General features: G+C 64.7%; 51 protein-coding genes and 1 pseudogene (2 of these 52 running past the window's edge). 27 read left to right on the forward strand and 25 right to left on the reverse strand.

Translation table 11 applies throughout. The annotated features are described in order from the left end of the window. Nucleotides 1-898, forward strand: the 3' portion of a protein-coding gene (locus GRB80_RS06730) for a bile acid:sodium symporter family protein (protein WP_132041572.1). It extends 119 nt beyond the left edge of the window; the window shows 898 of its 1,017 coding nt (coding positions 120-1,017); its start codon lies off the left edge, out of view; the stop codon is at nucleotides 896-898. Here the strand turns inward: GRB80_RS06730 and GRB80_RS06735 are convergent. Beyond that, nucleotides 862-1,797 (reverse strand): AEC family transporter, encoded by a 936-nt coding sequence (locus GRB80_RS06735; protein ID WP_161422995.1) that lies wholly within the window; start codon nucleotides 1,795-1,797, stop codon nucleotides 862-864. The two genes, GRB80_RS06730 and GRB80_RS06735, sit on opposite strands and share 37 nt — an antisense overlap. A 162-nt stretch (nucleotides 1,798-1,959) precedes the next feature. Here GRB80_RS06735 and metF point away from each other — a divergent pair, with 162 nt between their 5' ends. Next, complete coding sequence (gene metF, locus GRB80_RS06740) at nucleotides 1,960-2,802, forward strand: methylenetetrahydrofolate reductase [NAD(P)H] (protein WP_132041570.1); 843 nt, start codon at nucleotides 1,960-1,962, stop codon at nucleotides 2,800-2,802. A gap of 93 nt (nucleotides 2,803-2,895) precedes the next feature. On the opposite strand, the gene GRB80_RS06745 is transcribed toward metF, so the two are convergent. From GRB80_RS06745 to prlC, 5 genes are all read right to left on the reverse strand, one after another. Then, entirely contained in the window at nucleotides 2,896-5,094 is a 2,199-nt protein-coding gene (locus GRB80_RS06745; RefSeq protein WP_161422996.1) for a TRAP transporter permease, read from the reverse strand. An 86-nt stretch (nucleotides 5,095-5,180) separates the two neighbouring features. Further along, nucleotides 5,181-6,164 carry a TAXI family TRAP transporter solute-binding subunit gene (locus tag GRB80_RS06750; protein WP_132041568.1) on the reverse strand — a complete coding sequence of 328 codons (984 nt, stop codon included), beginning with the start codon at nucleotides 6,162-6,164 and terminating at the stop codon, nucleotides 5,181-5,183. Nucleotides 6,165-6,416: 252 nt separating this feature from the next. Continuing rightward, nucleotides 6,417-6,659, reverse strand: coding sequence for a YheV family putative zinc ribbon protein (locus tag GRB80_RS06755; RefSeq protein WP_132041567.1), 243 nt, complete (start codon nucleotides 6,657-6,659; stop codon nucleotides 6,417-6,419). A 15-nt stretch (nucleotides 6,660-6,674) separates the two neighbouring features. Beyond that, the gene (locus GRB80_RS16340) at nucleotides 6,675-6,779 is read right to left on the reverse strand and encodes a YheV family putative metal-binding protein (RefSeq protein WP_237561931.1); all 105 of its coding nucleotides are present in this window, start codon (nucleotides 6,777-6,779) and stop codon (nucleotides 6,675-6,677) included. Between the two features lie 51 nt (nucleotides 6,780-6,830). Continuing rightward, nucleotides 6,831-8,879 carry an oligopeptidase A gene (gene prlC / locus GRB80_RS06760; RefSeq protein WP_161422997.1) on the reverse strand — a complete coding sequence of 683 codons (2,049 nt, stop codon included), beginning with the start codon at nucleotides 8,877-8,879 and terminating at the stop codon, nucleotides 6,831-6,833. A 158-nt stretch (nucleotides 8,880-9,037) separates the two neighbouring features. Here prlC and GRB80_RS06765 point away from each other — a divergent pair, with 158 nt between their 5' ends. The 3 genes from GRB80_RS06765 to GRB80_RS06775 all read left to right on the forward strand — a co-directional run bounded on the left by GRB80_RS06765 (nucleotide 9,038) and on the right by GRB80_RS06775 (nucleotide 11,713). Next, complete coding sequence (locus tag GRB80_RS06765) at nucleotides 9,038-10,378, forward strand: sodium-dependent transporter (RefSeq protein ID WP_161422998.1); 1,341 nt, start codon at nucleotides 9,038-9,040, stop codon at nucleotides 10,376-10,378. 32 nt (nucleotides 10,379-10,410) lie between these two features. Further along, a complete protein-coding gene (locus tag GRB80_RS06770) occupies nucleotides 10,411-10,962 on the forward strand; it encodes a gamma carbonic anhydrase family protein (RefSeq protein WP_161422999.1) in 552 nt (183 codons plus the stop codon). A gap of 79 nt (nucleotides 10,963-11,041) precedes the next feature. Beyond that, on the forward strand, nucleotides 11,042-11,713 hold the full coding sequence (locus GRB80_RS06775; protein ID WP_161423000.1) for a metal-dependent hydrolase: 672 nt from the start codon (nucleotides 11,042-11,044) through the stop codon (nucleotides 11,711-11,713). A 22-nt stretch (nucleotides 11,714-11,735) separates the two neighbouring features. Here GRB80_RS06775 and GRB80_RS06780 read toward each other — a convergent pair whose 3' ends face one another. Beyond that, complete coding sequence (locus tag GRB80_RS06780; protein ID WP_161423001.1) at nucleotides 11,736-12,521, reverse strand: GntR family transcriptional regulator; 786 nt, start codon at nucleotides 12,519-12,521, stop codon at nucleotides 11,736-11,738. 326 nt (nucleotides 12,522-12,847) lie between these two features. Between GRB80_RS06780 and GRB80_RS06785 the strand changes: the two genes are divergently transcribed. The 4 genes from GRB80_RS06785 to GRB80_RS06800 all read left to right on the forward strand — a co-directional run bounded on the left by GRB80_RS06785 (nucleotide 12,848) and on the right by GRB80_RS06800 (nucleotide 17,627). Beyond that, nucleotides 12,848-13,603 (forward strand): (Fe-S)-binding protein, encoded by a 756-nt coding sequence (locus tag GRB80_RS06785; RefSeq protein ID WP_161423002.1) that lies wholly within the window; start codon nucleotides 12,848-12,850, stop codon nucleotides 13,601-13,603. Continuing rightward, nucleotides 13,600-15,051 (forward strand): LutB/LldF family L-lactate oxidation iron-sulfur protein, encoded by a 1,452-nt coding sequence (locus GRB80_RS06790; protein WP_161423003.1) that lies wholly within the window; start codon nucleotides 13,600-13,602, stop codon nucleotides 15,049-15,051. The genes GRB80_RS06785 and GRB80_RS06790 overlap by 4 nt, the downstream gene beginning before the upstream one ends. Next, nucleotides 15,051-15,707, forward strand: coding sequence for a LutC/YkgG family protein (locus GRB80_RS06795; RefSeq protein ID WP_161423004.1), 657 nt, complete (start codon nucleotides 15,051-15,053; stop codon nucleotides 15,705-15,707). Before GRB80_RS06790 ends, GRB80_RS06795 begins: the two co-directional genes overlap by 1 nt. A 213-nt stretch (nucleotides 15,708-15,920) precedes the next feature. Then, nucleotides 15,921-17,627 carry a hypothetical protein gene (locus GRB80_RS06800; RefSeq protein WP_237561932.1) on the forward strand — a complete coding sequence of 569 codons (1,707 nt, stop codon included), beginning with the start codon at nucleotides 15,921-15,923 and terminating at the stop codon, nucleotides 17,625-17,627. A 180-nt stretch (nucleotides 17,628-17,807) separates the two neighbouring features. On the opposite strand, the pseudogene pyk reads toward GRB80_RS06800, so the two are convergent. From pyk to uraH, 11 genes and pseudogenes are all read right to left on the reverse strand, one after another. Continuing rightward, nucleotides 17,808-18,800: pseudogene (pyk, locus tag GRB80_RS06805) on the reverse strand (pyruvate kinase); the annotation flags it as partial. After that, complete coding sequence (locus tag GRB80_RS06810; RefSeq protein WP_161423006.1) at nucleotides 18,797-20,137, reverse strand: glycerate kinase type-2 family protein; 1,341 nt, start codon at nucleotides 20,135-20,137, stop codon at nucleotides 18,797-18,799. The pseudogene pyk and the gene GRB80_RS06810, both read right to left, overlap by 4 nt. Before the next feature lie 292 nt (nucleotides 20,138-20,429). Further along, nucleotides 20,430-21,314: a 2-hydroxy-3-oxopropionate reductase gene (locus GRB80_RS06815; protein ID WP_161423007.1), complete on the reverse strand. Its 885-nt coding sequence runs from the start codon at nucleotides 21,312-21,314 to the stop codon at nucleotides 20,430-20,432. A gap of 39 nt (nucleotides 21,315-21,353) precedes the next feature. Next, nucleotides 21,354-22,130, reverse strand: a complete 777-nt coding sequence (hyi, locus tag GRB80_RS06820; RefSeq protein ID WP_161423008.1) for a hydroxypyruvate isomerase — start codon at nucleotides 22,128-22,130, stop codon at nucleotides 21,354-21,356. Between the two features lie 83 nt (nucleotides 22,131-22,213). Then, nucleotides 22,214-23,989: a glyoxylate carboligase gene (gene gcl / locus GRB80_RS06825; protein WP_161423009.1), complete on the reverse strand. Its 1,776-nt coding sequence runs from the start codon at nucleotides 23,987-23,989 to the stop codon at nucleotides 22,214-22,216. A 259-nt stretch (nucleotides 23,990-24,248) separates the two neighbouring features. Then, nucleotides 24,249-25,085 carry a bifunctional allantoicase/(S)-ureidoglycine aminohydrolase gene (locus tag GRB80_RS06830; protein ID WP_161423010.1) on the reverse strand — a complete coding sequence of 279 codons (837 nt, stop codon included), beginning with the start codon at nucleotides 25,083-25,085 and terminating at the stop codon, nucleotides 24,249-24,251. Next, nucleotides 25,082-25,618 carry an ureidoglycolate lyase gene (locus GRB80_RS06835; protein WP_161423011.1) on the reverse strand — a complete coding sequence of 179 codons (537 nt, stop codon included), beginning with the start codon at nucleotides 25,616-25,618 and terminating at the stop codon, nucleotides 25,082-25,084. Before GRB80_RS06835 ends, GRB80_RS06830 begins: the two co-directional genes overlap by 4 nt. Before the next feature lie 71 nt (nucleotides 25,619-25,689). Continuing rightward, the gene (puuE, locus tag GRB80_RS06840; protein WP_161423012.1) at nucleotides 25,690-26,613 is read right to left on the reverse strand and encodes an allantoinase PuuE; all 924 of its coding nucleotides are present in this window, start codon (nucleotides 26,611-26,613) and stop codon (nucleotides 25,690-25,692) included. A 116-nt stretch (nucleotides 26,614-26,729) separates the two neighbouring features. After that, a complete protein-coding gene (locus GRB80_RS06845; RefSeq protein WP_161423013.1) occupies nucleotides 26,730-27,464 on the reverse strand; it encodes a GntR family transcriptional regulator in 735 nt (244 codons plus the stop codon). Between the two features lie 132 nt (nucleotides 27,465-27,596). Continuing rightward, nucleotides 27,597-28,802, reverse strand: a complete 1,206-nt coding sequence (locus tag GRB80_RS06850; protein ID WP_161423014.1) for a urate hydroxylase PuuD — start codon at nucleotides 28,800-28,802, stop codon at nucleotides 27,597-27,599. A 52-nt stretch (nucleotides 28,803-28,854) separates the two neighbouring features. Then, nucleotides 28,855-29,208, reverse strand: a complete 354-nt coding sequence (uraH, locus tag GRB80_RS06855) for a hydroxyisourate hydrolase (protein WP_161423015.1) — start codon at nucleotides 29,206-29,208, stop codon at nucleotides 28,855-28,857. Nucleotides 29,209-29,429: 221 nt separating this feature from the next. On the opposite strand from uraH, the gene uraD reads away from it, so the two are divergent. After that, entirely contained in the window at nucleotides 29,430-29,963 is a 534-nt protein-coding gene (uraD, locus tag GRB80_RS06860) for a 2-oxo-4-hydroxy-4-carboxy-5-ureidoimidazoline decarboxylase (RefSeq protein WP_161423016.1), read from the forward strand. A 142-nt stretch (nucleotides 29,964-30,105) separates the two neighbouring features. Here uraD and GRB80_RS06865 read toward each other — a convergent pair whose 3' ends face one another. Beyond that, nucleotides 30,106-31,557, reverse strand: coding sequence for a uracil-xanthine permease family protein (locus tag GRB80_RS06865; protein ID WP_161423017.1), 1,452 nt, complete (start codon nucleotides 31,555-31,557; stop codon nucleotides 30,106-30,108). 205 nt (nucleotides 31,558-31,762) lie between these two features. On the opposite strand from GRB80_RS06865, the gene GRB80_RS06870 reads away from it, so the two are divergent. Beyond that, complete coding sequence (locus GRB80_RS06870) at nucleotides 31,763-32,404, forward strand: phosphoribosyltransferase (protein WP_161423018.1); 642 nt, start codon at nucleotides 31,763-31,765, stop codon at nucleotides 32,402-32,404. 54 nt (nucleotides 32,405-32,458) lie between these two features. On the opposite strand, the gene GRB80_RS06875 is transcribed toward GRB80_RS06870, so the two are convergent. Continuing rightward, nucleotides 32,459-33,166, reverse strand: coding sequence for a glutathione S-transferase N-terminal domain-containing protein (locus GRB80_RS06875; RefSeq protein WP_161423019.1), 708 nt, complete (start codon nucleotides 33,164-33,166; stop codon nucleotides 32,459-32,461). A gap of 346 nt (nucleotides 33,167-33,512) precedes the next feature. Between GRB80_RS06875 and GRB80_RS06880 the strand changes: the two genes are divergently transcribed. Next, on the forward strand, nucleotides 33,513-35,213 hold the full coding sequence (locus GRB80_RS06880) for an L-lactate permease (protein WP_161423020.1): 1,701 nt from the start codon (nucleotides 33,513-33,515) through the stop codon (nucleotides 35,211-35,213). A 118-nt stretch (nucleotides 35,214-35,331) separates the two neighbouring features. Here the strand turns inward: GRB80_RS06880 and glcC are convergent, their stop codons facing one another. Continuing rightward, complete coding sequence (glcC, locus tag GRB80_RS06885) at nucleotides 35,332-36,111, reverse strand: transcriptional regulator GlcC (RefSeq protein WP_161423021.1); 780 nt, start codon at nucleotides 36,109-36,111, stop codon at nucleotides 35,332-35,334. A gap of 266 nt (nucleotides 36,112-36,377) precedes the next feature. Between glcC and glcD the strand changes: the two genes are divergently transcribed. The 4 genes from glcD (at nucleotide 36,378) to GRB80_RS06905 (ending at nucleotide 40,761) form a co-directional block, all read left to right on the forward strand. Then, the gene (glcD, locus tag GRB80_RS06890) at nucleotides 36,378-37,883 is read left to right on the forward strand and encodes a glycolate oxidase subunit GlcD (protein WP_161423022.1); all 1,506 of its coding nucleotides are present in this window, start codon (nucleotides 36,378-36,380) and stop codon (nucleotides 37,881-37,883) included. Nucleotides 37,884-37,904: 21 nt separating this feature from the next. Further along, a complete protein-coding gene (glcE, locus tag GRB80_RS06895; RefSeq protein WP_202597179.1) occupies nucleotides 37,905-39,014 on the forward strand; it encodes a glycolate oxidase subunit GlcE in 1,110 nt (369 codons plus the stop codon). A gap of 22 nt (nucleotides 39,015-39,036) precedes the next feature. Continuing rightward, the gene (glcF, locus tag GRB80_RS06900) at nucleotides 39,037-40,281 is read left to right on the forward strand and encodes a glycolate oxidase subunit GlcF (RefSeq protein WP_161423024.1); all 1,245 of its coding nucleotides are present in this window, start codon (nucleotides 39,037-39,039) and stop codon (nucleotides 40,279-40,281) included. Between the two features lie 78 nt (nucleotides 40,282-40,359). Beyond that, nucleotides 40,360-40,761, forward strand: a complete 402-nt coding sequence (locus tag GRB80_RS06905) for a heme-binding protein (protein ID WP_161423025.1) — start codon at nucleotides 40,360-40,362, stop codon at nucleotides 40,759-40,761. A gap of 99 nt (nucleotides 40,762-40,860) precedes the next feature. Here GRB80_RS06905 and GRB80_RS06910 read toward each other — a convergent pair whose 3' ends face one another. Beyond that, nucleotides 40,861-42,507, reverse strand: a complete 1,647-nt coding sequence (locus GRB80_RS06910; RefSeq protein ID WP_237561933.1) for a BCCT family transporter — start codon at nucleotides 42,505-42,507, stop codon at nucleotides 40,861-40,863. 212 nt (nucleotides 42,508-42,719) lie between these two features. Between GRB80_RS06910 and GRB80_RS06915 the strand changes: the two genes are divergently transcribed. Next, on the forward strand, nucleotides 42,720-43,637 hold the full coding sequence (locus tag GRB80_RS06915) for a DMT family transporter (protein ID WP_161423026.1): 918 nt from the start codon (nucleotides 42,720-42,722) through the stop codon (nucleotides 43,635-43,637). On the opposite strand, the gene GRB80_RS06920 is transcribed toward GRB80_RS06915, so the two are convergent. After that, nucleotides 43,619-44,848 carry a nucleoside recognition domain-containing protein gene (locus GRB80_RS06920; protein ID WP_132044427.1) on the reverse strand — a complete coding sequence of 410 codons (1,230 nt, stop codon included), beginning with the start codon at nucleotides 44,846-44,848 and terminating at the stop codon, nucleotides 43,619-43,621. The two genes, GRB80_RS06915 and GRB80_RS06920, sit on opposite strands and share 19 nt — an antisense overlap. Nucleotides 44,849-44,992: 144 nt before the next feature. Between GRB80_RS06920 and GRB80_RS06925 the strand changes: the two genes are divergently transcribed. From GRB80_RS06925 to GRB80_RS06945, 5 genes are read left to right on the forward strand one after another with little or no spacing between them, the layout of a single operon-like run. Beyond that, nucleotides 44,993-46,579, forward strand: coding sequence for a bifunctional GNAT family N-acetyltransferase/carbon-nitrogen hydrolase family protein (locus tag GRB80_RS06925; RefSeq protein ID WP_161423027.1), 1,587 nt, complete (start codon nucleotides 44,993-44,995; stop codon nucleotides 46,577-46,579). A 4-nt stretch (nucleotides 46,580-46,583) separates the two neighbouring features. Beyond that, nucleotides 46,584-47,411: a M90 family metallopeptidase gene (locus GRB80_RS06930; protein WP_161423028.1), complete on the forward strand. Its 828-nt coding sequence runs from the start codon at nucleotides 46,584-46,586 to the stop codon at nucleotides 47,409-47,411. 40 nt (nucleotides 47,412-47,451) lie between these two features. Continuing rightward, nucleotides 47,452-48,456, forward strand: coding sequence for a low-specificity L-threonine aldolase (ltaE, locus tag GRB80_RS06935; protein WP_161423029.1), 1,005 nt, complete (start codon nucleotides 47,452-47,454; stop codon nucleotides 48,454-48,456). A gap of 60 nt (nucleotides 48,457-48,516) precedes the next feature. Then, nucleotides 48,517-49,152 (forward strand): GNAT family N-acetyltransferase, encoded by a 636-nt coding sequence (locus GRB80_RS06940; protein WP_161423030.1) that lies wholly within the window; start codon nucleotides 48,517-48,519, stop codon nucleotides 49,150-49,152. Further along, nucleotides 49,149-49,820 (forward strand): TVP38/TMEM64 family protein, encoded by a 672-nt coding sequence (locus GRB80_RS06945; RefSeq protein WP_161423031.1) that lies wholly within the window; start codon nucleotides 49,149-49,151, stop codon nucleotides 49,818-49,820. Before GRB80_RS06940 ends, GRB80_RS06945 begins: the two co-directional genes overlap by 4 nt. A 7-nt stretch (nucleotides 49,821-49,827) precedes the next feature. Here GRB80_RS06945 and GRB80_RS06950 read toward each other — a convergent pair whose 3' ends face one another. Further along, a complete protein-coding gene (locus GRB80_RS06950; RefSeq protein WP_309663525.1) occupies nucleotides 49,828-51,132 on the reverse strand; it encodes a glycosyltransferase in 1,305 nt (434 codons plus the stop codon). Between the two features lie 81 nt (nucleotides 51,133-51,213). On the opposite strand from GRB80_RS06950, the gene GRB80_RS06955 reads away from it, so the two are divergent. Then, on the forward strand, nucleotides 51,214-52,296 hold the full coding sequence (locus tag GRB80_RS06955) for a tartrate dehydrogenase (protein ID WP_161423032.1): 1,083 nt from the start codon (nucleotides 51,214-51,216) through the stop codon (nucleotides 52,294-52,296). A 26-nt stretch (nucleotides 52,297-52,322) separates the two neighbouring features. Here GRB80_RS06955 and GRB80_RS06960 read toward each other — a convergent pair whose 3' ends face one another. Continuing rightward, complete coding sequence (locus tag GRB80_RS06960) at nucleotides 52,323-53,186, reverse strand: class I SAM-dependent methyltransferase (protein ID WP_161423033.1); 864 nt, start codon at nucleotides 53,184-53,186, stop codon at nucleotides 52,323-52,325. A gap of 120 nt (nucleotides 53,187-53,306) precedes the next feature. Between GRB80_RS06960 and GRB80_RS06965 the strand changes: the two genes are divergently transcribed. The 4 genes from GRB80_RS06965 to GRB80_RS06980 all read left to right on the forward strand — a co-directional run. After that, nucleotides 53,307-53,858: a lipocalin family protein gene (locus GRB80_RS06965; RefSeq protein ID WP_161423034.1), complete on the forward strand. Its 552-nt coding sequence runs from the start codon at nucleotides 53,307-53,309 to the stop codon at nucleotides 53,856-53,858. 4 nt (nucleotides 53,859-53,862) lie between these two features. After that, entirely contained in the window at nucleotides 53,863-54,849 is a 987-nt protein-coding gene (locus tag GRB80_RS06970; RefSeq protein ID WP_161423035.1) for a succinylglutamate desuccinylase, read from the forward strand. 165 nt (nucleotides 54,850-55,014) lie between these two features. Next, nucleotides 55,015-55,785 carry an ABC transporter ATP-binding protein gene (locus GRB80_RS06975; protein WP_161423036.1) on the forward strand — a complete coding sequence of 257 codons (771 nt, stop codon included), beginning with the start codon at nucleotides 55,015-55,017 and terminating at the stop codon, nucleotides 55,783-55,785. Between the two features lie 22 nt (nucleotides 55,786-55,807). Next, on the forward strand, nucleotides 55,808-56,407 hold the 5' portion of the coding sequence (locus GRB80_RS06980; RefSeq protein ID WP_161423037.1) for an ABC transporter permease. It continues 105 nt past the right edge of the window; the window shows 600 of its 705 coding nt (coding positions 1-600); it begins with the start codon at nucleotides 55,808-55,810; its stop codon lies off the right edge, out of view.

Consider the following 56,407-nt stretch of genomic DNA (forward strand, 5'->3'; position numbering starts at 1 on the left):
CCGGCTGGCGATCGCGCTTTTGTTCTTCATGCACGGTGCCAAGCTGTCGCGTCAGGCGATCATCGCCGGCGCTACCCACTGGCGACTGCATCTGCTGGTGTTCGCCTGTACCTTCGTGATGTTTCCGCTGATCGGCTGGTCGCTCAAGCCGCTGCTGTTGCCACTGCTGGGTCTGCCGCTGTATATCGGCATGCTCTATCTATGTGCGCTGCCGGGCACGGTTCAGTCGGCGATCGCCTTCACCTCCATCGCACGGGGCAATGTGTCGGCGGCGGTGTGCAGTGCCTCGGCCTCGAGCCTGATCGGCATCGGCCTGACACCGCTGCTGCTGACACTGCTGCTGGATGCCGAGGGAGTGGGCGAGGCCGCGGTGAGCCTCGATGCGGTGGGCAAGATCGGCCTGCAGCTGCTGCTGCCCTTCGTGCTGGGCCACCTGTCGCGCCCCTGGACCGGCGACTGGATCGCCCGCAACCGCGGCTGGCTGGTGGGGGTCGATCAGGGCTCCATCCTGCTGGTGGTCTATACCGCCTTCAGCGCCTCGGTGGTGGGCGGGCTATGGCAGACCGTCTCCGCCCGAGAGCTGGCGGCGCTGACCCTTACCTGCTGCGTATTGCTGGCGCTGGTGTTGTGGCTGACCGCCTGGCTGGCGCGGCGCCTGGGCTTCAGTCGCGAGGACGAGATCACCATCGTGTTCTGCGGCTCCAAGAAGAGCATGGCCACTGGCGTGCCCATGGCCCAGCTGCTGTTTGCCGGCGGCGCCATCGGCCCCGCGCTGCTGCCCCTGATGCTGTTCCACCAGATTCAGCTGATGGTCTGCGCGGTATTGGCCCAGCGCTACGCCCGTCGTGAGGAGAGCGCCGCTCAGCCGGCTACCAGTGGCAGCATCAGCCCGAGGTAGAGCGGTATCAGCAGCGGCGCGGCCAGGGTGGTGATCAGCACCGCCTGGGCGCCCTTGCCCGGGGCGATGCCCAGCTCCATGGCCACCACCACCACGTTGGCGGCCATGGGTACCACTCCCAGCAGCAGCATGGCCATGGCCAGCTCCCGCGAGAGCGGTGTGATGGCCTGGAGCAGAAGCACCGCGCCCAGCGCCAGCAGCGGCCAGAGCACGCAACGGATCGCCACGCAGACGCCGATAAAGCGGCCATCCAGCTCGCGAATGCTGACCCTGCCCAGGGTCATGCCGATGATCATCATGCCCAGCAGGGTGTAGGTGGCGGGGAATACCGCTAATCCCTCCATGGCGGGCGCCGGTATCGTCAGGCCCAGGCCGCTGACCACCAGTGCCGCCAGGAAGGCATAGGTCAGTGGCAGCCGCACGATCTTGGCCAGGCTCTCGGCGACCGAGAATTGCCCCCGGGCGCTCAGGTAGAAGCCCACCGTGAACTCGTAGAGGGTTATGCCTAGTACGCAGAACAGATAGAGGGTGACCCCTTGCGGCGGCAGCAGCACCAGGGCCACCGGCAGGCCGAAGTAGCCGGTGTTGCCGGTGCCGGCGGAGAAGGCCAGCAGCGCGCTCTCCTGAGGGAGAAAGGCATGCCGGGTCAGGCGGTGCACCAGCAGGGCGAGCAGGCTGGCGGTGATGAAGGCGGCCAGGCTCAGCAGCAGGTAGCTGGGCGTGGGACCGCCCTGAACCAGGCCGCGAAAGAAGGTCAGGGGGGCCACCAGATAGATCAGCAGGGTCGCGATGGGGCGCGGGTCCACCGCCAGTCGGCGAGCGGCCAGCCAGCCCAGGGCGACGTAGCTCAACAGTATCCACAACGGGCCCATCAGGGCGCCGGGGTCGATGGCATGCATGAAAAATCCTTGTCTGATGGCTCAGGGGCATCATGGTGCCCGTGGTGTTGGCGGATGCCAACTTGAATGAAATCGATATGAGGCCACGAATCTTTCATTGGTGGGTAGGGTGGCGACTCGTCACAATGATCACATCATGCAGACGCTTCATGAGGAAATCCGATGAGCACGCAGCAGCACCCACTGGGTATCAGCTTCGAATTCTTCCCGCCCAACACCGCGGCCGGTCGCGAGAAGCTGGTCGGTGTGCGCGACGCTCTGGCCGAGCGTGGACCGCGTTTCTTCTCGGTGACCTATGGCGCTGGGGGATCCACCCAGGACCGTACCCTGACTACCGTGCGCCAGGTACGTGAGGCGGGCATCACGACCGCCCCTCATCTCTCCTGCATCGGTAGCGAGAAGGGACAGTTGCGCGAGCTGCTGGCTCGCTACCGTGAGGAGGGCATCGATAGCCTGGTGGCCCTGCGAGGTGATCTGCCCTCAGGCATGGGTGGCGTCGGCGAATTTCGCTATGCCAACGAGCTCGTCGAGTTTATTCGTGAGGAGAGCGGTGATCACTTCGAGATCGCCGTGGCCGCCTATCCAGAGTCGCATCCCCAGGCACCCAGCCTGGAGCAGGATGTCGAGAACTTCGCGCGCAAGGTAAAGGCCGGTGCCAACCTCGCCATTACCCAGTACTTCTTCAACGCCGATGCCTACTTCCACTTCGTGGAGCGGGCCCAGGCCCTGGGGGTCGATACGCCCATCATCCCGGGGATCATGCCGATCACCAACTACACCAAGCTGGCGCGCTTCTCCGATGCCTGTGGCGCCGAGATTCCGCGCTGGATGCGCAAGCAGCTGGAGGCCTATGGCGATGACAGTGAGTCGATCGCGGCCTTCGGTGAAGAGGTGATCTCTCGCCTCTGTCAACGCCTGCTCGATGGAGGCGCGCCAGGCCTTCACTTCTACACCCTCAACCAGGCCGCCCCCTGCCTGAAGATTGTGGACAATATCGTCGGCTGAGGTCGGCAGTGCCTGCCCTGGACTACCGGTCAGGGAACGCGAAGGGCCCCGCCATCCGGCGGGGCCCTTCGCGTGCTGCGTTACGGTGAAGCGTCAGCCGGCGGTGGAGGCCGGTGATCCGCCTCCTCCGCCCTTGCCATGCAGGCGGCGCTGCATCAGGACCAGGCCGGCGCCGATCGCCAGGCCGGCGATATCGGTGACGATGCCGCCGTAGATCATGAACAGCGCACCGATCAGCATCACCACCCGCTGCCAGCTCTTCACCGGGCCGAAGAACCAGGCCTGTACCACCGCGGCCAGCAGGATGATGCCCAGGGTGGCGGTAACGCCGACCCGCAGGATCTGCACCCAGGTGCCCTCCATCAGCATGGCGGGGCTGTAGAAGAACATGAAGGGCACGATAAAGGCGGCCAGGCCGATCTTGAACGAGGCCACCGAGGTGCCCATGGCGTTGTCGCCGGAGATGCCCGCCGCGGCATAGGAGGCGAGGGCCACCGGAGGCGTGATCGCCGATACCACCGCGAAGTAGAACACGAAGAAGTGCGCGACCAGCGGCTCGATACCGATGCTGATCAGGCCCGGGGCGACCACCGAGGCGGCCACCGCATAGGCGGCGGTGGTGGGCATGCCCATGCCGAGCAGGATCGAGATGCACATGGCGAAGAACAGCGCGAGCAGCTGGCTGACCCCGGCCAGGCCCAGCAGCAGCGAGGAGAAGCGCGCACCGACCCCGGTCAGGGCGATCACCCCGACGATCAGGCCGGCGCAGGCGCACACGGCGATGATCTGGATCGACATGGCGCCGGCCAGTTGCAGCGCCTTGAGGATGGCGCGGATGCCCATCCTGTGGGGCGTGAGCCAGCTCACCACGGCCGCCGAGGCGGTGGCCAGGGTGCCGGCACGGATCACCGAGTAGCCCATGAACAGGGCGGCGATCAGGATGATGATCGGTGCGAACAGGTAGATCTGCCTGACCAGCCGTCGGAACTGGGGGATTTCCTCCTTGCGCATGCCGCGCATGCCCTTGCGGGCGGCCTCGAAGTCGACCATGCAGTAGATCGACAGGAAGTAGAGGATGGCGGGAATCAGGGCCGCCACGGCGATCTCGGTGTAGGGGATGCCGGTGACCTCGGCCATGATGAAGGCGCCGGCCCCCATGATCGGCGGCATGATCTGTCCGCCGGTTGAGGCGGCGGCCTCGATGGCGCCGGCGCTGCGTGACGGGTAGCCCACCTTCTTCATCAGCGGGATCGTCAGCGAGCCGGTGGAGACCACATTGCCGGCCGAGGTGCCGTTGATCATGCCCATCAGGCCCGAGGCGAAGATCGACACCTTGGCCGGACCGCCACGGGCACGGCCGGCGGCGGCAAAGGCGAAGTTGACGAAGTAGTCCCCCACCTTCGAGGCCTGCAGGAAGGCGGCGAAGATGATGAACAGGATGATATAGGTGGAGGAGACGGCGGTGGTCGGCCCCAGGATACCGGCGTCGGTGTAGACCTGGCTGAAGAAGCGGCCCACGGAGAGCCCGGGGTAGCCCAAAAAGCCCGGCAGATAGGGGCCGGCGAACACATAGAGCAGGAAGATCGCCGAGATGACCACCAGGGCCAGGCCGGCAACCCGCCGGGTCAGCTCGAGGATCAGCAGCGAGCCGGCGATGGCGGCATAGGAGATGCCCATGGGGGCAAACGGGGTGCCGGTGGAGGCACGCAGCGGACTGTTGAACATCACCAGCAGGTAGCCGGCCACCGCCAGGGCGCAGACCATCAGCACCAGGTCGGCGGGTGACAGGGCTTCGCGTACCTGGCGATAGGCCCAGGAGAGCCCGATGCCGGCGGCGGTGGCCAGGATCAGCGGATAGCCGAAGTGCCAAGCCTCGATCGCCGGGGCGATGCGCATGGCCCCATCGTTCATTGCCTGGTACATCATGGCCACGCGCACCAGGGCATACAGGGCCGGCGCCAGCAGGGCATAGCTCAGCCAGCGCATCCAGGCGGGGGAGCGCTCGCGGTCATGCTCGGCGAAGCGGGTGCCGGCATAGAGGCCATAGCCGAGTATCAGCGCGCCGGCGATGTGCAGGATGCGAAATGACCAGGTCTCCAGGGGATAGACGTTGAGCGAGATGAGGTGAAACAGCGAATAGGCGATGGCCAGCGCACCGAAGAGCAGCCACTGCCAGCCGGTATACAGGCGCCGATTGGATTCGACGGCGGCCTCGTCGACGCCTTCGGCATTGACGACCTCGACGACATCGTCGGTGCCGGTGTCGTCGCGGGATTCGGGATGTTGGGACATGAAAACACCCTTGGGTGTGGAACGGACGGCAGGCATGCCGCCCCGGGTCGCTAGGCGATCCGGGGCGGCGTCAGGGTCATGCGTGGTTACCGCTTCAGGTTATCGGGGATCTCGTAGCCGTTCTCCTCGTACCAGCGTACCGCGCCCGGATGGAAGGGCAGCACGGTGTTGTACTGGAAGTTCTCCGGAATGCTGGTGGCCGCACTGCGATGGATATCCATCATCTTGTCGTTGTTCTCCAGGCTCAGCTTGGTGATCTCGTAGACGAAGTCTTCGGGCAGATCACAGCCGGCGATGGTGAAGTTCCACATCGAGACGGCGCGGGCATCCTCTTCCAGGGTCTGGTAAGTGCTGGCCGGAATCATGAAGGGCGATACCGGGAACGCCTCGAGTACCTTGGCCTGCTCCTCCTCGGTGAACTCGACGATATTGATATCGGTCTGCACCTCGAGCTGGCTGACCGCAGGGATCGGGATGCCGGCAGCGAAGGCGATGACATCGATCAGGCCATCCTGCAGCTGGCCGCCCAGGTCGTTCCAGCCGCCGTTGCGACGATCGAACTCGACACCCAGCTCCTCGAGAATGGCCGGGAAGTAGGTGTCGGAGGTCGAGGCCGCCGGGCCGAAGCCGATGCTGGCGCCGTCGGGGATGTCGGCAATCGACTCGATATCGCTATCGGCCAGGGTGGTGATGGAGAACGGTGTCTCGTACATCGGGAAGAGAGCGCAGACATTGTCCAGCGGTACCCCCGGGGCGAGAGGGCTTTCGCCGGCCAGGGCCTCGGCGGCGGGCCCCATGGTGGTCAGTCCCAGGGCGATATCACCGGTGTGGACCAGGGCGAGGTTCTGGTTGGGACCGCCGGTGACTTCACCCCCGCCGGAGAGACCCAGCTCGTCGGCGATCAGGTTGGCCCAGCCGGAGCCGTAGACGAAGTAGGTGCCGCCCTGGCTAGCGGTGCCGACGGTGAAGTTCTCGGGCCAGTCACTGCGATCCTGGGCGGCGGCGGAGGCGGCTACCAGAAGCGTGCCGGCGACGGTGCCGGCGAGCAGGCGGGTGGAGAGTAGGCGCATGGCATAGCTCCATCATGGGGTTAGTGATAACTCGGACGCGGATGCCCGAGAGATACCGTGTCATTCTGGCATTTCGCGGCAGGCCCGTGGCTGCGATCAATGCCGTTCCATTCAACGTATACCATTCGACCCATGCCGAGGCATGGGTCGAATGGCGTGAAGAGGGAAGCATTGATTTGAATCAATCGCAATCGACTGATGGATCCCCGGTCGCGCTGTATGAGCCGGCCAGCGGAGCGGGGAGCCGCGTCTTTAGCCCTTGGGGTCGATGATCTTGACCGTCTGGAAGTCCTCGGTGGGCTCCTCCCGATGCGTGCGATCAATACGGGTGGCTAGCTCAGGGGCGGCCTGCTCCTCGATGGGCAGCTGCTCGAAGAAGTCGCAGCTGACACACTCGCGGTAGCGGATGCCGTTCTGTTCCCAACTGCGAATACGGTCCATCTCGGCACAGCGTGGACAGATGGCGCCGGCGATAAAGCGTTTCTGGGTGGCCATAATGGACTCCTGTTGTTACCGGCACTGAAAGGCGGAGAGCCCGGCGCGGATACGGTGTTCGTTCACATCGGCACAACGTGGGCAGATGGCACCGGCGATAGAGCGTTTCTGGTTGGCCATGAAGACTCCTGTAAGCCTCGGCCCGTGGGCCGAGGCGGGGATGACGTTGGGTCAACCGGCAGTGATGCCGCTATGGCGCAACAGCGGTTCGACACTGGGCGCGCGGCCGCGGAAGGCCTGGAAAAGCTCGGCAGCGTCGCGGGCGCCGCCCTGTTCGAGGATCTCGCTGCGGAAACGGCCCCCGGTCTCGGGGTCGAAGATGCCCGCTTCCTCGAAGGCGCTCCAGGCGTCGGCGGAGAGCACCTCGGCCCACTTGTAGCTGTAGTAGCCCGCCGCGTAGCCGCCGGCGAAGATGTGACCGAAGCCGTTCTGGAAGCGGTTGAAGGAGGCCCTGGGCACCACCGAGACGCCATCGCGTACCGCATCGAGCAGCGCCTGGATCTCGCTGGCAGAGGGGGCCTCGAGCTCGTGGTGCAGGCGCAGATCGAACAGCGAGAACTCCAGTTGGCGCACCATGCCCATGGCGGACTGGAAGTTCCTGGCCGCCTGCAGCTTCTCGAGCAGCTCGCCGGGCAGTGGCTCCCCGCTGTCGACGTGACCGGCGATCAGATCGAGCCCTTCACGCTCCCAGCAGTAGTTCTCCATGAACTGGCTGGGCAGCTCCACCGCATCCCAGGCCACGCCGTTGATGCCCGAGATATCGGCGATGGTCTGTTGCGTCAGCATATGGTGCAGGCCATGGCCGAATTCGTGGAACAGGGTGACCACCTCGTCGTGGGTCAACAGCGCCGGGCGCTCGCCCACCGGACGGGTGAAGTTACAGGTCAGATAGGCCACCGGCAGCTGAAGGGCGTCACCCTCGTGGCGGCGCACCCGGCACTCATCCATCCAGGCACCGCCGCGCTTGCCCTCGCGAGCGTAGAGGTCCAGATAGAAGCCGGCGATCGCCTCGCCGTTCTCGAGGATGCGAAAGAAGCGCACGTCGGGGTGGTAGCGCGGCGCCTGCTCGTCCTCGCGGAAGGTGATGCCGAACAGGCGCCCAACGACCTGAAACAGCCCCTCGACCACACGGGGGGCGGGAAAGTAGGGGCGCAGCTGCTCCTCGTTGATGGCGTGACGCGCCTCGCGGAGCTTCTCGCTGACGTAGCCGATATCCCAGGGCTCGAGATGGTTCATGCCCAATTGCTCACCGGCGAAGGCCTCGAGCTCTGCGAACTCCTGGTGGGCCTGGGGAACCGCTCGGGTGGCCAGGTCTTCGAGGAAACCCTGTGCCTCGGTCGGAGACTCGGCCATCTTGGTCTCCAGCGAGTAGTCGGCGTAGGTGGCAAAGCCCAGCAGTCGGGCCAGCTCGTGGCGCAGGGCGAGTATCTCCTCCATCAGCGGGGCGTTGTCGTACTGGCCGGCGTGGGGGCCCTGATCCGAGGCGCGGGTGACGAAGGCGGTGTAGACCTCGCGGCGCAGTTCGCGGTCATCGGCGTAGGTGACCACCGGGAAGAAGCTGGGGAAGTCCAGGGTGATGCGGTAGCCGGTTTCCCCCTTGGCCTCGGCATTGGCACGCAGGGTGGCCAGGGCGCTCTCCGGCAGGCCGGCCAGGCGTGATTCGTCGGCGAGCTCCAGGTGCCAGGCCTGGGTGGCATCGAGCAGCTGGTTGGAAAAGGTGTTGGAGAGCTCGGAGAGTCGCGCCTTGATCTCGCCATAGCGGCGCTTCTTCTCGGCAGGCAGATCGACGCCGGCGAGGCGGAAGTCGCGCAGGGTGTTGTCGACGGTGCGCCGCTGGGCCGCGTCGAGAGCTTCCCAGGCCGCTCCCTCCTTGAGGGCCTGCCAGGCACGGAACAGTCCCTCGTGCTGGCCGAGCCAGGTGCTGTAGTCGGAGAGCTTGCCCAGGCAGGCCTGATAGGCCTCGCGCAGCTCGGGGTTGTTCATGGTGCCATTAAGATGGGAGACCGGCGACCAGGCTCGCGACAGGCGGTCATTCAGCGACTCCAGGGGAGCGGCGAGGCTCTGCCAGCTGGGCGACTCCCGTTCGGCCCGCTCGACCAGTGTCTCGATGGCTTGACGGTTCTCGGCGAGCAGCTCATCGATGGCTGGCACCACGTGCTCGGGGCGAATGGCCTCGAAGGGAGGGAGCTCATGGGTCTCGAGCAGGGGGTTGCGGGACATGCATACCTCGGGAAGAAAGTGGGGTCCTTCCTTAAGATGCGGGCGGAGGCGTCGGGTTTCAATGCGCGCCACCAGGGTTTGCCGCCGTGAGTCGGACTGCTAGGCTTGCTGACTTTCAGCGTGCGGGCGGCGCACGCCGTCTTTCGGGAGATGCAACGATGAACGAGACGCTGGAGCGCTGGAGTACGCGGCGCGCCTTTATTCTGGCGGTTACTGGGGCGGCGGTGGGACTGGGCAATATCTGGCGCTTCCCCTATATCACCGGCGAGAACGGCGGGGCGGTGTTCCTGGTGCTCTACGTGGCCTTCGTGCTGCTGTTGGGGCTGCCGGTGATGATGGCCGAGATCATGGTGGGCCGGGCCGGGCGGCGCAGCCCGGTGGCGTCGCTGGGGCATCTGGCCGCGACGGCCGGGGCCAGCCGCCATTGGCGGCTGCTGGGGCTATTCGGTGCCTTCACGGTGTTCTGCATCCTCTCCTTCTACTCGGTCGTGTCCGGGTGGTCCATCGAGTTCCTGGTGGCTTCCATCAATGGCGAGTTTCGCGGTGCGGCGCCCGCCGAGGTCGGGGCCGGTTTCGAGGCCTTCCTGGCCGATCCCGGGCGCATGATCTTCAATCACACCCTGTTCCTGCTGATGACCATACTGGTGGTGGCTGCCGGCGTGGCCAAGGGGCTCGAACGCCTTAACAACGTGCTGATGCCGCTACTCTATCTGTTGCTGCTGATGCTGGCGGGGTATGCCACCACCACCAGCGGCTTCGGTACCGCGCTGGAGTGGCTTTTTCGGCCTGACTTCTCGGCGGTGACCCCGCTGGTGGTGATGCATGCCATGGGCCACGCCTTCTTCACCCTGGCCGTGGGCGCCTGTGCGTTGATGGCCTATGGGGCCTATATGCCGGACCATCAGAGCCTGCCGCGTGCCGTCGGGGCGGTAGCGGTCCTCGATGTTACCGTGGCCTTGCTGGCCGGTATCGCGATCTTTTCGGTGGTGTTTTCCCAAGGAATGGACCCAGGTGAGGGACCCGGCCTGATGTTTGTCACCCTGCCCATCGCCTTCGCCGAGCTGCCCTGGGGCGCGCTGTGGTTGAGCTTCTTCTTTCTATTGCTGTTGCTGGCTACCTGGACGTCGTCGATCAACCTGGCCGAGCCCATGGTCGCCACCCTGCAGGGGCTGGGGCTACAGCGTGGGGTCTCCGCGGCTCTGGTAGGCCTGGCCGTGTGGCTGCTGGGACTGCTGACGGTGTTCTCGTTCTCGAGCCTGGCCGAGTGGCGACCGCTGTTTGGCATGAACGGCTTCGAGCTGGTCAGCACCATTCCCCCGGAGATCTTCCTCCCGCTGGGCGGGATGCTGATTGCGATCTTTGCCGCCTGGGTGCTGCCGGAGTCCGCGGCGCGTCGAGCCCTGGGGGTGAGCGATAGTGGCTTTGCGCTGTGGCGAATGGTGACCCGCTGGATTGCCATTCCGCTGACGCTGGTAGTATTGGTGGCCGGGCTGGTCTGAGGCCCGGCACGATCGCAGATGAGGAGATCATGATGAGCGACTCGAAGGCCGTACGGCCCTGGAAAGGCAAGCGCCCGAGCCTTGGCGAGCGGGTCTATATTGACCCGGCAAGCGTGGTGCTCGGCGATGTGACGCTGGGTGACGACTGCTCGGTATGGCCCATGGCGGTGATTCGTGGCGACATGCATCGTATCCGTATCGGCGCCCGCACCAGCGTGCAGGATGGCTGCGTGCTGCATATCACCCATGCCAGCGACTTCAATCCCGGCGGCTTTCCGCTGACCATCGGCGATGATGTGACCATCGGCCACAAGGCGATACTCCATGGGGCCACCCTGGGCAGTCGTATCCTGGTGGGCATGGGGGCCATCGTCATGGATGGTGCCGAGGTGGAGGACGAGGTCATCATCGCCGCCGGTGCCGTGGTGACGCCTGGCAAGCGGCTCGAGAGCGGCCATGTCTATGCCGGCAATCCGGCCAAGGCGCTGCGTCCCCTGAAGGAGAAGGAGCGAGAGTTCTTTCCCTACACCGCCGGCAACTATGTCAGTCTCAAAGACGAGTATCTGGCCTCGAGCGACGATTAATTTACTAACCCATTGTTTCTTCATGCCCGGGCGAGCGATAATCTGGTGATTTATCCAGCTCTTCGAGGGCCGCACCGGCATGGCCAGTTTCCGCACCCACCTTGGCGTGGCCGCCGCCGGCGGAGCCGTGGTTGCCCACGGTGGCTGGCAGGCGGGGCTATGGGATGTCTGGCAGGCACTTCCCATGCTGGCGTTGGTGACGCTTGGCGGCATCCTGCCCGATATCGACGCCGACAGCTCTCGAGCGATCCGGCTGGTGTTCAACCTGCTGGCCGTACCGGCGGTGGTAGCTGGGGCCCTGGTGCTGCAGGGGCGACTCACCACGGGGGGCCTGCTGCTGGCCTGTGGCGCCCTCTACCTGGGGGTGCGCCACTTCGCCGGCGCCCTGTTCGCTCGCCTCACCGTACATCGTGGCATCTGGCACTCGCTGCTGGCGGCGGCCTTCTGTGGCCTGTCGACTACGGCGCTCAGCTACCACCTGTTGGCACAACCCGGTGCCATGGCCTGGGGCCATGGCGTGGCGCTTGCGCTGGGTTTCGTGCTCCACCTGATGCTCGATGAGCTCTATAGCGTCGATCTCACCGGAGGGCGTATCAAGCGCTCCTTCGGTACCGCGCTCAAGCCGCTGGACTGGCGCTCACCCGGCAACTCCTTGGTGATGCTCGCCGCCGGGGCCAATCTGTTGCCCTGGTTGCCGCCCTGGCCGACGTTACGAGAGCTGCTCGTTCAGGGCATCTCGTTCTGGCGCTGAGGGGCGGCGCCCAGGTCCTTTTTCAGGCATCGCCATCACGGCGTGTATCTGGAACTCGCTGGGCGCGACGCAGGGCGCGCTGGGCCCGAGTCTCGGCGCGCTCCATTTCGAGCAGCCCCTCTTCGACGAATACCAGATGCTCGTGGGCGCGGGCCCTGGCGTCTTCGGCACGCCCCTCAAGGATGGCGTCGAGCAGGGCGCGATGCTGGATCATCAGCTGGGGTCGAGCTTCCGGCTTCTCGAACAGATGGGCGAGACTGTCGGCGATGCTGCGCTCCAGCAGGTGGAAGATGCCGCGTATGGTATGCAGCAGCAGCACATTGTGGGCGGCCTCGGCGATCGCCAGGTGAAAGGCCGCATCGGCCTTGGCCTCCTCGACCGGATCATGCCCCTGGAAGCAGGCTTCGAGCTCCTCGAAGCGACGGATCAGCAGCGCCTTGTCGGTGGGTGTGGAGCGCAGCGCGGCGTAGTAGGCCGAGATACCCTCCATGGCATCACGAAACTCCAGCAGGTCCAGATGAAATTCGTCGTGGCGTGACAGCATCTCCAGCAAGGGGTCGCTATAGCCGCTGTTGAGCTCCTTGCTGACAAAGGTGCCGCCGCCCTGACGGCTGATCAGCAGGCCGCGGGCCGAGAGCTTCTGGATCGCCTCGCGTAACGAAGGGCGCGATACGCTGAAGCGCTCGGCCAGCTCGCGCTCAGGGGGCAGCTTCTGGCCGGGCTGGAGGCTGCCCTCCAGAATCATCGCTTCGAGGCGTTCGGTGATTACGTCGGCCAGACGTGGTTGGCGCAGGGGAGGGTAGGCCATGGTGAGATTCCGACGGCTGGTGAGAGGATCAGATAGGATAGAGGCAATTTTAAGGCAAGATATTGGTAATACCAATAATCACCAGAGGGTTGTTTTCGTAGGTGCGAGAGATTTCTCTCAATTTCAATAGGATTCTCATAGTTTTAAAAGGTTGGAGCCGTCCGGCAGAGGGCTAGACTAATGTCTAGGCAGGGGGCAAGGGAAAAACGGTGAGTCTCGTTTGACACTGTCGTGTGAACCTTCTTAATGTCCGCCAACTCGTCAAAAAAATTGGTTTTACCATTTTACCAAAATGCCTGGCTAGCCAGCCGATAAAGGAATCGCCGATGACTGCAGTCAAGTTCTATCCGCCGAGACCAGATAAGGTCTACCTTTTCGGCACCTGCCTGATTGACCTTCTCTATCCAGAGGCAGGGATGGATGCCATCCGGTTGCTGGAGCGAGAGGGGATCGAGGTGCTGTTTCCTCAGGACCAGACCTGCTGTGGTCAGCCGGCCTATACCTCCGGCTATCAGCATGAAGCCCGTGCCGTGGCGGCGGCGCAACTCGATCTCTTCCCCGGTCCCTGGCCGATCATCGTGCCCTCGGGCTCATGCGGCGGCATGATGCGCAAGCACTACCCCCAGCTTTTTGCCGGTACCGACCTCGAGGAGCAGGCCAGCGAGGTGGCCGGGCGCATCTTTGAACTGACCGAGTTCCTGGTCCACGTCTGCCATCTCGATCTCGAGGATCGCGGCGAGCCCGAGAAGGTCGTCATGCACACCTCCTGCAGCGCCCGCCGTGAAATGGGGCTGGCCGACACCGGTCCCGCCCTGCTGGCAGCGCTGGGGCAGGTGGAGCTGGTCGAGCAGGCGCGGGCCAGCGAGTGCTGTGGTTTCGGTGGCACCTTTGCCGTGCGTCACCCCGAGGTCTCGGCCGCCATGGTGGAAGACAAGACCCGGGCCATCGAGGCGACCGGGGCGCGCCGCTTCATCACCTCTGACTGCGGCTGCATGATGAACATCGGCGGCCGCTTCGAGCAGCAGGGCAAGGCGGTCAAGGGCGAGCATATCGCCAGTTACCTGTGGCGGAGGACCTCATGAGCGAACAGACGGCCGGTGTGCAAACCTTTACTCCCCGTGAGTTCCATCGCCAGGCTCACGATGCCCTGGGAAATCCCCAGATACGCGCCAACTTCCGCAAGGCGATGGATGGCCTGATGGCCAAGCGGCTCGACAGCTTCGATGACTGGGACCTGGAGACCCTGCGTGAGCTGGGTGCCAACATCCGCCTGCGAGCGCTTGCCAGGTTGCCTGACCTGTTGGAGAAGCTGGAGGCCAACTGCGAGGCCAATGGCATCAAGGTGCACTGGGCCGAAGACGGGGAGCAAGCCTGCCGGATCATTCGTGGTATCTGCGAGGACCATGGCGCGACCTCGGTGATCAAGGGCAAGTCGATGGTCTCCGAGGAGATGCATCTCAACGCTCACCTGGAGGCGGCCGGGATCGAGGCGTTGGAGTCGGATCTCGGTGAGTACCTGGTGCAGCTCAACCAGCAGACCCCTTCCCATATCATCATGCCGGCGATCCATCTCAATACCGACGAGATCTCCGAGATCATGCACGACAAGACCGGAACCGAGCGTACCCGGGACGTCGATGCCATGACGGCGGCGGCCAGACAGCAACTGCGCGAACGTTTTATGGGCGCCGGTGTAGGGGTCTCCGGAGTCAATTTTGCGGTCGCCGAGACCGGCACCCTGTGCCTGGTAGAAAACGAAGGCAATGGTCGGATGACGACCACGGTGCCTCCGGTGCATGTGGCGGTGACGGGTATCGAGAAGGTGGTCGAGCATCTGCGGGATGTGCCGCCTCTCTACTCGCTGCTCACCCGTTCGGCCACCGGTCAGCATGTCACCACCTACTTCAACATGATCAGCTCGCCACGCAAGGAGGGGGAGCATGATGGCCCGAAGGAGGTGCATCTGGTGCTGGTGGACAGCGGTCGCTCCAGCATTTACCAGGACAATGAGCTGCTCGATACCCTGCGCTGCATTCGCTGCGGCGCCTGCATGAATCACTGCCCCGTCTATACGCGTGTGGGAGGGCATACCTACGGCACGACGTATCCCGGCCCCATCGGCAGCATTCTTTCACCCCATCTGATGGGACTGGAGGAGACCCGGGATCTACCCACGGCGTCGAGTCTATGCGGAGCCTGCGGCGAGGTCTGTCCGGTGAAGATCCCGATTCCCGACCTGCTGGTGCGGTTGCGCCGAGAATCGGTCGGCGAGGGGCGCGGCAATGTGGCCGGCGCCGGGATCAAGCGAACCCGCAAGGAAGTGGCCGCCTGGAAGGGGTTTCAGTGGCTGGCGACACACCCTGCGGCCTGGCGTGCTGGCGCCTCGGTGGCCGGGAGGCTGCGGGCGCTGGCGCCTACCAGGCTGGGTGCTTGGACCCAGCATCGCAGTGCACCAAGGCCGGCGGCCACCACCCTGCATGCGCTGGTCAAGCAGTATCAGGCAGCCAAGACTGACAAGGAGGAGCGCTGATGAGTGCTCGTGATGCGATTCTCAAGCGGCTGCGGGAGCGTGCGGATGGTGCGCTGAGTGCACCCGACAGCGATTTTGCCGTGGTGACCGGCCGCGGCTGGAGCCGGGATGAGCGGCTGGCGCGCTTCGAGCGCTGGATTGGTTCGGTGCACGGCGAGGTGGTCCATGCCGCCGAGGAGGGCTGGACCGATGTGCTGGCGAAGGTGCTTGTCGACAAGGGAGTGCGCCGCCTGGCACTGGGCAAGCAGCATCCGGTCGCCGTCGAGGCGCGCCGGGCGCTGGTCAATGCGGGGGTGGAGCTGGTCGACGTCGATCGTGATATCGAACAGTGGCAGCACGAGCAGTTCAATGATGTCGATGCCGGCCTGACCTCGACCCGTGGCGCCATCGCCGAGACAGGCAGCCTGTGGCTATGGCCCACGCCGGATGAGCCACGACTGATTAGCCTGGTGCCGCCGCTGCATATCGCCGTGTTGGACGCGGGGACGCTGGAGGACACCTTTTTCGACGTGATCGAGAAGCAAGGCTGGAAAAACGGCATGCCGACCAATGCACTGCTGATCTCAGGACCCAGCAAGACCGCCGATATCGAGCAGACTCTGGCCTATGGCGTTCACGGCCCTCGTGAACTGGTGGTCATAGTGCGTCATGCGTAGATCCGGGCGAGAGCTCTGCCCGATAGTGATGCATATGCTCAACTCTTGCAGGTCGATGGCGATGCGTTTGGTGCGCGATAAGACGTAGTCATGCCGTTGGGATATATTCTGCGTATCGCGAGGGAGCCTTTCCCTCAATACACAAGGAGAAGATGCGTGCAGCATAGGATACCGAACGTAGGGAAGGGAGGCGGGCCTCGTCGCCAATGGAAGATGGTTGCCGTGGTAGCGGGCCTTGCCCTGCTGGCGGGTTGTAGTGAACAGCAGTCCGAAGCGACTCGCTTCATGTCGGGCCCGGAGGCGGCGGTCGGAGCTGTACTCAGCGGAGAACTGACAACGGCCAGCCCCATTAACCTCAACGATGGGGCTCGCTACTCCCCGCACTGGGTCTGCCCAGGTGAGGCGAATGACGTCGTGACGTCCTATGTGCTGGATGCTGCATTCCCCGGAGTGCTGACGGCTTTCGACAAGGAGGGGGGCTTCCTCGGAGTCGTTGAGGGGGCAGTGGATACCCCCTTGTCCTTGCTGGTAGGTGCTGATCACAAGTCCTGTACGCTGATCGTAGTGAGTGGCAGCAGCGCGACCTCCTTTGGTCCCTATCGTCTCGTGCCCCAGGCTCACGCCTCGGCTGAGCCGCTGGCTCTCGATGAATCCTTGATCGGGTCGCTCGGTGAGGATGGCAAGGCGAGCCACGTCATGACACTCGAGCAGGCGGGTCGGCTTGACCTCTCACTGTCGAGTGGCGGCGCTCTTGCACTGACTGTGCGTGGTGAAGGGCGTGAAGAGCGTGTCCAGGCCTGCAGTGATGGAGAGCAACGCCTGGAGGCATACCTGGAACCGGGAGACTATCGGGTTGAAGTTGCCACCGCAGCCATCGGCAATGCGCTGGCTGCGACGAGTGGATGTGGAGATGAGACGCTTGTGCTGGGGAACGCCTACCGATTGACGGCCAGTGTCGACGATCTGGCAAGCGGAATGCGCAATGAGGGGCCGCTGCGGGGAGGCGATAGCATTACCGGTGTTCTGGAAAGCGGGGCACACAACCGTTACCGGCTGGATATCAACGAACCCTCCGAAGTTTCCATCGAGTTGAGCTCGGCACATTTCGATGCCTTGCTGAGCCTCGAAGGTGAGGGGCAGAGTTTCAGCAATGATGATGGCGGCGGCGGCATCAATGGTACGGATGCGCTGCTGGAAACCGTGCTGTTGCCCGGGCGCTATGATATTGAAGTGACGGCTTATGGTGCCGCTGGCGGGGATTATGGGCTGGAGATGCATAGCTCCCCCTTCGAGGGAGAGCTCCGAAACAGCGGTGAGCTTGCGCTGGGGGAAAGCTTGGTTGGCGTTCTGGATGGCAGCGGCCCCAACAGTTATCGCCTGACACTGGAAGAAACAACGGGTATCAGGGTGGTGCTGGGTTCATCGAGCTTTGATGCCGTGCTTCGCCTGCATGGCAACGGTGTCGATATCAGCGACGATGACAGTGGCGGAAACCTGGATGCGCTGCTGTCGGCAGTGCTTGAGCCGGGCAGCTATACTCTGGAAGCTCAGAGCTATTCGGGTGCTGGGGCCTACAGGTTGGAAGTGGTTGGTGACGCCATCGAGGAGGAGCTGCGCAATGGTGGCGAGATTGGAGTCGGAGACGCTGTGGTCGGTAGCGTGAGTCCCGGGGGCACGCTTGATTATGAGTTGGTGTTGGAAGAGGCTGCCACGATCGTGATCGAAGCGACCTCGCCTACAGCCGATACAATATTGAGCCTGAGCGGAAACGGGGTCGAGATAGAAAACGACGATGCCGATGGGCTCGGCTTGGGCTCGCGCATTATTCAGCACCTTGAAGCCGGTCGCTATGGTGTTGGTATCAGAACCTGGGGCATAGAAAGCGACATCGGCGTGGTTAGACTTGAGGTCCGGGGCTGAGAGGTTGCTTCAACCATTTATCAGGCCCCTGAAACTTTTTTACAGGAAGGGCTTGCGGGCCTGCCGGTAAAACCGTAAAGTACGCATCCGCTGCCGGCAACGGACAAACGTTACCGGCGGTGAATGTGGCAGAAGTGACTGTTCTGCAATGGGTTTTTCGGAAGGCTTCGAAAATCACCGGGCGGCGGTCTCGGCGGAGAGCATCACCGCATCGGTGCCATCGAGCACGGCATTGGCGACGTCGAACACCTCGGCGCGGGTGGGCAGCGGCGACTCGATCATCGACTCCATCATCTGGGTGGCGGTGATCACCGCCCGGTTCAGGCTGCGGGCACGCTTGATGATGCGCTTCTGGGTGCCGATCAGCTTCTCGTCGCCGATCTCCACGCCGAGGTCGCCGCGTGCCACCATCACCGCCTCACAGGCCTGGATGATGCCGTCCAGCGTCGCCTCGTCAGCCACCGCCTCGGCGCGCTCGAGCTTGGCCACCAGGCCGATCTCCTTGCCGGCCTCGCCCAGCAGTGCACGAGCCTCGGCCATGTCGGCGGCATGCCGCGGAAACGAGACCGCCAGATAGTCCACGCCGATGTCGACGGCGGTGGCGAGGTCCGCCCGGTCCTTGTCGGTCAGCGCCGGCGCCGAGAGTCCGCCGCCGAGCTTGTTGATGCCCTTGTTGTTGGAGAGCCTGCCGCCCACGGTCACCGTGGTATGGATCGCCTGGCCCGCCACGGCGGTGACATCGAGCACCAGCCGGCCATCGTCGAGCAGCAGGCGGTCGCCCGTCACCACATCCTCGATCAGCTGCTTGTAATCGCAGCCGACGCGCGTCTCATCCCCGGCATCACCCTCCAGGGCCATATCGAGGATAAAGGTGGCCCCTTCGGCGAGTTCCACCGCGCCATCACGGAAGCGAGCGATGCGGATCTTCGGCCCCTGGAGATCGCCCAGGGCGGCGACGCTGCGGCCCTGGCGGGCGGCGATCTCGCGTACCCGCGCCAGGCGGTGGCGATGGTCGGCGGCAGTGCCATGGGAGAAGTTGAGGCGTACCACGTCGACACCGGCGGCGATCATGGCCTCGAGCACGCCCTCGCGGTCGCTGGCGGGGCCCAGGGTGGCAACGATCTTGGTGCGGCGAATGGGGGCGTGGATGGGAGCATGGGGGGGTAGTGTCATGGCGTCCTCGGCAGGATCAGGATGGCACGGAAATCGTTGACATTGGTCCGCGTGGGGCCGGTCACGATCAGCCGGTCCAACGCCTGGAAGAAAGTGTAGGCATCATTGCGTGACAGAAAGGCGTCAGGGTCAAGTCCCAGGCGCTCTGCCCGTGCCTGATCGGACGCCGCAAACAGCGCACCGGCATTGTCTTCCGAGCCGTCGATGCCATCGGTGTCGATGGCCAGTGCATGGATACCCGGGGCCCCGTTCAGTGCCTCGAACAGGCCCAGCAGGTACTCGACGTTGCGCCCGCCGCGGCCATCACCGCGCACGGTAACGCTGGTCTCGCCGCCGGAAAGCAGCAACAACGGCCGCTCCAGCCCGACCTGACTCGACAGCGCCAGGCCTCCCTGGGCACGGCCCAGATCACGGGCCTCGCCCTCGAGATCATCGCCCAGCACGCGCACCGCGATATCGCTCTCCTCGGCGGCCATGCGGGCAGCCTCCAGGGCATCGCAGGCGCGCGCCAGCACTCGTGATCGGTCGCGGGAAAAGCCGGGATCATCCGGCGCAGGCGCCCTGGAGGTTGTCTCCAGATGATGGCGCACGTTATCGGGAATCTCGATGCCGTGGCGCATCAGAATGCCTAGCGCATCCGCCGGTGAGCTAGCGTCTGGAAGTGTCGGTCCGGAGGCGATCAGGGTCGGATCGTCGCCGGGCACATCGGAGATCAACCAGGTCAGCACCTGGGCCGGATGGGCCGCCGCGGCCAGGCGCCCCCCCTTGATGGCCGACAGATGACGACGCACGGTATTGATCTCGCGGATCGGCGCCCCACAGCGCAGCAGGGCCTGGTTGAGGGCCTGCTTGTCGGTCATGCTGATACCCGGCGCCGGCAGGCTCATCAACGCCGAGCCACCGCCGGAGATCAATGCGATCACCAGGTCATCCTCGCCCAGCGTCTCGACCGCCTCGAGCATGCGCCGGGCGGCCTCCTCGCTCAGGCCATCGGGCATGGGATGGGAAGCCTCGAGCACCTCGATTCGTTGGCAGGTCGCGTCTGACTCCTCGGGGCCATGGCCGTAACGCGTCACCACCAGGCCCTCCAGTGGTGCCTCGGGTTGGCGAGCCAACCAGGCACGCTCCAACGCGACAGCCATGGCGGCGGCGGCCTTGCCGGCGCCAATCACCACGGTACGCCCGTCAGGAGGAAGCGGCAGCTCGGCCGGCAACAGGTTAGCGGGGTGTACGGCGCGCACGGCGGCATCGGCCAGGCCGCGCAGCCAGCTCAGGATCTCGGACTCCGTTAGCGTTGCGCTACTGCCGGAGAGGGGGGGAGTCGGCAGTGTGGCCATGGAATTTTCCTCTTCAAGCTGACGATGCCCGCCGAGCCACTATGATTCGGGGGATTGAAGGACCCGGGATTCGGGGGATTGAAGGACCCGGGATTCGCGGATCGAGATAAAGGACCCGGCGGGCAAGGAGTTCCGTGCCGCCGGGAAAGGTCGCCGAGGGCGACCAAGGAGGCTTGCGACGACCCGACGCTTACCTCCTGGAACCTGTCGATCTCGCGTCTCGACGGGCTCCACAGGGAGCAGTCACCTCCCCTGTCGTCGCTGACCCAGCACCGGGTCAGCGAGCGAACCTTTACCGTCCTACCTCGTGATCGGCGAGCACTTCCAGGGCGCGCAGGATGCCGGCATGATCCCAGTCGGCGCCGCCATTGGCGGCACAGGCCTGGAACAGCTGCTGGGCATTGGCGGTGCCGGGCAGCGACAGATTCAGAGTGCGCGCTCCTTCCAGCGCCAGATTGAGATCTTTCTGATGCAACTTGATCTTGAAGCCGGGATCGAAGGTGCGTTGGATCATGCGCTCACCATGGACATCGAGAATCTTCGACTGGGCCAGGCCACCGAGTAACGACTCGCGGACCTTGGCCACATCGGCACCGGCCCTGGAGGCGAACAGCAGGCCCTCGGCAACGGCCTCGATGGTCAGGGCGACGACAATCTGGTTAGCCACCTTGCAGGTCTGACCAGCTCCATGTCCACCGATATGGGTGATGGTCTTGCCCACCACCTCGAGAATTGGCGTGGCACGCCGAAACCCCTCATCGGTGGCGCCGACCATGATGGTCAGGGCGGCATTGATGGCACCGCCTTCGCCGCCGGAGACAGGTGCGTCGACATACTCGCCGCCGGCTTCGGTGATGCGCCTGGCGAACTCCTGGGTGGAGATCGGTGCAATGGAGCTCATGTCGATCACCAGGGTGCCCGGCTTGAGCCCCTCGATCACGCCGCCTTCGCCGAACAGCACCTCCTCGACGTCCGGGGTGTCCGGGACCATGGTGATGATCACCTCGGAGGCCTCGGCGACCGCCTTGGGACTGTCGAGCTCCTGCATGCCCCTGGAGGCCAGGGTCTCGTCGAGAGCTCCGCGCTTGACGGTGGCTAGCGTGTGGCCGGCGTCCAGCAGATGGCCTGCCATGGGGCGACCCATGATGCCCAGTCCGATAAAACCGATCTTGCTCATGATATCTCTCCTGTTGTTCCTGTTGCTTCAAGGCGATGTTTACTGGGCGTTATCCAGCCAGCCCAGGCCTTCCACGGTGGTGGTCTTGGGCTTGTACTCGCAGCCGATCCAGCCGTCGTAGCCGAGACGCTCGAGATGGGCGAACAGGAAGGGGTAGTTGATCTCGCCGGTGCCCGGCTCGTGGCGGCCTGGATTGTCGGCCAGCTGCACGTGAGCGATGCGCGCGAGGTTCGCCTCGATGGTTGGGGCCAGATCCCCTTCCATGATCTGCATGTGGTAGATGTCGTACTGCAGCTTGAGGTTGCTTGAGCCCACCTCATCGAACAGCGCCAGCGCCTGGGCGGTACGATTGAGGAAGAAGCCCGGAATGTCGCGGGTGTTAACCGGCTCGGCGATCAGCAGGATGCCCTCGGCCGCGAGCTTCTCGGCGGCGAAGCGCAGATTCTCGACCAGGGTCTCGCGGGCCTGATCGTCGCCGACACCCTCGGGCTTGATGCCGACCAGGCAGTTGACCTGGGGGTTGCCCAGCACCTTGGCATACTCGATCGCCCGGTCGACGCCGGCGCGGAACTCCTCGATGCGATCCGGATGGCAGGCGATACCGCGCTCACCCGCCCCCCAGTCGCCCGCCGGCAGGTTGAACAACACCTGGCTCAGGCCGTTGTCGTCGAGGCGTTGCTTGATCTCGGCAGCCTCGAAGTCGTACGGAAAGAGATACTCCACGCCCTTGAAGCCGGCCTTGGCGGCGGCCTCGAAGCGGTCGAGGAAGTCGACCTCGGTGAACAGCATGCTGAGATTGGCGGCAAACTTGGCCATAAGACCTCCCGTTGTGTGCTCGTGTGATGTGCGCAAGGTTGACGTACCCTGCCCCCACCCGGCCGGGCGGGCGGGGTAAGGAATCAGCGCAGCGCGGCGATGGAGCTCGGCGCGTCGGCGATGTTCTCGGCCAGCGCCTCGAACTCATTGACACCGTCGAGATCGGTACCCATGGAGATGTTGGTGACGCGCTCGAGGATCACCTCGATCACCACCGGCACCCGATACTGATGCATGAGTTCGCGGGCCTGCTCGAAGGCTGGCGCGATCTGGTCGGGCTCGGTGACACGGATCGCCTTGCAGCCCAGACCCTGGACCACGGAGACGTGGTCCACACCGTAGCCGTTGATCTCCGGGCAGTTGATGTTCTCGAATGACAGCTGCACCTGATAGTCCATCTCGAAGCCACGCTGGGCCTGCCTGATCAGCCCCAGATAGGAGTTGTTCACCACCACGTGGATATAGGGCAGGCTGAACTGTGCACCGACCGCCAGCTCCTCGATCATGAACTGAAAGTCATAGTCGCCGGAAAGGGCGACGATCTCGGTGTTGGGATCGGCGCGACGCGCGCCCAGGGCGGCCGGAATCGTCCAGCCCAACGGACCTGCCTGACCGCAGTTGATCCAGTGACGCGGCTTGTAGACGTGAAGGAACTGCGCACCGGCGATCTGTGACAGGCCAATAGTGGTGACGAAGCGGGTGTTCTTGCCGAATGCCTTGTTCATCTCCTCGTAGACGCGCTGGGGCTTGACCGGTACGTTGTCGAAGTGCGTCTTGCGCAGCAGGGTGCGCTTGCGCTCCTGGCACTCCTCGGCCCAGGCGCTGCGATCCTTGAGCTTGCCCGCGGCCTGCCACTCGCGGGCCACCTCGATAAAGAGCTCCAGCGCCGCCTTGGCATCGGAGACGATGCCATAGTCCGGACCGAAGATGCGTCCGATCTGGGTCGGCTCGATGTCGACATGCACAAACTTGCGGCCCTTGGTGTAGGTCTCCAGAGTGCCGGTGTGACGATTGGCCCAGCGGTTGCCGATGCCCATCACGAAGTCGGACTCGAGCATCGTCGCGTTGCCGTAACGGTGCGAGGTCTGCAGGCCGACCATGCCCGCCATCAGCTCGTGATCGTCGGGAATGGTGCCCCAGCCCATCAGGGTCGGGATGACCGGCACGCCGGTGAGCTCGGCAAACTCGATAAGCAGCTCGCTGGCGTCGGCGTTGATGATGCCCCCCCCAGCCACCAGCAGCGGCTTGTCGGCCTCGTTGAGCATGCCCAACGCCTTCTCCACCTGGATGCGGCTGGCGGCCGGCTTGTAGACCGGTAGCGGCTCGTAGGTGTCCGGGTCGAACTCGATCTCGGTCATCTGCACGTCGATCGGCAGGTCGAGCAGCACCGGTCCCGGGCGTGCGCTGCGCATCAGGTGGAAGGCCTGCTGGAAGGCGCGCGGCAACTGGGCCGCCTCCAGCACGGTGATGGCCCACTTGGTAACGGGGCCGGCGATCGCCTGGATATCGACCGCCTGGAAGTCCTCCTTGTGCAGCTTGCCGGTCGGTGCCTGACCGGTAATGCACAGGATCGGAATGGAGTCAGCAGAGGCGGAGTAGAGCCCGGTGATCATGTCGGTGCCGGCCGGGCCGGAGGTGCCGATGCACACGCCGATGTTGCCGGCCTCGGCACGGGTGTAGCCCTCTGCCATGTGCGAGGCGCCCTCGACATGGCGCGCCAGAACATGATCCACCCCCCCAACCTGTCGCATCGCGGCATAAAAGGGGTTGATGGCGGCTCCTGGAACGCCGAAGGCAACATCGACCCCTTCCTTCTTGAGCACATGAACAGCGGCTTCCGCAGCGGTCATTCGAGGCATGACATCGTACTCCTATAGGTATTTATTTTTATGGAAATGATTTCTATATAGTGAGACTAGACCTCTACCCGCAAAGCCGTCAAGACTTTTTTATACAAAAAACCAGCGATTTTGTACTCAAAAAAACCCCAATGAATCAATTCATTGGAGGTTTTTTACTCAACATTTTTGCCTAAAAACCATCAGATGGACGGACATCATGGTATACAACACAAGTTCGATCTGATGGATCGTTTCGAGACAACTGTCACGCCACCTCTCAGCGGCGCTGGCTGTAGGGCAGCGCCATGTGGCGGTTGACGTCCTTGTAGAGCAGATAGCGGAAGGGTCCCGGGCCACCCGCGTAGCAGGCCTGAGGGCAGAAGGCGCGCAGCCACATGTAGTCGCCGGCCTCGACCTCGACCCACTGCTGGTTGAGGTGGTAGACCGCCTTGCCCTCGAGCACGTAGAGGCCGTGCTCCATGACGTGGGTCTCATCGAAGGGGATCACGCCACCGGGCTGGAAGGTGACGATGGTCACGTGCATGTCGTGGCGCAGGTCGTCCGGATCGACGAAGCGGGTGGTCGCCCACACCTCGTTGCAGTCCGGCATCACCGTCGGTGCGATGTCGTTCTCGTTGACCACGAAGGGTTCCGGCACTTCTATGCCATCGACGAACTCGTAGGCCTTGCGTATCCAGTGGAAGCGCACTGGAGCGTCGGCCTCGTTGCGCAACTGCCAGTCACAGCCGGGCGGCAGGAAGGCGTAGCCGCCTGGCACCATGCGATGCTTCTCGTTGTCGATGATCAGCGTCATCTCCCCTTCGACCACGAACAGCACGCCCTCGGCGCCAGGATCGGTTTCGGGACGCTCGCTGCCGCCGCCCGGGGAGACCTCCATGATGTACTGGGAAAAGGTCTCGGCGAAGCCGGAGAGCGGACGAGACAGCACCCACAGCCGGGTGTTCTCCCAATGAGGGAGCTTGCTGGTGACGATATCACGCATTACCCCTTTGGGGATCACCGCAAACGCCTCGGTGAACATGGCACGGTCGGTGGTCATCACCTTCTGGTCGGGATGGCCGCCGCGGGGCGCGTAATATTGACGCTGAGTCATGAGGTTTTCTCCTGTTCGCTTTCGGTCGGCATGTCCGTCTCGCCTTGCGGCAGGGTCACGCGGATGTCGATGGGGTACTCGTCGCAGTTGTTGCCCTCGCCGCCGCGGTCGACGACCAGGAACTCCCCCTCGCGCTCGAGGACCGACTGGATGGCGTGCCAGGTGCCGGCCGCATAGTTGACGCCCTGGCGGCCGTCGGTGACGAAGGCGCGCACGCTATCGGGCGCGATGGTCTCGCCGGGCGGCGCCACCACCACGATGAAGCGCTCCTCGTGCATCGGCACGAAGGCCTGGCTGCCCTGGGGATGACGCTCGAGGAACGGCAGCTCGAGGGGCAGCGTGACGGGCTGGCTGACGAAGATGCTGATCAGCGCGCGGGCCTGCTCGCCGAGGGTCTCGACCCGGGCCAGGTCGTGGTAGCGCCGAGTGCGGCCGGCGTTGATGTGGAAGTAGTCGGAGGTGCGGGTGTCGATCACCTCGCCGAAGGGCGCGAAGGCCTCCGGGGTGAGGGGCTGGGCCTCGAGTTCAAGCATGACGGCTCCTGAAGAACGCAGGGCGGGGCGGGCGGCGAACCGCCCGCCCCGGGCTCGGGGATGACGCCGGATCAGGGCGCCGGGTGGTGGTCGGCCCAGTGGCGGGCGATGTCCACGCGACGGGTGACCCAGACGCGGTCGTGGGCCTCGATGTGGTCGAGGAAGCGCTGCAGGGCGCGGAAGCGTCCCGGACGGCCGAGCAGCCGGCAGTGCATGCCCACGGAGAGCATCTTCGGGGTGTCCTCGCCTTCCGCGTAGAGCACGTCGAAGGCGTCCCGCAGGTAGGTGAAGAAGTGATCCGCGGTGTTGAAGCCCTGGGGCGCGGCGAAGCGCATGTCATTGGTGTCCAGGGTGTAGGGCACCACCAGATGCGACTGCTCGCGACCCTGGCTGTCCGCCTCGCGGGTCCAGAACGGCAGGTCGTCGCCGTAGTAGTCGCTGTCGTAGAGGAAGTTGCCCTCGTCGAGCACCAGGCGTCGGGTGTTGGGGCTGTCGCGGCCGGTGTACCAGCCCAGCGGCTTCTCGCCGTAGAGCGACTGGAAGATCTCGATGGCGCGGCGCATGTGCTCGCGCTCGAGCGCTTCCGGGACGTTCTGGTAGTGGATCCAGCGATAGCCGTGGCAGGCGATCTCGTGGCCCAGCTCCTTGAAGGCGTGGGCCACCTCGGGGTGGCGCTCCAGCGCCATGGCGACGCCGAAGACCGTCAGCGGCAGGCCGCGACGCTCGAACTCGCGCAGGATCCGCCACACGCCCGCCCGGGAGCCGTACTCGTAGATCGACTCCATGCTCAGGTGGCGATCGGGATAGGCATCCGCCCCGATGATCTCGGAGAGGAACTGCTCGGAGCCCTTGTCGCCGTGGAGCACGCAGTTCTCGCCGCCCTCCTCGTAGTTGAGCACGAACTGAACGGCGATCCGCGCCTTGCCGGGCCACTTGGCCTCGGGCGGCGTACGGCCGTAACCGATCAAGTCGCGGGGATAGTGGGAATCGGTCATGACATCACCTTATAGTAATCAGGCGGCATCAAGATGATGCCCAATGCCGTCTATTTTTGTATACAACAAGCAATGTATCGCTACCGAGAGTCGCCCGCAAGTCCCTGCATCGGCATTTAGCTGAGGAAGATCTGGTGTAGATCCGGCGCTTCCTGGTCCTCTTCGACAATGGCAAGGGTCGCCTCGACGGCGCGCAGGTGATTCCCCATCAGCACGGCGGCCTCCTGGCCGCGCCCCTCCTTCAGTAGAGTGATCAATGTCGCGTGATCATGCGTCTCACAGCCCAGATGACCAGGCTTGCCATAGACCGCCAGTATCAGCGAAGAGCGAAAGCACAGTCGCTCGACGAACTCGGCCAGAGTGGCGTTGCCGGCGAGCCTGGCGAGGCAGGTATGAAAGTCCGCGGAATGGCGAATCGCCGCGCTATGGTCGCCTTTTCGCAGGGCCTTCTGCTCCTGGTCAGAAAGTTCGTGCAACGTCTTCACGCTCGCCTCGTCGACGCACCGAGCCACCTCGGGCATCAGCCCGCACTCGACCATCTGACGGGCCGCAAAGACCTCATGCGCCTCTTCGGCAGTAGGACGGGTGACGCTGGCCCCTCGTCGAGGAGTCAAGGTAACCAACTGCTCCAGCGCCAGGCGCTGCAGAATCTTGCGGATCCCGGTGCGGCTGATGCCGAACACCTCGGCCAGGGCATCCTCGCGTAGTCGAGCACCGGGCTTCAGCCGATGCTCGATAATGGCATCGCTGATCGAACGATAGATAATTTCATGACGCTCGGCACCATCGCCGCCCTTGCCTCGGCGGCTACCCGGGGCACGCTGCCCGACAAGGTCCTGACGCTGATTCATGTGATGTGGCTCCCTGTAATGGTCTAGCACCCATTGTATACGCTTGCGCGACAACCTGACGTCCAAGGCCCTAATGAAGGGACCCGCCACGGAGGCGGGTCAAGGGTGTGATCATGGGATGGAGTCAGGGTATCACTCGGTCCAGGCGGCGATGGTCGCACGCTCCTCCTCGGTGATCCCGGTGATATTCCCCAGGGGCATGTAGCCGCTGGAAACGACCTCCTGAATCTTGTGCATCTGCTGCAGAATCTGCTCGCCAGTGTCATAGGCCAGGCCGGCTGGCGGCGCATTGAAGCCAGGCTGAGTGGGGTCGCTGGCATGGCAGGCGACACAGCGGGATTCGATAATGGGCTGCACCTCGGCAAGCGATACGCTGGCGGACATCCGGGCCTGTCCCGCACTGGCGCCAACTGTCGGCATGGCGACCCAGAAGGCCACCGCGATCAGGGCAGTTCCGGCGACCGGATAAGCTGGCTGAATCTTGCCGGCGTGCATCAGCACGAAGAACTGACGGATCAGAGCGCCACCGAAGATGAACAGCGACATGATCACCCACGCATACTCGTGGGAGTAGGCGAAGGAGTAGTGGTTGCTGATCATCAGCAAGACCACCGGCAGCGTGAAGTAGGTATTGTGCACCGAGCGCTGCTTGCCACGCTTGCCATCCAGCGGGTTGGGCGCCTCGCCGGCCTTCATCGCCTTCACCATGCGGCGCTGGCCCGGGATAATCCAGAAGAAGACATTGGCCGACATGGCGGTGGCCATGACTGCGCCGGTCAACAGAAAGGCCGCACGGCCGGAGAAGATCTGCACGCTGAGATAGGAGACCACCACCATCATCACCGCCACCGCGACACTGAGCACGCCGTCACGGGTCATGTTGGGGCTGATGCGCTTGCATAGCTCGTTGTAGACCACCCAACCACCGAGCAGGAACAGCAGAGCCACCACATTGGCCTGCCAGCCACTCATGTTGGCGGCCCACTCCCAGCTGGCATTGGGATTGACCAGGTAGAAGCTGGGGTTGGCCATATAGAGCAGGATGAACAGCGCGAAGCCCGACAGCCAGGTGGTGTAGGCCTTCCAGAACGACCAGTGAAGATCTTCAGGCAGCTTGGCCGGAGCGGTGGCATATTTTTGGTTGTGATAGAACCCGCCACCATGCACCGCCCACATCTCGCCGAACACCCCCTTGTCGCGATCCTCGGCGGCCTTGGGCGTTCGCAGTCCGTTATCCAGCATTACAAAATAGATCGACTCCCCGATCCAGGCAATGGCTGCGATGACGTGCAGCCAGCGCAGCATGAAGTTACCGAAGTCCAGCAGGTAGGCTTGCATAAAGAGGCCTCGTCTAGCGTCTTGTTATAAGGAGTGTGATCAACAGACGTCCTCAGCTACCGCGGTAGGTGGAGTAGCCGTAAGGAGAGAGCAGCAGGGGAACGTGATAGTGTGCGTCGGCATCGGTGACACCGAAACGCAACGGAATCACATCGAGGAAGAGCGGCTCCTGCGCTTCGACACCCTGGGCTCGCAGGTAGTCTCCGGCATGGAAGACCAGCTCATATTGACCGGTGACGAACGTATCACCCTCGACGATTGGACCGTCGCAACGGCCATCATCATTGGTTACTACCTCCTTGAGAAGGATGCGCTGCTCGCCTTGCAAGCGGTAGGCCTCGATGCGGATACCCTCGCCCGGGCATCCCTGGGCGGTATCGAGCACGTGGGTGGTAAGGCGTCCCATGGGAATACTCCTTGTGTTGTGATGTGGATTATCGTGTTAGGGCCCGGAGTCGCTTGTCGGTGTCGGTTATCCAAGGCTACCCTGAGCACATGAAGACAGTTTTAGACTCTATTGGGGTACATTTCAAAATATTTTTTGTATACATTTAAACCCCATCCACACGACACTTCATCCAGACGTGCATCGTGACACCGGCAACATCCTGACCAAGGAGAATGACAATGAGCCAAAAAAACCTGATCCCAACCCCGAGCCAGCTGGACAAAGCCGCCTTCGTGGCCGCCTACGGCGACATCTATGAACACTCCCCCTGGGTGGCCGAACTGGCCTGGGACCGGGGGCTGAACACTGATCACGACTCCCCCGCCGGCCTGGCAATGGCCATGAGCGAGATACTGACCAGCGCCTCCGCCGAACGTCAGCTCGAGGTGATTCGTGCGCACCCTGACCTCGCCGGCAAGGCCGCCGTCGCGGGGGAGCTGACCGACGACTCGACCCGTGAGCAGGCTGGCGCCGGACTGGATCAGTGTTCACCGGAGGAGATGGCTCGCTTCGAGCGGCTCAATGAGGCCTACAAGACAAAGTTCGGCTTTCCCTTCGTGATGGCTGTCAAGGGCAACGATCGCCATGCCATTCTGCAGGCGTTCGAAACCCGGCTCGACAACGATCTTGCTGAGGAGCGCCGCACCGCGGTGGAGCAAATCAATCGCATCGCCCGCTTTCGCCTCGAGGCACGAGCCGAAGCCAACGCCTGACCCCCTCCCGATCAACGGCTCCTCTCCCCTACCAGCCAACCAGACAAGACGCCGGGCAACCGGCGCCCCGAACACGACACCGCCCGGCATGATGCCGGGCGGTGTCGTGGCAGAGGCGTTACATCAACGTCCCAGATCAGGGTCAGTGATTGGCATGAGGCGCACTACCGGGGGAAGCATCGCCTTCCGTATCGGCGTCCGGCAGCGGCTGAGCGTCAGGATCCTGCCCCGCAGCCTCGGCGTCGGCCCGTGCAGTCTCTTCGCGTTCACGCCGTTCGTCGGCCAGAGACCGGCTCGGCAATACGATATTGAGCACGAAGGAGGTGATGGCTGCCACCACGATCGGCGCGCCCCCGATAACGTTCTGGACCATTTGCGGGAACTGTTCGATGGCCGCTGGCACCTGGGAGATACCCAGTGCCAGCGCCAAGGAGAGGCCGACGATGGTCACGTTGCGGGCCGACAGTTCATCCTTGATGAGCAGCTGGATGCCGGTCATGGTGATCATCCCGAATACCGTGACGGTAGCACCGCCCAGTACCGGATAGGGGATGGTGGTCATGATGGCGCTGAACTTGGGGCTCAGACCGGCCAGCACCATGAACACGCCGGCGATGGCCAGCACAGAACGGCTGATCACCTTGGTCATGGCCACGATGCCGACGTTCTGGCTGAAAGTGGAGGTCGGCAGTGCCGCGAACAGCGAGCTCAGGGCGGTGGTCAGGCCGTTGCCCAGAAGTCCGCCCGTCAGTTCCTTGGTCTTCAGCTCTCGGTTCATCCCCGCCACGCTGGTGGCGGAAAGGTCTCCGATGGTCTGCACCGAGTTGATCACGCAGATCACCACCATGGAGACGATGGCCGCGGAGTGGAACTCGAGCTGAAATGGCATGAACTCCGGCACCGCCAGCCAGCGCGCCGAGGCCACCGAGCCGAAGTCGACCATGCCCATCGGAAGCGCCACCGCATAGCCGACCAGGATGCCGACGATGATCGCCGACAGCCTGACCACGCCACGACCGAATTGCGAAGCGCCCAACACCGCCAGCAGAGTGATGATGCCCACCAGCCAGTTGCCCAGATCACCGAACCCTTGTGCATTGACATTGCCGCTGCCCGCCATGTAGCGGATGGCAATATCATAAAGCGACAGGCCAATCACCAGCACCACGGTACCGGCAACGATTGGCGGAAACAGATGGCGGATATATTGAATGAAGTAGCCAACCACCATCATCGTAATGCCACCAATCAGCTGTGCGCCGAGGATTCCCTCGATGCCGAACTGGCCACCCACGGCGATCAAGGTGGGCACATAGGCGAAGCCCACACCGAAGATCGCCGGCAGCCTGGCGCCGAACTTCCACACTCCGTAGAGGTGGAACAGGGTACAAACGCCCGAGGCCAGCACCGCCACCTGGATCAGCAGCAGCTTCTCCTGAGGCGTCGAGCCGACCACACCGGCGATGATGATCGGAGGGGTAATCACGCCGGCGATCATCGCCAGCACGTGCTGCAGCGAGATGGGCAGCGCCTTGTAGATCGGCGGTCTCCCTTGAAAGTCAAACAGCGAAGAATTGCGCGTCTTTGTTGTCATGAAACGATCCAGGACTGTTGTTATACGTCGCCAACCAATACAGCATGTCGACACTAATTGAAATTAATAGAGCCCTTTTTAGACACAAAGTTGTATACACACGAACCCCTTCAGGGGCAGACAGAAACTCCAGCCGCTCCGGCGCCTCGACGAGATCACGACATCTTCTAGACTGAAGGGAAGAAAGAGCCGGAGTGGATCACCCATGTTTCAGCACCGACGGGATGCCGCCGAACGCCTGGCCACGAGGCTCAGCCACCTGCGTGGCCTTCACCCCCTAGTGCTGGCCATTCCCCGTGGAGGGGTGCCCATGGGGCGGGTCATCGCCGACGCCTTGCAGGGGGAGCTAGATGTAGTGCTGGTACGCAAGATCGGCGCGCCAGGGAATCCGGAGTACGCCATTGGCGCGGTCAGTGAGGATGGCAGCGTTCACCTGGAGGAGGAGGCACGACACTGCCAGGAGGCGTGGCTGGCTGGTGCGATTGCCCGCCAACGAGAGTTGATCGAGGAGCGTCGCCGGCGCTACACCCCGGTGCGCAACCCCATCGACCCGGCTGATCGCATTGTGGTGGTGGTGGATGACGGCAGCGCCACCGGCGCGACCATGGCCGCGGCGCTGGCAATCCTTCGTCAGCGCCACCCCACGCGTCTGATCGCCGCCCTGGGTGTGGCGCCACCCGACACCGTGGCGCGGCTGGAGACGCTGGCCGACGAGGTGGTCTGTGTCGCGGTGCCAGAGCGCTTCGCCGCCGTGGGTCAGTTCTTTACCGATTTCAACCAGGTCAGCGATGACGAGGTGGAGGCCCTGCTCGCCGCCGGCGAGGCCGGTACGCCAATCTCACCCTGATATCTCCCAGGGCAGGCCGCCCTCGGGACATCCCGTCATGACCTGGCACCGGTCTCAGCGATAGGCGCCTTCGATGTCGGTGATGCGCTTGGCGTGCCGCCCCAGCCCACCGTGTAGATCCAGCATGCGCTCGAGCCAGGCATGGACCGGATCAGCATTGGAGACCAGATCGGCGCTGGAGACACAACGCGCCCACATGAAGTTGCCGAACACCAGATAGTCGGCCGCCGCAGGGGATTCACCGTCGATGAATTCCGACTCCTTGAGCAGGCCACGCAGCGGTTCGAGCGCCGCGTCGAGCTGGGCGAGCCCCCTGGAGGGCGAGTGGAACTCCTCCAGCGTACGGCCGAAGCGCTTTTCACGCGTTTCGCGGAAGTAGCCCCGATCATCGGGATGAATCGCATTGAGCAGATCCATGATGATGGTACGCAGCATGGCCGGTGCCAGGGTGCGCTCGGCAAAATGCTTGAAGAAGCGGGCCCGTGCCGCGGCCAGGCCTTCACCGATAAGCGGTGCCTTGGGATAGGTGCGGTCCAGATATTGCAGAATCTTATAGCTGTCGGTCACGACCGCTTCGCCATCGACCAGTACCGGCACCTTGTCGTGATCGGCAAACGCCAGGATCTCCTTGTCGTTGAAGCGCCACGGGCGGAGCTCCGCCTCCAGCCCCTTGTGAGCCAGGGCGTAGCGCGCACGCCAGCAGAAGGGCGAGAAGCGCAGGTCCTCGTCGACGCCACACAGATCATACAGAACTCGAGTCATGGAAAGTTATCCTCAGCCACAAGGGGTAAACACTCAACGAAGTCTGCCAGGCTCATGAACCCGGTGTCAGGCCGGACACCATGCTCGCCCTCAGCGAGCCCGCTGTCCATTAGTCTAATAAACATCTTGCATTCAACGGGCCCCATCTCCATCAGAGATATAAATTTTAATAACTAATCAAATAGTTAACGAAACATCAGGGGTTCAGGAGAACGCCGCCACATTGGTCTTACCAACTTTCCAGAGTTGGAACCCCCCTCTCTTACCCCGTAATGTCCGGCTGGCTGAACCATCCTGGCCGACACCGTTCGGGCACAACAACGACTCCGTTCGAGGAATCCTCTCCATGAATGACACCCTTCTCGCACTGCTGGCCTTCGTGCCCCTGGTGCTTGCCGGCGTGCTACTCATCGGTTTGCGCATGGCGGCCAGGACCGCCATGCCGATCGTGTTCGTGGTCACCGCCCTCATTGCTCTATTCGCCTGGGAGATGACGGCCACCCGAGTGCTGGCCTCCACCCTCCAGGGCTTGATCCTGACCGTCTCGATCCTGTGGATCATCTTTGGTGCCATCCTGCTGCTCAACACTCTAAAGCATTCAGGCGGCATCAAGGCCATCCGTAACGGCTTCTCGGGTATCAGCCCGGATCGCCGTGTTCAGGCGATCATCGTCGCCTGGCTGTTTGGCTGCTTTATCGAGGGCGCCTCGGGCTTCGGCACTCCCGCCGCCGTCGCGGCCCCGCTGATGGTGGCCCTGGGCTTCCCGGCGTTGGCCGCCGTGGTGGTGGGGATGATGATCCAGTCCACCCCGGTCTCCTTCGGTGCCGTCGGCACGCCCATCGTGGTCGGCGTCAGCGGCGGACTCGACCGCATCGGCATCACCGAGACCCTGGAGGCCGGTGGCGCCACCTGGATGGAGTACTTCCGCCTGATTGCCGGTGAAGTGGCCATCATCCACGGCATCGTCGGCATCCTGATGCCGTTGATCATGGTCACCATCATGGTGCGTTTCTTCGGCGCCAATCGCTCCTGGAAGGAGGGGCTCTCCATCGCTCCCTTCGCGATCTTCGCCGGCATCAGCTTCGTGGTGCCCTACATGCTGGCGGGGGTTCTGCTGGGACCGGAGTTCCCATCGATGATCGGCGCGATGGTCGGTCTGGCCATCGTGGTACCAGCGGCCCGTCGCGGCTTCTTGATCCCCAAGGACAGCTGGGACTTCCCCGACTCCTCCTCCTGGCCCGACCAGTGGATCGGCAAGCTCGAGATCAAGCTGGACGACGTCACCGGCAAGGCGCCAATCTCCACCCTGATGGGCTGGGTGCCCTACGTTCTGCTGGCCGTTATCCTGGTCGCCTCGCGCACCATCGAGCCGTTCAAGACCGCCCTGACCTCCTTCGCCTTCGGCTGGAGCAATATCCTCGGCGAGGCAGGAGTCTCCGGCGCCATCCAGCCCCTCTACCTGCCCGGCGGCATCCTGCTGATGGTGGTGCTGCTCACCGCCCTGCTCCACCGCATGCGCATGGGCGAGATCAAGGCGGCCTTCGGCGAGTCCTCCAAGACCATTCTCGGCGCCGGCTTCGTGCTGATCTTCACCATCCCCATGGTACGTATCCTGATCAACTCGGGGGTCAACGCCGCCGACCTGGTCTCCATGCCTGTGGCCATGGCTCAGCTGGTGGCCAATAGCGTGGGTGATATCTATCCCTTCTTCGCCCCTGCCGTGGGCGCGCTCGGGGCCTTTATCGCCGGCTCCAACACCGTCTCCAACCTGATGCTGGCCGACTTCCAGTTCAACGTTGCCCAGCAGCTCGGCCTCTCCACCGCCTTCATGGTGGCGCTGCAGGCCGTGGGGGCCGCCGCCGGCAACATGATCGCCATCCACAACGTGGTGGCGGCCTCGGCCACCGTGGGCCTGCTCGGCCGCGAGGGCGAGACCATCCGCAAGACGATCCTGCCGACGATCTACTACCTCGTCGCCACCGGGGTCATCGCGCTGATCGCCTTCTATGTGCTGGGTAGCAGTGATCCGCTGCTCGGCCTCGGCTGATCGAGCCACGCCCAGCGCAGAACGCCATCGCCCTCAGCCGAACGCTGGGGGCGATGGCGTCTTGATGGGCTCATCGAGAATTCGCTTGCCACGCGACACTAATCACGACAGCCTGGGATTACCCCCACCCCTCCAGCCGCATCGTCGATCGCTCCAGGCGCTCGTCCTCGGCCTCGATCTCGCGCAGGGCCTCGCCGATGCTGTTCAAGTGTTCCAGTGCAACACGACGTGCCAGCTGCGGCTTGCCCTTGACCACGGCATCATGCAGGCGCGCATGCTGGCGATTGATCATCTCGCGGGGTTGCGGACGATGATAGAGATTCTTCACCGAGGCGAAGACCGAACTGAGCAGCAGCTCGGTCAGGTTCTGCAGGGTATGTACCAGCACCGGGTTATGGGAGGCCTGGGAGATCGCCAGATGGAAGGCGTGGTCGAGTCTCGCCAGACGCTCCACATCGATGGGATCGGCGTTCGCCACATAGTCGGCCATCTCCCGATAGCGCCGGGTGATCAGCACTCTGTCAGCCGGATTGCCGCGACTGGCGGCCAGCTGTGCCGACTCCCCCTCGAGCAAGGCTCGCACCTCGAGCAGATCGAACAGGGTCCGCGGGTGGTCGCGAAACAGGTGCATCAACGGGCTCTGCTCGCGCGCCGGAAGCAACGCGGCCACCGTGGAGCCTCGGCCATGACGGGTCTCGATGATGCCCTTGCTGCGCAGGATGCGCATCCCCTCTCGCAGCGAGGCGCGGGATACGCCCAGCCGCTCGCACAACCGCCGCTCCGAGGGCAGCAGCTGGCCGGTACGGAAGATACCGTCCAGGATCAGCTGCTCCAGGCGTGCCGCAACCCCTTCCGGGGTGCGCTGTCCGCTGATCGGTTCATCGGTGGGTGACAACATGAGCTCCTCCGCCTGGCTGGCCCGGCGCTGTGAACGCCTCCACCACCGTGGCGAGTCGGCAGCAGACGCTGATGCCGGGAGTGTACATTGGAAAAACATTCCATATAGTAGACCAATAGCTGGTCTGACCAGTGCACCACAAGCTGGACAGCAGCGCCAGCGCTGCCAGGATAGAAGAGTGGTGAAGCATGCCGCAGGACACGCCGTGCACCCACGAGCCGCCATCCCGGACCTTCCACCTTGACGATACGTATGGGGAATCCCCGATGAATACACAGTACGACGCTCGGCTCGATGGCGAGCCACCCCTTCTTGACCAGGCCGAGGTTCTGGCCGATCTTCGCCAGGCACTGCCCGACATGGCCCTGCTGCATCGCGAGGAGGATCTGCGCCCCTTCGAGTGCGACGGACTTTCCGCCTATCGCGCCCTGCCCATGCTGGTGGCCCTGCCCGAGACACTCGCCCAGGTCGAGACCCTGCTCAAGCGCTGCCATGCCCTGGGCGTACCGGTGGTGACCCGCGGTGCCGGCACCGGCCTGTCGGGCGGCGCCTTGCCGCTTGCGCACGGAGTGCTGCTGGTGATGTCACGCTTCAGTCGTATCCTCGAGATCGACCCCGATGCGCGCACCGCGCGGGTGCAGCCCGGGGTACGCAACCTGGCGATCTCCGAGGCGGCGGCCCCCTACGGGCTCTATTACGCCCCGGACCCCTCCTCCCAGATCGCCTGCTCCATCGGCGGCAACGTGGCCGAGAATGCCGGCGGCGTGCACTGCCTCAAGTACGGCCTCACCGTGCACAACGTGATCAAGGTCGAGGTACTGACCATCGAGGGCGAGCACATGACCCTGGGCGCCGACGCCCTGGATGCGCCCGGCTTCGATCTGCTGGCCCTGTTCAACGGCTCCGAGGGCATGCTCGGCGTCGTCACCGAAATCACCGTCAAGCTGCTGCCCAATCCCGAGAGCGCCAAGGTGCTGATGGCCAGCTTCGACGACATCGAAAAGGCCGGCGATGCCGTGGGTGCCATCATCGCCGCGGGCATCATTCCCGGGGGGCTGGAGATGATGGACAACCTGGCGATCCGCGCCGCCGAGGACTTCATCGGCGCCGGCTACCCGGTCGAGGCCGAGGCGATCCTGCTGTGTGAACTGGACGGTGTCGAGGCGGACGTGGACGACGACTGTCAGACCGTGCGTCGCGTGCTGGAGAAAGCCGGCGCGACCGGTATCCAGCAGGCCCGTGATGAAACCGAGCGCGCGCTGTTCTGGGCCGGACGCAAGAACGCCTTCCCCGCCGTGGGGCGCATGTCGCCTGACTACTACTGCATGGATGGCACCATTCCTCGTCGCGAGCTGGCCCGTGTGCTCAAGGGCATCGGCGATCTCGGCGAGGAGTATGGCCTGCGCGTGGCCAACGTCTTCCACGCCGGCGACGGCAACATGCACCCGCTGATCCTGTTCGATGCCAACCAGCCCGGCGAATTCGAGCGGGCCGAGGCGCTCGGCAGTCGCATCCTTGAGCTCTGTGTCGAGGTGGGTGGCACCATCACCGGCGAGCATGGCGTGGGCCGCGAGAAGATTCATCAGATGTGCGTACAGTTCACTCCCTGCGAACTGGCCACCTTCCGCGCTGCCAAGGCGGCCTTCGACCCCATGGAGCTGCTCAACCCGGGCAAGAACATCCCCACGCCGGCCCGCTGCTCCGAGTTCCGCCTGACCAAGAGCGCCGGAGATGCTCCCGCCCCGACCCAGGCCCCGAAGAGCCACGGCTGAGAGACACAAGACATGGTGACCATGAACGACACCCCGAGCCGCGACATTATCAACCACGATGCCAGCGAGGCGCTGGCCGAGCGTATTCGCCGTGCCGAGGCGGAGGGCTCTCCGCTACGCATCATCGGCGGCGACACCAAGGCCTTCTATGGGCGTGAAGTGGAAGGAGAGGCCCTGTCCACCCGCGAGCATCGCGGCATCACCGAGTACGACCCGGTGGAACTGATCGTCTCGGTACGCGCCGGCACCCCGCTGCGTGAGCTGGAAAGCGTCCTGGCGGCCAACGGCCAGATGCTGCCCTGCGAGCCGCCCCACTTCGGCGAGGAGGCCACCGTCGGCGGCATGATCGCCACCGGCCTCTCCGGCCCGCGCCGCCCCTGGGCGGGCAGCGTGCGCGACTTCGTGCTGGGCACCCGCATCATCACTCGCCAGGGCAGCGAACAGCGCTTCGGTGGGCAGGTGATGAAAAACGTGGCCGGCTACGATCTCTCGCGCCTGATGGTAGGTGCCCAGGGCACCCTCGGGCTGATCACCGAGGTCTCCATGAAGGTGCTGCCGCTGCCGGCAGCCACCCGCAGCCTGCACCTGGAGATGTCGCTGCAGGAAGCCCTGGAAAAGCTCGCCGAGTGGGGTCGGGAACCCCTGCCAATTACCGCCGCCGCCTGGCTCGAAGGCGCCCTGCATCTGCGCCTCGAAGGTGGCCCCAGCTCGGTGGAGGCGACCGCCAGGCGCCTGGGGGGTGACGAACTCCTCGATGGCTTCTGGGAGGCCCTGCGGGAACAGCAGCTGGCGTTCTTCGGCGCCGAGAGTGCGCACCCGCTCTGGCGACTCTCGCTGCCACACCACACCCCGGCGCTCGAGCTGCCCGGCGTGTCTCGCGAGAGCGATGTGCTTTACGACTGGGCCGGCACTCAGCGCTGGGCGCGCAGCGATGCCAGCCCCGAAGAGATCCGCGCGATCGCCAGCCAGGCCGGTGGCCATGCCACCCGCTGGGCCGGTCCGGGCGGCGCCCCCCAGGAAGCCCCCTTCACGCCCCTCGCCCCGGTGGTCGAGAAGTACCATCGCAACCTGAAGACGCAGCTGGACCCCCAGGGGATCTTCAACCCGGGCCGGCTCTACGCGGCATTCTGAGATACACGGAGAGACGTCAAACATGCAGACGCATTTCACCGCCGAAGACCTCCAGAAACCGCATATCCGCGAGGCCGATCGGGTGCTGCGCAGCTGTGTTCACTGCGGCTTCTGCAACGCCACCTGTCCTACCTACCAGCTGCTGGGAGATGAGCGCGACGGGCCTCGTGGGCGCATCTACCTGATCAAGGAGATGCTCGAGGCGCCAGAGGAGAGCGACAGGGTCACCGAACAGACCCGCCTGCATCTCGACCGCTGCCTGACCTGCCGCAACTGCGAGACCACCTGCCCCTCCGGGGTCGAGTATCACAAGCTGCTCGATATCGGCCGCGCCGAGATCGAGCGGCGGGTCCCGCGCAAGGCGTCGGAGCGGGCGCTGCGCTATGGCCTGCGCAAGGCCCTGGTCGACCCGAAACGCTTTCAGGCCCTGTTCAAGCTGGGTCTCACCTTCCGGCCGCTGGTACCGGGCCCCCTGAAGGCGAAGATGCCGCCGGCCCCGGTGGATGCCGGCCAGCGCCCGTCTGGCAAGCGTCACACCCGGCAGATGCTGATTCTCGAGGGCTGTGTGCAACCGGGCCTGTCACCCAATACCAATGCCGCCACCGCCCGGGTGCTGGACCGACTGGGTATCGGTCTCGTCCCGGTGAGTGAAGCCGGCTGCTGCGGCGCCATCGACTTTCACCTCAACGCCCAGGACGAGGGTCGCGCCAGGGCGCGGGCCAATATCGATGCCTGGTGGCCACATATCGATAGAGAAGGTGAAGCGGGGGTGGAGGCGATCGTGCAGACCGCCAGCGGCTGCGGCGCCTTCGTCAAGGAGTATGCCGAGATCCTGGCCGACGACCCCGACTATGCCGACAAGGCCGCCCGGGTGAGTGAGCTGGCAAGAGACTTGGTCGAGATACTGCGTGACGAGGAACTCGACGCCCTCGAGGTAAAGCAGTCCCGGCGCCTCGCCTTCCACTGCCCCTGCACCCTGCAGCACGCCCAGAAGCTGGGGGGTGCCGTGGAAGGTGTGCTGACCCGACTCGGTTTCACGCTGACGCCGGTGGCCGACGCCCATCTCTGCTGTGGTTCGGCCGGCACCTACTCCATCACCCAGCCCGAGCTCTCCATGCAGCTGCGTGACAACAAGCTCGACAACCTGGAGGCCGGCAGCCCTGAGGTGATCGTGACGGCCAATATCGGCTGCCAGACCCATCTCAATGGTGCCAACCGCACGACGGTGCGCCACTGGATCGAAATCGTGGATGAGGCACTCGCCTGACGCCCGCCTTGGCATCGAGACAGCCCCAAGCCTGTTACTCCCAGCAACAACGTTTCATCACAAAGAGGAATACTGCTCATGAAGACCAAGCCCGCCCTGACCCTGACCGACGTCAACGCCATCCTCGATGCCGCCCAGAAGGAGGCCGAAGCCAACGGCTGGGGAGTGACCATCGCCGTCGCCGATGACGGCGGCCACCTGCTTGGCCTGCGCCGCATGGACGGCGCGCCCCCTTTCAGTGCCGATGTGGCCACCCAGAAGGCCCGCAATGCCGCCATCGGCCGTCGCGAGACCCAGGCCTTCGAGGAGATGATCAACGGCGGCCGCACCGCCTTCGTCACCGCCCCCATGCAGTCGCTGCTCGCCGGTGGCGTGCCGGTGTTGGTAGAGGGTGAGGTCGCCGGCACCGTCGGCATCTCCGGCGTCAAGCCCGACCAGGACGTGCAGGTCGCCCGCGCCGGCGTCGCCGCTGTCGTCTAAGGCCCCTTTGCCGAGTCGGGGCGCATGACGACAGGGCCCCACCATGGTGGGGCCCTGTCGTTTCCATTATCGGCGTCTTGTACCGGTCCGAGGCGATGCCTAGGAGGCCTGGCGATGCCGCCGCAACTCGCCATTCAAGGCCTTGATAATGGTGTAACACATCAGCAGCATCGCCACGGAGAAGGGAATCGCGGTCGCCGTCACCCCCGCCTGAAGTGCCGTGAGCCCACCTCCGATCAGCAGCACGATGGCAACCAGCCCCTCCACCGAGGCCCAGAACATGCGCTGTGTACGCGGTGCATCGATCTTGCCGCCGGCGGTGATGGTATCGATCACCAATGAACCGGAGTCGGATGAGGTCACGAAGAATACCAGTGCCAGGAAGATCGCCAGGGTCGACATCATGCTGGTCAGCGGCAGCTCGTTGAGCATGCCAAAGAGTGACAGCTCGGGACTGTAGGCATCGATCACGTAGTCCTTGACCAGGCTTCCGGCGGGATCGGCATAGAGCTGATCCAGCGCCGTGGCGCCGAACACCCCCATCCAGATGAAGATGAACAGGCTCGGGATCAGCAGCACGCATATCACGAACTCGCGCACCGTGCGTCCTCGCGAGACGCGCGCGATGAACATGCCCACGAAGGGCGCCCAGCTGACCCACCAGGCCCAGTAGAAGACGGTCCAGGCCTGACGGAAGGCGTCATCCTCGCGACCAAAGGGCATCGAGAGCGGGATGAACTCGGTGACGTAAGTTGTAAGCCCTGTCCAGAAGCCATTCAACGCCACCAGCGTCGGTCCGGCGAACAGCACGAAGAAGAAGAACAGCAGCGCCAGTACCATATTGACCTCGGAGAGCCTCTTCACACCGCCTTCGAGGCCACGCCATACCGAGACCAGAGCCACTCCGGTCACCACGATGATGGTCACCACCTGAAACTGGGTGCTGACTTCGAGACCAAAGACGAAGTTCATGCCCGCATTGGCCTGCTGCGCCCCCAGCCCCAGCGACGTCGCCAACCCGAAGAGGGTCGAGAACACCGCCAGGATATCGATGGCATGCCCCCACCATCCCCAGACGCGCTCACCGAGCAACGGAAAGAAGGCCGAGCGGATGGAGAAGGGAAGGCCCTTGTTGTAGGTGAAGATCCCCAGGGCCAGGGCCATCACCACATAGACCGCCCAGCCGTGGAGCCCCCAGTGGAAGTAGGTTCCCGCCAGCCCCATGGCGCTGGCTTCGGCGATGGCATCAGGGTCGAGAGCACCCTCGGCGCCGAAAGGCGATGTCACCCCCAGCGGCAGCGAGACGTTGGCATGGTAGACCGGCTCCAGCACACCAAAGAACATCAAGCCGATGCCTATTCCGGCGGCGAACAGCATGGAGAACCATGAAAGATAGCTATATTCGGGCCGTGCCTCCGGCCCTCCCAGTCGCACCGATCCATGGGGCAGGATCACCAGCGCCAGGCAGAACACAACGAAGAAGTTGACCACGAGCATGAAGTACCAGTCGAGCTTCCCCGTGGAGAAGGCGACAACCGACTGGAACACCTGCCCCGCCAGATCCGGGAACATCAGGGTCAGCTGGATGAACGCTACCGAGACCAGCGCCGATATGACAAAGACACGGTTGTGGACATCGAAGCCGAACGGGCCCAGCTGCCCCTCGATATTATCCTGACCGATGACATAGTCGGTCTGCATGTCGCTGTTGGCCTGATGCGGGTCCGTCACACTCGGATCGTTCATCACAGGCGCCTCGGCTGATGGGGTAGTTCGAGTATAAGTCGTACCGGCACCGAGCATGCTGGGTATTTTCACCACCGTTCGGGGAGAGACGCAGGGTCACCGGCTGACGGTGATTGAAGTGCCTGTCCGATGCCCCGAAAGGCAGTAACCAGTATGATGGGGTCGCACTCCGCCACCCGCGGGGCCCCTGCGTTGGAAATGAGAGGATCTGGATGTCACCGCTTGCCTTCCTGGCGCCGCTCGGCGCCGTGCTGATCTGGTCCGGCAACATGACCATCAACCAGCTGACCGTCGGTGCCATTGCCCCCAGCAGCATCGCCTTCCTGCGCTGGATACTGGCCCTCGTCATGCTTACCCCCCTGGTGGCCCCGGCAGCCTGGCAACACCGTGCGACGATCCGCCGGGAGTGGCCAAAGCTCGCCGTGCTGGGACTGCTTGGCATGGGACTATGGCAGGGTCTCGCCTATATGGCCGCCGAAACCACCAGCGCCACCAATATGGGTATCCTGGCCGCCATGGTACCGCTGCTCACCGTGCTGCTCAGCGCCCTGATCCTGCGCGAGCCACCGAGTCTCGGCGGGGTTGCCGGCGGTGCCCTGGCGCTGGTCGGCGTGGCGATCCTGTTGGGACGTGGCAACCCGCTCTCGCTGCTGGAGCTGACGGTGGCCAGGGGCGACGCCCTGATGCTGGTGGCTGCCACCTGCTATGCGCTCTATGGCGTCATGCTCAAGCGCTGGCCCATCGAACTACCACCCTGGGTACTGCTCTATGGCCAGGTGATCTTCGCCGTGCTGATCCTGCTGCCGACCTACCTGCTGGGGCCGATGACGCCGGTGGACTCCGGCAATATCGGTCTGATTCTCTACGCCGGCATCCCCGCCTCCATCATCACCACCTTCCTGTGGATGCTGGCGATCCGCCGCATCGGCGCCAGCCAGGCCAGCATCTTCATCAACCTGATGCCGCTGTTCAGTGCCATCATCGCCATGTTCGCCCTGGGCGAGCGTATTGCGTTCTTCCACTTCCTGGGCGGTGCCCTGATCCTGGCCGGTGTGGTGATGGCCCAGACCCTGACTCAGCCGCTAGCCATTGCCCACCGTTGCGTCCTCGGTCAAGAGAAGAACCAGTAGCAGACGACAATGGCGGTGAGGATACCGGTCAGGTCGGCCACCAGGGCACAGCCCAATCCATGGCGGATCCTGCGGATGCCCACCGCCCCGAAGTAAACCGCCAACACGTAGAAGGTGGTCTCGGTGCTGCCCTGCATGGTGGCCGCCAGCAGCGACGGGAAGCTATCCACACCGAAGGTGTCCATGGTCTCGATCATCATCGCTCGGGCACCGCTACCCGAAAGTGGCTTGATAAAGGCCGTGGGCAACGCCTCGACGAAGCGAGTATCCCAACCGAGTCCCTCTGCCAGCCAGCGGAATCCGGCCAGGCCGGCATCCAGCACCCCGCTGGCCCGCAGCACACCCACCGCTACCAGCATGGCAATCAGATAGGGCAGCAGGGTCACGGAGAAGCGCACCCCCTCCCTGGCTCCTTCGATAAAGGCCTCGTAGACATTCACCCGGCGCCAGGCTCCCACCACCAGGAAAAGCACCACGATACCGAATAACGCCAGATTGCCCACCAGGGTAGAGGTAGCGGCCAGCACCTGAGCCGACATCCCTGCCAGCATGGATAGCAGCAGTCCCAGCGCCAATCCGGCACCCAGCAGGTAGGCCAGCACCACGGGCTGCCACAGGCGGATTCGCTGCATCACCGCCACACTGAGCAGCCCGGCCACGCTGGAAGCCGTCGTGGCCAGCAGAATCGGCAGGAAGACGGCCGTCGGCTCCGCAGCCCCCTGCTGGGCGCGATACATGAAGATGGTGACCGGCAGCAGGGTCAGGGACGAGGTATTGAGCACCAGGAACAGAATCTGCGCATTGCTGGCGCGATCACTGACGGGGTTGAGTTCCTGCAGGGAGTGCATCGCCTTGATGCCGATGGGAGTGGCGGCGTTGTCCAGCCCCAGGATATTGGCGGCGAAGTTCATGGTGATCAGGCCCATGGCCGGATGGCCGCTGGGCACCTCGGGCATCAGGCGACAGAAGAGTGGGTCGAGCAGGCGGGCCATCAGCCTGATCATCCCGGCGCGCTCGGCAATAGCCAGAAACCCCAGCCACAGGGTCATGGTGCCGGCCAGCACGATCACGATCTCGACGCTGAGTTCTGCCATCTCGAACAGTGCCGCGACCAGGCGTGCGAATACCTCGGGATCCCCCGCCCCCAGCCACTGCCAGAGAGCCGCGACAAGGGCGGCCAGAAAGAAGCTCAGCCAGATTCCATTCAGCATGGTGCGACCTTCCCATGGAGAGACGACATTCGGAGGGTACCCAATCCCACCCGCACTGCCCATGCCTGAGAGATTCGAGTGGTCCGAGAGGCTCGCCGCCCATGCTAGACTGCCCGCTCTGACTCGACCGACCAAGGATGCGCCATGTCCCTCGACGACCTGCACCTCACCCTTCGCAATCTGACGCTGGACGACTACCCCCAGCTCGAGTCACTGATGGATGCCGTCTACCACGATATCGGCGGCGCCTGGTCGCGACACACCATCGAGCGCCTGATCGGTGACTTCCCCGATGGCCAGGTCGCCATCGAGGACGACGGCCGCCTGGTGGGCATCGCCCTGACCGTCAGGGTCGATTACGACGAGTTTACCAACCCGCACAAGTATGACGACCTGATTGGCAAGCGCGAGGTGATCCTCGACAACGCCGAGGGCGACGCCATGTACGGGCTGGACGTGCTGATCCATCCCGACTACCGCGGTTACCGCCTGGGGCGACGCCTCTACGACGCCCGCAAGGAGCTCTGTCGCTCGCTCAACCTGCGCGCGATCCTCGCCGGCGGGCGTATTCCCCAGTACCACCAGCACGCCGAGGAACTCAGCCCCACCCAGTACATCGACCAGGTGGCCCGCAAGGAGATCCACGACCCGATCCTCTCCTTCCAGCTGGCCAATGACTTCCAGGTCAAGCGCCTGCTGCGCGACTACCTGCCCGAGGACGAGAAGTCACAGGGCTATGCCACCCTGCTGGAGTGGAACAACTTCCTCTATGAGCCCGCCGAGCTGGTACTCGACACCCGCAAGACCCAGGTTCGCGTCGGCGCGGTGCAGTGGCAGATGCGCGAGTTCGATTCGGTGGAGGCAGTACTCCAGCAGGTGGAGTACTTCGTCGATGCCCTTGCCGACTACCAGAGCGACTTCGCGGTCTTCCCCGAGCTCTTCAACGCGCCCCTGATGGGGCTGCAGGACCGCGCCGCCCAGCAGGACCAGCTGGCCGCCATCCGCTTCCTGGCCAGCTTCACCGAGCGCTTCAAGACCGAGCTCTCGCGCATGGCCGTCACCTGCAACATCAATATCATCGCCGGCTCCATGATCGAGGTGGGCGAGGATGACCGCCTCTACAACGTCTCCTACCTGTGCCACCGCGACGGCACCCTCGAGCGCCAGGCCAAGCTGCATATCACGCCCCAGGAGCGCCGCGACTGGGTGATCGAGGGTGGCGACGACCTCCAGGTGTTCGACACCGATGCCGGCCGCATCGGCATCCTGATCTGCTACGACGTGGAATTCCCGGAACTCTCCAGGCTGCAGGCCGAACAGGACATGGACATCCTCTTCGTGCCCTTCTGGACCGACACCAAGAATGGCTACCTGCGGGTGCGCCACTGCGCCCAGGCCCGCGCCATCGAGAACGAGTGCTACGTGGTGCTGTGCGGCAGCGTCGGCAATGTGCCCTCCATCGAGAACATGGAGATCCAGTACGCCCAGTCGTCGGTGTTCTCGCCCTCGGACTTCGCCTTCCCCCACGATGCCGTGCTCTCCGAGACCACGCCCAACACCGAGATGATCATGTTCTCGGATCTCGACCTGACCCGACTGACCGTGGTGCGCAACGAGGGCTCGGTGACCAACCTCAAGGACCGCCGCAAGGACCTGTTCGACCTGCGCTGGCGCGACTGGTCATGGAAGTCCGGGGGCCGGCCATCCGGGGCCGATCTCGACGAGGGCTGAGCCGATGCTGGGGCGCCTGAAACGCTGGCGCGAACAGCACTTTGCTGCGCGCCACCCCTTTCCCGATGAGGCCTGGGCCGAGGCCCGCGGGCGAGTAGCACTGCTGGCCGCCCTGGCCGAGGAGGAGGCCGAGTGCCTGGGGCAGCGCGCCTGGCGCTTCCTGCACGCCAAGCGCATCAGCCTGCACCCGGAGCTTGCCGAGGCCACGCCCTTCGACCTGCCGGCTAGACTCGCCCTGGCCGGTCAGGCCTGCCTGCTGACGCTGGGCTGGCGTGACGACGAACACCTCGAGGCCTTCGGCAACGTCCATGAGGTCCTGATCCTGCCCGATGCCTTTCGGCGTCGCGTGGAGGAGATGGATGAGTTCGGCGTGGTCCACGAGTACGATGACGAGCGCGCCGGGGAGACCTCCCATCAGGGGCCGGTGGTGGTGGCCTTCCCCGACCTGATGGAGAGCGGCGACTTTTCGGGCTTCAATGTGCTGATTCACGAGTTCGCCCACAAGCTCGACCTGGGCAACTCCCTGGATGTTGACGGCTTCCCGCCGCTGCCCGGCGATATCGACCCGCGGGAGTGGCACCGGGTATTCATGGCGGTGTGGGATGACCTTCAGGCCCACATCGCTCGCGGCGAGGCTACCCCCATCGACGACTATGCCGCCACGCACCCGGGCGAGTGCTTCGCGGTCTGCTGCGAGGCCTTCTTCACCGCCCCCGACCTGTTGCATGATGCCTACCCGGCCCTCTTCGACCTTCTCGGCCGCTACTTCCGCCAGCAGACGCTGAACCGACTGCCACCCTCGGCGGACCACGCCCGGCTCGAACACCATTGAAACTTGGTTCATTACCCACCGCCCATTACCGGAGGCACCAATGATCGATCTGCGCAGCGACACCGTCACCCGCCCCAGCGCCGCCATGCGCGATGCCATGCACGCCGCCCCGCTGGGCGATGATGTATGGGGCGATGATCCCAGCGTGGCTCACTTCGAGGACGCCCTGGCCGAGCGTACCGGCAAGGCCGCCGCGCTGCTCTTTCCCAGCGGCACCCAGAGCAATCTGGCCGCCCTGCTCGCCCACTGTCAGCGCGGCGACGAGTATATCGCCGGCCAGCAGGCCCACACCTACAAGTACGAAGGCGGTGGCGCCGCGGTTCTCGGCGGCATCCAGCCACAACCGGTGGAGCACGCCGAGGATGGCTCGCTGCCGCTCGAGCGCATCCGCGCCGCCATCAAGCCCGACGATTTCCACTTCGCCCGTACTCGACTGCTGGCGCTGGAGAACACCATCGGCGGACGCGTGATCGATGCCGACTATATGCACCAGGCCACCGCGCTGGCCCGTGAGCACGGCCTGGCCACCCACCTGGACGGCGCCCGACTGTTCAACGCCGCGGTGGCCACCGACACCTCGCTGGCCTCGCTCTGTGCGCCCTTCGACACGGTCTCCCTGTGCTTCTCCAAGGGGCTGGGCGCGCCGATGGGCTCGGCACTGGTGGGCCCCCAGGCACTGATCGACGCGGCACGGCGCTGGCGCAAGATGCTGGGTGGCGGCATGCGTCAGTCGGGCATCATCGCCGCCGCCTGCCACTACGCGCTGGATCACCAGGTGGCGGATCTCGCCGCCGACCACCGTCGCGCCGAGCGCCTGGCGGCGGGCCTGCGGTCCCTGCCGACCATCGAGGTACTCTCCCAGGCCACCAACATGCTCTTCCTGCGGGTGCCGGAGCCGCACATCGCCCCCCTGCGGGCCTGGCTGGCCGAGCGCGAGATCCTTATCGAGGTGCTCTATGACACCCGCCTGGTGGTGCATCGCGACCTGGATGACGCGGCCATCGATGCCATCCTGGCCGCATTCGAGGAGTATCTGGCGCAATAGGCCCGATGCTTCAATGACAATGGCCCGCATGACATCGGGCCAGCGCACCGAGGGTGACCCATGGAGAGACTGGAGATCCGTGCCCTGACCACGGCCGAGGCCCGCCCCGCCGCCGGGCTGCTCGGCCGCGGCATGCGCGACAATCCCACCCACATCAGGGCCTTCGGGGCCGAACCGGTGCGGCGTGAGCGCACCCTTCGGCGAATCTTCACCCCCTTACTGCAGCGCCAGCTAGGCGGCGGCCGGGTCCTTGGCGCCTTCGCGGGTCAACGGCTGGTCGGCGTGGCGGCCCTGGCCGCCCCGGGTGGCTGCCAGCCGACCCTTGCCGACAAGGGGCGGGCGCTGCCGGCCCTGCTCGCGAACGGCCCGGCGAGCGCCCTGCGCATGCGGACCTGGGTGCGTGTATGGGCCAGGCGAGACGCCGACATGCCGACTCACTGGCACCTCGGACCACTGGCGGTCGAACCGGCGTGGCAGGGCCAGGGAGTCGGCAGCCGGCTACTGAGTCGGCTGTGCGATCACCTCGATCGACAACACGGCCTGGGCTATCTGGAGACCGATCTTCCCGAGAATGTCCGGCTCTATCGACGCTTCGGCTTCGAGACCCTGGCCAGCGAGCCTGTGATCGGAGTGACTCACTGGTTCATGCAGCGCGCGGCGCTCGCCAAGCCGTATCGGGAGAAACACGCCCCATGAGTCGCCCTCTCGGCATCCTCACCCTGCTGCTCTCCCTGCTCGTCGCCCTGGGTCTGCTGTGGCAGTGGCTGGCCATGCAGGATCTGCTGACCGTCGACGCCATTCTGGCGCTGGCCCAAGGCTCGCTGGCCTGGCGGGATGCCCCCTGGGCCGTGTTGGCGGTGATGGCGATCTACGCCGGGGCCTCGCTGGTGATGTTTCCGCTGAGCCTGCTGGTGGGTGTCACCGGGCTGCTGTTCGGTCCCTGGTGGGGCTTCGGCTACGCCCTGGCGGGCACCATGACGGCCTCGCTGCTGACCTGGTGGGTGGGCCGTCGCATCGGCCGCGAAGCGCTGCTGCGCCATGGTGGCCGACGCCTCAGGGGGGTGTCTCGCTACCTCTCCGGCCGTGGCATCCGCACCATGGCTCTGGTCAATCTGCTGCCACTGGCACCCTTCACCCTGACCAACATGATGGCGGGGGCCTTCCATCTTCGCCTGCGCGATTACATGCTCGGCTCGCTGTTGGGTATCGCCCCGGGGCTCGCCGGGGTCACCCTGCTGGGCAGCCAGCTCGGCGAGCTGGCGACCGCCGAGAGCCGTGGCGAGCTGGCCTGGGGGGCCGGTGGCCTGCTGCTGGCGGTACTGCTGCTGGTCGCGCTCAAGCGCTGGGCGGATCGCCGCCGCTGAACACGTCCTACTTTGCGGGCCCACCGGGCCACCAGTCGGGGCGCTCCTCCTCCCAGGTGGCATGCATCAGCTTGCCGAGCACACGGCCACGATGCCTAAGCAACTGCCACTCAGCGCCCAGCCGATGACGCATCAACTCCCAGCCCCCCTCGTCGGCATGGGTGAAGGGCCCACCCGAGGCGATGGCTCGGCGGTAGACCTCCAGGCATCGCTGGGCACAGCTCATCTCGTCGAAGGCCGCCGCCGTCTCCTCAGCTCCTGCCGCCAGGGGGGCTCGCCGTTCCGGATCGACGAGTTCGCCGAGCACCGCTGCCATGGCCTCGGCATCGTCACTCCTGAGTAGCCGCCCGTTGCCACCATCGCGCACCACCTCGCGAATCCCGGGGGCATCCACCGCCACCACGGGCAGCCTGGCGGCCATGGCCTCGGCCACGACCATGCCCTGGGTCTCGCTGTGGGAGGCGAAGGCGAACAGGTCCATGGCGTGGTAGGCGTCGATCAGCGCCTGGCCCTGAAGACGGCCGGTAAAGTGCACCCGCGGCAGTACGCCGGCCTCACCGAAGCGAGCCTCCATGTCGGCCTGTGCCTCTCCCTCCCCCACCACCAGGCAGTGGAGACGCTGGTCATGAGCCAGCGCCAGGCCGACGGACCGGGCCAGGAAGTCGAGGTTCTTCTCATGGGCCAGCCGCCCCAGGTGGCCGATCACGCAGGCATCATCGGGAATCCCCAGCCGCCCTCGCCAGCGCTGCCCCTCACCCGCCAGATAGCGCCGGGTATCCACCCCGCTGGGCACCACGCTGATCATCGTCTCGACGCCACGCTCGACCAGCAGCCGGTGAATGCTCTCGCTGGGCGCGATCACCTCGTCACACAGCCGGGTGTACTCGGTGGAGAGCGCGACCGCGAAACGCTGCATGCGGGGAGAGTCACCGGGCACATAGTGGGTGTAGTGCTCGTAAAGGGTGTGGTGGCTAAACACCAGCGGCAGGCCATAGGTCTCGGCGGTGCGGGCGGCCGTGTCGCCGAGCAGGAAGGGGTGATGGGAGTGCACGATATCGGGATCGAAGGCCTCCACCGCCTCGTGGAGCTGGCCCGGGATCGGTACCGGCAGCGAGAAGTCGCTGCCATTGAAGTGCTGCACGGCGGCTACCCGCACCACCCCCTCTTCGTCATCGGGCTGACCGTCGAGACGCGGCGCCACCACCAGCACGCGATGCCCCAGCTCGCGCAGGCGCGTGGCCAGGCGCTGCACCGACTCGCTGACCCCGCCGACGATGGGCAGATAGGTGTTGGTAAACATCAGAATGTTCACGATGAACGCTCCACGATCCGGAATGTTAGTGTAGCTTCCTGCATTATGCGTTCACACAGCCCCCTTTCAGAGGAGCCCTACATGACCCACCGCATCGCAGTGATCCCCGGCGACGGCATCGGCAAGGAGGTGATGCCCGAGGGCGTGCGTGCCCTGCAGGCCGCCGCCGAGCGCTTCGGCATCGCGCTCGAGCTTGCGCCCTTCGATTTCGCCAGCTGCGACTACTACGCCGAACATGGCCAGATGCTGCCCGACGACTGGTTCGAGATTCTGAAGGAGTTTGACGCCATCTTCTACGGTGCCGTGGGCTGGCCGGAGACCGTACCGGACCATGTCTCGCTCTGGGGCTCACTGCTGCAGTTCCGACGCCGCTTCGACCAGTACATCAACCTGCGCCCCTGCCGCCTGCTGCCTGGCATAAAAAGCCCGCTCGCCAACCGCCAGCCGGGTGATATCGACTTCTACGTGGTGCGCGAGAACACCGAGGGGGAGTACTCCAGCGTCGGTGGCAGGATGTTCGAGGGCACCGAGCGCGAAGTGGTGATCCAGGAGACGGTGATGACCCGCCACGGCACCGACCGGGTGCTGAAGTTCGCCTATGAGCTGGCCCAGTCACGGCCACGCAGGAAGCTCACCTCGGCCACCAAGTCCAACGGCATCGCCATCACCATGCCGTGGTGGGACGAGCGGGTGGCCGAGATGGGCAGGCACTACCCCGAGGTCGCCGTGGACCAGTTCCATATCGACATCCTCACCGCCAACTTCGTGATGCATCCCGACTGGTTCGATGTGGTGGTGGCCAGCAACCTGTTCGGCGATATCCTCTCCGATCTGGGCCCGGCCTGCACCGGCACCATTGGCGTGGCCCCCTCGGCCAATATCAATCCCGAGGGCACCTTCCCCAGCCTGTTCGAGCCGGTCCATGGCAGCGCCCCGGATATCGCCGGTCGCGGCATCGCCAACCCCATCGGCCAGATCTGGTCCGCGGCGATGATGCTCGAACACCTCGGCCACCAGGAGGTCAGCGTGGCCATCGTCGCCGCCTTCGAGGCGGTGCTGGCCGAAGGCGACGAGGGGGTGTTGACCCCGGATATCGGCGGCCGGGGCACCACCGAAATCCTGGGCCGCGCCATCGCCGAGCGTATCATCGGCCAAGTGGCCTGAACCGGTTAAGTGTCTCGAACGGTGCGCTACTCGAGGCGGTGCCACGCCCCCTCGAGGATGCGCACCCTGCCCGCCGCCAGGTTGTCGCGCAGGTTGCGCCCCATGGTCAGGAAGCGCTCGCCGAAGATCGCCACGGGCCCCGGCAGGGCCGGCCCGGCGGGCGGCTCGCCCCCTTCCCGCCGGCTGTGCTTCTGCCGCCAGGCCAGGGCGGCCTCGGTGACATCCTCGAGCGCCTCGAGCCTGAATCCCGCCTCGGCCAGGCGAGACTCCAGGGTCTCGCGTGTCTGCAGATGGCTCTCAGCCGGGGTGCTGGCCCAGGGCACCGGCAGCGCCAGGGGCTCCGGATTGTCACCGGCCACCACCTCGTGTAGCAGCACCCGCCCACCGGGCACCAGCAGTCGGCGCCACTCCGCCAGCACGCCCGCCACGTCGGGCATGTTCATCAGCGCGTGTTGACACCATATGGTCTCGAAGGCCGCATCGGGCAGCGGCGTGCGGGCCGCATCCGCACACAGGAAGCGGGTCTTGTCGCCGAGTCCGGTTGCCGCGCTCAGCCAGGTGGCCACGTCGACAAAGGCCGCGGTGATGTCCACGCCGAGCACCTCGCAGCCGAACTCATCGGCCAGCAGACGACTGGCACCGCCGGTGCCACAGCCCACATCCAGCACCCGGCTCCCCGGCTGCCACTCGCCGAGGGCCGCCAGCGAGCGGCTGGCTCCGCGCCCGCCCAGATGCAGCTGGTCGATGCCGGCGATCTCGTCCAGGGTGAGTCGGTCCGGATCACGCCCGGCGACTCGGTAGGCCTCACGCAGCCGGCATGTCAGGCTTCCCTCCCCTCGCTCGGCAAGGGCATCATAGTGGGCGTTGAGACGACGGCTGTGTTCCTTCATGACGTTTCTCCTGGCAGTCGGTAGCCTGGCAATCGGCAGTCGACCAGTCTAGATCGCCTCTCTGCCACCTCCCATGCGGCAAAGGTCACAGCCATCGCCAGGCTCACTACAGGAGTTTCCATGCCCCACTCTTCCCTGCTTCCCACCCTGGGCATCGCCCTGCTGCTGGCCGGCTGTACCGGCATTCCCGAGGGCACTGAGCCAGTCAGCGACTTCGAACTCGACCGCTACCTGGGCCAGTGGTACGAGATTGCCCGTCTGGACCACTCCTTCGAACGCGGCATGGAGTGCGTCACGGCAGACTATTCGCTGCGCGATGACGGCGGCGTGCGCGTGCTGAATCGAGGCGTCAGGCTCGATGGTGGCGAGATCGAGCTGGCCGAGGGACGGGCCTACTTCATCGGTGACGAGGATATGGGCCGGCTAAAGGTCAGCTTCTTCGGTCCCTTCTATGGCGGCTATAATGTGCTCGCCCTCGACGACGACTACCGCTGGTCGCTGGTTGCCGGTCCCGATCGGGACTACCTGTGGATACTGGCCCGCACCCCAAGCCTGGACGAGGCCACGCGACAGGCGCTGGTGGCCGAGGCGAGAGGACTGGACTTTCCGGTGGAAGAGCTGATCTGGGTCGAGCAGGGCCAGGTCTGCGATGCCTGGCGCAAGGAGGCATGACATCATGCTGGAGACCTGGCTCACACGGAGCATCGACGAGGCGGACTTTCCGACTCACGGCGAGCTGTGCGGTGGGCAGTTCCGCCGCCTCGGCCACGGGTTGCTGGAGCTGCTGCCCGACTCCTCCGCCCCATCCGCTCATGCCTGTGTCATCTCGGCAGGCATTCATGGCAACGAGACGGCCCCCATGGAGCTGCTGGACGACCTGCTGAAGCACCTGGCGGCCGGCAAGCTGAGGCTCGGTGCGCCGCTGCTGGTCATCCTCGGCAGCCCAGAGGCGACCCGCGAGCAGACCCGCTACATCAACACCAATCTCAACCGGCTGTTTCGCCGCGACCTCGACGAGCAGGGCATGGAGCCGGAGCGTGCCCGCGAACTGATGGCGGCGGTCGATGCCTTCTACACCCGCCATGCGGACCGCCCGCGCCTGCACTACGACCTGCATACCGCCATCCGGGGAAGCCGCTACCCTCGCTTCGTGGTCAACCCCTGGAGCGAGACCACCGCCGTGGCGCTCGAGCAGTGGCGGTGGCTGGCCGGAGCGGATATCCAGGCGGTGCTTCACCAGCACTGCCACAGCTGGACCTTCTCTCACTACAGCAAGCACTACCACGATGCCCAGGCCTTTACCCTGGAGCTTGGTCATGCCTTGCCGTTCGGCCACAATGACCTGACCCCGCTGGCGCCCATGGCGCGCCTGCTGCAGGCCCTGCTGGAGGGACACGAACCGAGCGCGGCGCCGCCAGAGCGGATGGTGTTCTACCGGGTCGAGCAGGAGCTGATCCGTCATAGTGAAGCCTTCCGCCTGGCCTTCGCCGATGACACCCCGAACTTTACCGAGTTTGCCCCGGGCACCCTGCTCGCCGAGGATGCAAGCCAAGGCGAGACCCGCGTCGGCACGAGCCCGCTATCGGTCATCTTCCCCAACGCCGCGGTGGAGGTCGGTGCCCGCGCCGCCCTGCTGGCCACACCGACTCCCCCACCCGAGTGATGTCTGGGCCCATGCCGAGCCACCGGGTGGCCGGAAAGTCTTATAACAACGATAAACAGAGGGTAGAATCTTGCCCCTTTGCCAACCCATCACCGCCCCGTGCCAAGGTCGGCAGACAATGACCTGCCGATACGCCGTGCGACACGCCTGAACGGAGCCCGACCCATGGCCGAAACCCCGATCCCGCTGGAAGTGCGCAATATCACCAAGCGCTTCGGCGATACTGACGTCCTCAAGGGCCTGTCGCTCGAGGCCCGCAAGGGCGATGTCATCACCCTGATCGGCGCCTCGGGCTCCGGCAAGAGCACCTTCCTGCGCTGCATGAACCTGCTCGAACAGCCCGACGAGGGCGAACTGATCGTCCATGGCGAGGCGATCCGCTTCAAGGAGACGAAGCACGGCCGCGAGCCGGCCGACTGGCAGCAGGTGGTGAACATGCGCGCCAAGCTCTCCATGGTGTTCCAGAACTTCAATCTCTGGGCCCATATGACCCTCTTGGAGAACATCATCGAAGCGCCGGTGCATGTGCTCGGCAAGCCCAGGAAGGAGGCCATCGAACAGGCCCACGTCCTGCTCGAACGGGTGGGCCTGACCGAACGGGCCAATGCCTACCCGGCCCAGATGTCCGGTGGCCAGCAACAGCGCGGCGCCATCGCCCGGGCCCTGGCCATGGACCCCGAGGTGATGCTGTTCGACGAGCCCACCTCTGCCCTGGACCCGGAACTGGTGGGGGATGTGCTCAAGGTCATGCGCGGCCTCGCCGACGAGGGGCGCACCATGATCCTGGTAACCCACGAGATGGCCTTCGCTCGAGACGTCTCCACCGAGGTGATCTACCTGCATCAGGGTGTGATCGAAGAGTCCGGTCCGCCCGAGGCGGTATTCGGCAACCCCCGCTCGGAACGCCTCAAGCAGTTCCTGGCCCCCAAGCACTGACTCGGCCCACGAGGTAAGTCCCATGATCAATCTTCACGGCTATGGCCCTCGACTGCTGGAGGGTGCGCTGATCACCGTCGAGCTGGCGGTGCTGTCGCTGCTCCTGGCCATCGTGCTGGGCCTTATCACCGCCAGCGCCAAGATGTCCCGCAGCCGGGCGGCCCACGCCATCGGCACCCTCTACACCACCATCATCCGCGGCGTGCCCGACCTGGTGCTGATGATGCTGCTGTTCTTCGGTGGCCAGATCGGCATCAACGCGATCACCGACCAGCTCTATGCGCACTTCGGCTGGGATATCTTCATCAACGTCAACGAGTTCGTGGCGGGGGTGATCACCATCGGCCTGATCTTCGGCGCCTACATGGGCGAAACCTTCCGCGGCGCCTTCCTCGCGGTGGAGAGCGGCCAGATCGAGGCCGGCCGCGCCTACGGCATGGGGCCCTGGCTGGTGTTCCGGCGCATCCGCTTCCCGCAGATGATGCGCCACGCCATTCCCGGGCTCTCCAACAACTGGATGGTACTGCTCAAGACCACCGCCCTGGTCTCGGTGATCGGACTCTCCGACATGGTGCGCGTCGCCGCCGAGGCCTCCAAGGCGACCCGCGAGCCCTTCACCTTC

It is taken from the genome of Halomonas icarae (assembly GCF_009901955.1).
GTDB classification, from domain to species: domain Bacteria; phylum Pseudomonadota; class Gammaproteobacteria; order Pseudomonadales; family Halomonadaceae; genus Halomonas; species Halomonas icarae.

Coding starts and splice junctions, on each gene's coding strand:
- GRB80_RS06735 (WP_161422995.1), bottom strand. CDS start 1,797: ATGCATGCCATCGACCCCGGCGCCCTGATGGGCCCGTTGTGGATACTG.
- metF (WP_132041570.1), top strand. CDS start 1,960: ATGAGCACGCAGCAGCACCCACTGGGTATCAGCTTCGAATTCTTCCCG.
- GRB80_RS06745 (WP_161422996.1), bottom strand. CDS start 5,094: ATGTCCCAACATCCCGAATCCCGCGACGACACCGGCACCGACGATGTC.
- GRB80_RS06750 (WP_132041568.1), bottom strand. CDS start 6,164: ATGCGCCTACTCTCCACCCGCCTGCTCGCCGGCACCGTCGCCGGCACG.
- GRB80_RS06755 (WP_132041567.1), bottom strand. CDS start 6,659: ATGGCCACCCAGAAACGCTTTATCGCCGGCGCCATCTGTCCACGCTGT.
- GRB80_RS16340 (WP_237561931.1), bottom strand. CDS start 6,779: ATGGCCAACCAGAAACGCTCTATCGCCGGTGCCATCTGCCCACGTTGT.
- prlC (WP_161422997.1), bottom strand. CDS start 8,879: ATGTCCCGCAACCCCCTGCTCGAGACCCATGAGCTCCCTCCCTTCGAG.
- GRB80_RS06765 (WP_161422998.1), top strand. CDS start 9,038: ATGAACGAGACGCTGGAGCGCTGGAGTACGCGGCGCGCCTTTATTCTG.
- GRB80_RS06770 (WP_161422999.1), top strand. CDS start 10,411: ATGAGCGACTCGAAGGCCGTACGGCCCTGGAAAGGCAAGCGCCCGAGC.
- GRB80_RS06775 (WP_161423000.1), top strand. CDS start 11,042: ATGGCCAGTTTCCGCACCCACCTTGGCGTGGCCGCCGCCGGCGGAGCC.
- GRB80_RS06780 (WP_161423001.1), bottom strand. CDS start 12,521: ATGGCCTACCCTCCCCTGCGCCAACCACGTCTGGCCGACGTAATCACC.
- GRB80_RS06785 (WP_161423002.1), top strand. CDS start 12,848: ATGACTGCAGTCAAGTTCTATCCGCCGAGACCAGATAAGGTCTACCTT.
- GRB80_RS06790 (WP_161423003.1), top strand. CDS start 13,600: ATGAGCGAACAGACGGCCGGTGTGCAAACCTTTACTCCCCGTGAGTTC.
- GRB80_RS06795 (WP_161423004.1), top strand. CDS start 15,051: ATGAGTGCTCGTGATGCGATTCTCAAGCGGCTGCGGGAGCGTGCGGAT.
- GRB80_RS06800 (WP_237561932.1), top strand. CDS start 15,921: ATGGTTGCCGTGGTAGCGGGCCTTGCCCTGCTGGCGGGTTGTAGTGAA.
- GRB80_RS06810 (WP_161423006.1), bottom strand. CDS start 20,137: ATGGCCACACTGCCGACTCCCCCCCTCTCCGGCAGTAGCGCAACGCTA.
- GRB80_RS06815 (WP_161423007.1), bottom strand. CDS start 21,314: ATGAGCAAGATCGGTTTTATCGGACTGGGCATCATGGGTCGCCCCATG.
- hyi (WP_161423008.1), bottom strand. CDS start 22,130: ATGGCCAAGTTTGCCGCCAATCTCAGCATGCTGTTCACCGAGGTCGAC.
- gcl (WP_161423009.1), bottom strand. CDS start 23,989: ATGCCTCGAATGACCGCTGCGGAAGCCGCTGTTCATGTGCTCAAGAAG.
- GRB80_RS06830 (WP_161423010.1), bottom strand. CDS start 25,085: ATGACTCAGCGTCAATATTACGCGCCCCGCGGCGGCCATCCCGACCAG.
- GRB80_RS06835 (WP_161423011.1), bottom strand. CDS start 25,618: ATGCTTGAACTCGAGGCCCAGCCCCTCACCCCGGAGGCCTTCGCGCCC.
- puuE (WP_161423012.1), bottom strand. CDS start 26,613: ATGACCGATTCCCACTATCCCCGCGACTTGATCGGTTACGGCCGTACG.
- GRB80_RS06845 (WP_161423013.1), bottom strand. CDS start 27,464: ATGAATCAGCGTCAGGACCTTGTCGGGCAGCGTGCCCCGGGTAGCCGC.
- GRB80_RS06850 (WP_161423014.1), bottom strand. CDS start 28,802: ATGCAAGCCTACCTGCTGGACTTCGGTAACTTCATGCTGCGCTGGCTG.
- uraH (WP_161423015.1), bottom strand. CDS start 29,208: ATGGGACGCCTTACCACCCACGTGCTCGATACCGCCCAGGGATGCCCG.
- uraD (WP_161423016.1), top strand. CDS start 29,430: ATGAGCCAAAAAAACCTGATCCCAACCCCGAGCCAGCTGGACAAAGCC.
- GRB80_RS06865 (WP_161423017.1), bottom strand. CDS start 31,557: ATGACAACAAAGACGCGCAATTCTTCGCTGTTTGACTTTCAAGGGAGA.
- GRB80_RS06870 (WP_161423018.1), top strand. CDS start 31,763: ATGTTTCAGCACCGACGGGATGCCGCCGAACGCCTGGCCACGAGGCTC.
- GRB80_RS06875 (WP_161423019.1), bottom strand. CDS start 33,166: ATGACTCGAGTTCTGTATGATCTGTGTGGCGTCGACGAGGACCTGCGC.
- GRB80_RS06880 (WP_161423020.1), top strand. CDS start 33,513: ATGAATGACACCCTTCTCGCACTGCTGGCCTTCGTGCCCCTGGTGCTT.
- glcC (WP_161423021.1), bottom strand. CDS start 36,111: ATGTTGTCACCCACCGATGAACCGATCAGCGGACAGCGCACCCCGGAA.
- glcD (WP_161423022.1), top strand. CDS start 36,378: ATGAATACACAGTACGACGCTCGGCTCGATGGCGAGCCACCCCTTCTT.
- glcE (WP_202597179.1), top strand. CDS start 37,905: ATGAACGACACCCCGAGCCGCGACATTATCAACCACGATGCCAGCGAG.
- glcF (WP_161423024.1), top strand. CDS start 39,037: ATGCAGACGCATTTCACCGCCGAAGACCTCCAGAAACCGCATATCCGC.
- GRB80_RS06905 (WP_161423025.1), top strand. CDS start 40,360: ATGAAGACCAAGCCCGCCCTGACCCTGACCGACGTCAACGCCATCCTC.
- GRB80_RS06910 (WP_237561933.1), bottom strand. CDS start 42,507: ATGAACGATCCGAGTGTGACGGACCCGCATCAGGCCAACAGCGACATG.
- GRB80_RS06915 (WP_161423026.1), top strand. CDS start 42,720: ATGTCACCGCTTGCCTTCCTGGCGCCGCTCGGCGCCGTGCTGATCTGG.
- GRB80_RS06920 (WP_132044427.1), bottom strand. CDS start 44,848: ATGCTGAATGGAATCTGGCTGAGCTTCTTTCTGGCCGCCCTTGTCGCG.
- GRB80_RS06925 (WP_161423027.1), top strand. CDS start 44,993: ATGTCCCTCGACGACCTGCACCTCACCCTTCGCAATCTGACGCTGGAC.
- GRB80_RS06930 (WP_161423028.1), top strand. CDS start 46,584: ATGCTGGGGCGCCTGAAACGCTGGCGCGAACAGCACTTTGCTGCGCGC.
- ltaE (WP_161423029.1), top strand. CDS start 47,452: ATGATCGATCTGCGCAGCGACACCGTCACCCGCCCCAGCGCCGCCATG.
- GRB80_RS06940 (WP_161423030.1), top strand. CDS start 48,517: ATGGAGAGACTGGAGATCCGTGCCCTGACCACGGCCGAGGCCCGCCCC.
- GRB80_RS06945 (WP_161423031.1), top strand. CDS start 49,149: ATGAGTCGCCCTCTCGGCATCCTCACCCTGCTGCTCTCCCTGCTCGTC.
- GRB80_RS06955 (WP_161423032.1), top strand. CDS start 51,214: ATGACCCACCGCATCGCAGTGATCCCCGGCGACGGCATCGGCAAGGAG.
- GRB80_RS06960 (WP_161423033.1), bottom strand. CDS start 53,186: ATGAAGGAACACAGCCGTCGTCTCAACGCCCACTATGATGCCCTTGCC.
- GRB80_RS06965 (WP_161423034.1), top strand. CDS start 53,307: ATGCCCCACTCTTCCCTGCTTCCCACCCTGGGCATCGCCCTGCTGCTG.
- GRB80_RS06970 (WP_161423035.1), top strand. CDS start 53,863: ATGCTGGAGACCTGGCTCACACGGAGCATCGACGAGGCGGACTTTCCG.
- GRB80_RS06975 (WP_161423036.1), top strand. CDS start 55,015: ATGGCCGAAACCCCGATCCCGCTGGAAGTGCGCAATATCACCAAGCGC.